A 57,671-nucleotide genomic window follows, 5' to 3' on the forward strand; every position below is an offset into this window, starting at 1 on the left:
TGCCGGAGAAGGTCGACGCGCACGGCAAGCCGGCCTCGGTGGCCCCGCTGGCGTGGACGTCGGCGACGGTGCTGCTGTCGCTGGTCGCGCTGGACCGGTCGCTGCCGATCCCCTGAGCGGGCGGGGCGTGGTCGGGACCCGAGCGGCTCGCATCGTGCCCGCCGAGCGGCTCGCTTGTGCCCGGCGAGCGGCTCGCTTGTGCCCGCCGAGCGGCTCGCCCCGCGCTCGATGAGGCATGACGCGCCTTGGGCGGGCGCGGTCTCGCGGCGGCCGACCCGCCCCACCCGTACCGAGCCCCAGCGGGCACGATCCCCCGGCGCGCCGCCGAAGCGTCCCGGCATCCCCGTACGGGACGATCCGGCGGCGCACGAGCCGGTCCGAGGGCCCGACGGGGTGTGCCGGGCCGCCGGACCGGATCGGCTCGTGGGGTCTAGGCGTCGGTGTCGGCGGTGACCTTCGCGGCGAGTTGCGGGGGCATCGGGTCGTGCCGGCAGTAGGCGCGGGCGAACTGGCCCGTGCCGTGGCTGATCGAGCGCAGGTCGATCGCGTAGCGGCTGATCTCGATCTCGGGGACCTCGGCCCGGATCAGGGTGCGGCCCGAGCCGGTCGGTTCGGTGCCCACCACCCGGCCGCGGCGCGAGCTCAGGTCGCTGAGCACGCCGCCGACGTACTCGTCGGAGACGGTGACCCGCACCTCGGACACCGGCTCCAGCAGGTGGATCCGGGTGCTCGCGGCGGCCTCGCGCAGCGCCAGCGCGCCCGCCATCTGGAAGGCCATGTCGGAGGAGTCGACGGAGTGCGCCTTGCCGTCGGTCAGCGTCACGCGCAGGTCCACCATCGGGTAGCCGGCGGCGACGCCCTTCTCCATCTGCGCCCGGACGCCCTTCTCCACCGACGGGATGAAGTTGCGCGGCACCGAGCCGCCGAACACCTTGTCCACGAACTCGAACCCGGAGCCCCCGGGCAGGGGCTCGACGTCGATCTCACAGATCGCGAACTGGCCGTGTCCGCCGGACTGTTTCACATGCCGACCGCGTCCGCTGGCCTTCTCCGCGAACGTCTCGCGCAGCGACACCTTGTGCGTGACCGCGTCCACCGCGACCCCGTAGCGGCTGCGCAGCCGGTCGAGCAGCACCTCGACGTGCGCCTCGCCCATGCACCACAGGACCAGTTGATGGGTGTCGGTGTTGTGTTCCAGGCGCAGCGTGGGGTCCTCGGCGACCAGGCGCGCGAGCGACTGGGAGAGCTTGTCCTCGTCGGCCTTGCTGTGCGCGCGGATGGCGACCGGCAGCAGCGGGTCGGGCATCATCCACGGCTCCATCAGCAGCGGATCGTCCTTGTCCGAGATGGTGTCGCCGGTCTCGGCCCGGGTCAGCTTGGCGATCGCGACGATGTCGCCGGCGATGCCCCGGTTGAGCGAGCGCTGCTGTTTGCCCAGCGGGATCGACATCGCGCCGATCCGCTCGTCCAGGTCGTGGTCCTCGTGGCCGCGGTCGGCCATGCCGTGTCCGGAGACGTGCACGGTCATGTCCGGGCGCAGCGTGCCGGAGAAGATCCGCACCAGCGAGATCCGCCCCACGTACGGGTCGGACGTCGTCTTGACCACCTCCGCCGCGAGCGCGCCCTCGGGGTCGCAGGTGAGCGGGTCGTGCGGTTTGCCGTCCGGGGTGGTCACCGGCAGCACCTCGTGCTCGGGCGGTGCCGGGCAGGCGCGGACGATGCCTTCCAGGAGTTCGATGGTGCCCAGCCCGTTCGGCGCGACCGCGAGCACCGGGTAGAACGAGCCGCGCGCGACCGCGGTCTCCAGGTCGGCGATCAGCGTGTCCACGTCGATCTGCTCGCCGGAGAGGTAACGGTCCATCAGGGACTCGTCCTCGCTCTCCGCGATGATGCCCTCGATCAGCCGGTTGCGGGCGTCCTCGATCAGCGGCAGGTGCTCGGGGTCCGGGTCGAGCGTCTCGCGGGTGCCGGAGGAGTAGTCGTACACCCGCTGGGTCAGCAGGCCCATCAGGCCCGCGACGCTCTCGTCCTCGCCGTGCAGCGGCAGGTAGAGCGGGAGCACGGTGTCCGCGTCGGGGTCGCCGAACACCCGTTGGCAGATCAGCACCATCTCGTCGAAGTCGGCGCGCGCCTGGTCGAGCTTGGTGATCACGATCGCGCGCGGCATGCCGACCGCGGCGCACTCGTCCCAGATCATCCGGGTCGAGCCGTCCACGCCGTCGGCGGCCGAGACCACGAACAGCGCGGCGTCCGCGGCGCGCAGGCCCGCGCGCAGGTCGCCGACGAAGTCCGCGTAGCCGGGGGTGTCGAGCAGGTTGATCTTGACGCCGTCGAATTCGACGGGGGACAGCGACAGCGCCACCGAGCGGTGTTGGCGGTGTTCGATGTCCTCGAAATCGGACACGGTCGTCCCGTCCTCGACGCGACCGGCCCGGGGAATCGTCCCGGTCGCCACGAGCAGGGACTCCACCAATGTCGTCTTGCCCGCCCCCGTGTGGCCCACCAGCACCACGTTGCGCACCGAGTCCGGGCTCGCCGGCGCGGTTACCCTGCCGACGGTTCCGGCGCTAGCTCCGGATTTGTCCGCCATGTGCCACCTCCTGGTTGTCCATGTCGTGCGGTCGTCGTCGACGTCTCCGGACGCACAGGTGCCAGGGCCTGTCCGGTCGATCCCGGCGGGTCCGCCGAGATCGGACGGACAGGCTCTTGTCGGTCGTCGGTACGCCAACGTCCGCAAATCGATTCCTGAACGGCAGCATTGCCCCGACGTCCGACCGAGTACAAGTGTCCTCGCCGTACGGGCTGTTCTCCAACGCGGCGCGCCCGGGTACGGCACGCCCGGACGACGGGGGGCTCGGGAGGCACGACCGCGTCAGTACGATGGGCGCACCAGGCGGGTCGAGTCCTTCGGATCCCCCGCCGCCCCGGCAATCCTTCGGGAAGGCGATGCTCAACAAATACGCTCGTGCCTTCTTCACGCGTGTGCTCACCCCGTTCGCGAGCTTCCTGCTGCGCCACAACGTGAGTCCGGACACGGTGACGCTGATCGGCACCCTCGGGGTGGTCGTCGCGGCGCTGGTGTTCTTCCCGATCGGCTGGTTCCTCACCGGCACGCTCGTGATCACCGCGTTCATCTTCTCCGACCTGGTCGACGGCAACATGGCGCGCCAGTTGGGCCGCTCGACCAAGTGGGGCGCCTTCCTGGACTCCACCCTGGACCGGGTCGCGGACGCCGCGATCTTCGGCGCGCTGGCGATCTGGTTCGCCGGCGACGGCGACAACCTGCGCATGTGCATTCTGGCGATCGTCTGCCTCGGGTCCGGCCAGGTCGTGTCGTACTGCAAGGCCAGGGCCGAGAGCCTGGGCCTGGCCTGCGATGTCTCGGGGCTGATCGAGCGCGCCGAGCGACTGGTCATCTCGCTGGTGGCGACCGGTCTCGACGGTTTGGGTGTGCCCTACATCCAGGAGGCCGCGCTGTGGTTCATCGCGGTGGGCAGCCTGATCACCGTCTTCCAGCGGATGATCGCGGTGCACCGCTCGGCGTCCGCGATCGACAACGCGCTGCCCGGAGGTGACAAGGGATGACCGAAGTCGGGCAGCGGCTGGCCGACACCGGGTACGCCCTGGGCTGGTCCGTGGTCAAGCGCCTGCCCGAACCGGTCGCCACGGCGATCTTCCGGCGGATCGCCGACGCCGTCTGGCGCAAGCGCGGCAAAGGCGTCCTGCAGTTGGAGGCCAACCTGCGCCGGGTGCTCGGCCCGGAGGCCACGCCCGAGCGCGTGCGCGCGCTCTCCCGGGTGAGCATGCGGTCCTATCTGCGCTACTACCAGGAGGCGTTTCGCCTGCCGGTCTGGGACCGCGAGACGGTGCTGGCCCGGATGGAGTGCGATCTGACCCTGCTCGACAAGTGCAGCGCGCGCGGCAAGGGCGTGATCTTCGCGCTGCCGCACATGGGCAACTGGGACCACGCAGGCGCGTGGATCACGCTCAAGGGCTATCCGTTCACCACCGTCGCCGAACGACTGAAGCCGGAGTCGCTGTACAAGCGCTTCCTGGACTATCGCGAGTCGCTGGGCATGGAGGTGCTGCCGCTCACCGGCGGCGACGGCAGCACCTTCGGCACGCTGGCCCGCCGGCTGCGCGAGGGCCGGCTGTTGTGCCTGCTGTCCGACCGCGACCTGACCGCCGGCGGGGTGCCGGTGAGTTTCTTCGGCGAGCCGACCCGGATGGCGGCGGGGCCCGCCGCGCTCGCCGTGCAGACCGGCGCGGCGCTGATTCCGGTCACTCTCGCGTGGAACGGCGCGGTCATGCGCGCCACGCTGCACCCGGAGATCGAGGTGCCCGCCGAGGGCACCCGCCGGGAGAAGATCGCGACCATGACCCAGCAGGTCGCGGACGCCTATGCCCGGGGGGTCGCCGGCGACCCGCAGGACTGGCACATGTTGCAGCCGCTGTGGCTCGCCGACCTGGACGCCGGCCGGCTCGCCCGGATCGGGGAGGCCAAGTGAGGATCGGCGTCGTATGTCCCTACTCGTGGGACGTGCCGGGCGGAGTCCAGTACCACGTACGTGACCTCGCGGCGAACCTGATCGCGCGCGGGCACGAGGTCTCGGTGCTGGCCCCCGCGGACGACGACACCCCGCTGCCGGACTACGTGGTGCCGGCCGGGCGGGCCGTACCGGTGCGTTACAACGGCTCGGTGGCCCGGCTCAACTTCGGCTTCCTGTCCGCCGCGCGGGTGCGCCGATGGATCCACGACGGCCACTTCGACGTGCTGCACATCCACGAACCGGCGACGCCCAGCCTGTCGCTGCTCGCGTGCTGGGCCGCGTCCGGACCGGTGGTGGCCACCTTCCACACCTCCAACACCCGCTCGCGCGCGATGATCGCGGCCTACCCGATCCTGCAGCCCGCGCTGGAGAAGATCAGCGCCCGGATCGCGGTCAGCGAGTACGCGCGGCGCACCCTGGTCGAGCATCTCGGCGGCGACGCGGTGGTCATCCCCAACGGCGTGGACGTCGGCTTCTTCGCCGACGCCCCGGTGGAGCCCGCGTGGCAGGGCACCCCGCAGGCGCCCACCATCGGCTTCATCGGCCGGATCGACGAGTCGCGCAAGGGACTGCCCACGCTGATCGAGGCGTTCCCGCGGATCGTCGAGGCGTTCCCGGGTGTGCGACTGCTCGTGGCCGGGCGCGGCGACGCCGAGGAGGCGGTGGAGGACCTGCCGGAGGCGTTGCGCGGCCAGGTCACCTTCCTGGGCATGGTCAGCGACCTGGACAAGGCGCGGTTGTTGCGCAGCGTGGACGTGTACGTGGCGCCCAACACCGGCGGCGAGAGCTTCGGGATCATCCTGGTCGAGGCGATGTCGGCGTCCGCGCCGGTGCTGGCGAGCGACCTGGACGCGTTCCGTCAGGTGCTCGACGGCGGGCGCGCGGGGGAGTTGTTCGCGGTGGAGGACGCCTCGGCGCTCGCCGCCGCGGCGGTTGCGCTGTTGCGCGATCCGGTGCGGAGGGGCGCGTTGCGCGAGGTCGGGCGCAAGCATGTGCAGCGGTACGACTGGGAGACCGTCGGCACGGACATCCTGGGCGTGTACGAGACGGTCACCGCGGGGGCGCCCGCCGCGTAGCGGGCCTTGGCCTCATGCGCCGGCCGGGCTGGGTTGGCCTCATGCGCCGGCCGGGCTGGAAGGTGGCCTCAAGCGCCGGCCGGGCTGTTGGGTTGCTTGGCCGGGGTGGAAGGTGGCGTTGTGCGTCGGTCGGGTTGACGGGTGGCCTCAAGCGCCGGCCGGGCTGTCGGGTTGCCTGGGCGGGTTGTTGGGTGGCTTCGAATGGTGAGCGGGCTGTCGGGTTGGTCGGGGCGGGCGGTATTAGGGTCGCCGGGTGATGACTGTCATCTGGATTCTGCTCGCGGTGCTCGCGGTCGGTGTCTATCTGAGCTGGACCGCCGGGCGGCTCGACCGGTTGCACGCGCGGGTGGACTCGAGTCGGGCCGCGCTGGACGCGCAGTTGTTGCGGCGCTCCGCGGTCGCGCAGGAGATCGCCACGTCCGGGCTGCTCGATCCGGCCTCCTCGCTCGTGCTGGCCGGCGCCGCGCACGAGGCGCGCAACGCCGCCGAGGAGGAGCGCGAGGTGGCGGAGAGCGACCTGACCCGCGCGCTGCGGATCCTGTTCGAGGACCCCGCCCAGGCGGACGACCTGCGGGCCCGGCCCGGCGGCGCGGAACTGGTCGCCGAGCTGCAGACCGCGGTGCGCCGGGTGCCGATGGCGCGGCGCTTCCACAACGACGCGGTCCGCGGTGCCCGGGCGGTGCGCCGACACCGGTTGGTGCGCTATCTGCGGCTGGCGGGCCACGCCCCGTACCCGGTCACCTTCGAGATGGACGACGAGGAGCCGCGTACATTGCAGCCCGGTGGGTCCTGACAGGAGCCACGCAAAGGCCACCCTGGACAGATTGGCCCGGGTAATTCGCCGGGGTGGCATGACATTAGGATCCACATCACCCGTACGATGGAGCCAACCGTCGTCGTTCGCATCTGTGTGAGGTCATCCGTGTCCACCACCCCCGCAAGCCCCCAGACCGGCACCGACCTGGTCAAGCGCGGCATGGCCGAGCAGCTCAAGGGCGGCGTGATCATGGACGTCGTCAACGCCGAGCAGGCCAAGATCGCCGAGGACGCGGGCGCGGTCGCCGTCATGGCGCTCGAGCGCGTGCCGGCCGACATCCGCAAGGACGGCGGCGTCGCGCGCATGTCCGACCCGGACATGATCGACGGCATCATCGGCGCCGTGTCCATCCCGGTGATGGCCAAGGCCCGGATCGGCCACTTCGCCGAAGCCCAGGTCCTGCAGTCGCTCGGTGTGGACTACATCGACGAGTCCGAGGTGCTGACCCCGGCCGACGAGTCGAACCACATCAACAAGTGGAAGTTCACCACCCCGTTCGTGTGTGGCGCGACCAACCTGGGCGAGGCGCTGCGCCGGATCACCGAGGGCGCGGCGATGATCCGCTCCAAGGGCGAGGCCGGCACCGGCAACGTGGTCGAGGCCACCCGGCACATGCGCACCATCCTCAAGGACATCAAGCAGCTCTCCGTGCTGGACGAGGACGAGCTGTTCGTCGCCGCCAAGAACCTCCAGGCGCCGTACGCGCTGGTCAAGGAGGTGGCCGAGGCGGGCAAGCTCCCGGTCGTGCTGTTCACCGCGGGCGGCATCGCCACCCCGGCCGACGCGTCGATGATGATGCAGCTCGGCGCCGAGGGTGTGTTCGTCGGCTCCGGCATCTTCAAGTCCGGCGACCCGGCCAAGCGGGCCAAGGCGATCGTGGACGCGACGCTGCACTTCGACGACCCGGACGTGATCGCCAAGGTCTCGCGCGGTCTGGGCGAGGCGATGGTCGGCATCAACATCGACACCCTCCCGGCGGAGCAGCGCTACGCCGGCCGCGGCTGGTAGTAGCTCCCGCCCCGCCGACGACTTCGAAGCACTCGAACACTCGGAAAAGCTGTGTGCCGGGCCCGAACGCGACCGCGTTCGGGCCCGGCTCGGTACCTACGACCGGACGAGGTTGACGTGTCCACCACTCCCATCATCGGTGTCCTGGCCCTCCAGGGCGACGTCCGCGAACACGCCATCGCGCTGGCCGAACTCGACGCGATCGCGCGCCCGGTGCGCAAGGTCGAGGAGTTCGCCGAGCTCGACGCGCTGGTCATACCCGGCGGCGAGTCGACCACGATGTCCAAGCTCGCGGTGTCCTTCGGCCTGTTCCCGGCGCTGCGCGAGCGGGTCGCGGGCGGCATGCCGGTCTACGGCTCGTGCGCGGGCATGATCATGCTCGCCGACAAGATCCTGGACGGCCGCGAGGACCAGGAGACGATCGGCGGGATCGACATGATCGTGCGGCGCAACGCGTTCGGCCGGCAGAACGACTCGTTCGAGGCGGACGTCCCGTTCGAGGGCCTGGCGGACGGCGACCCGATGCACGGCGTGTTCATCCGCGCCCCGTGGGTCGAGTCGGTCGGCGCCGAGGTCGAGGTGCTCGCCCGGCTGACCGCCGAGCCGTACGCGGACCGGATCGTCGCGGTGCGCCAGGGCAACCTGCTCGCCACGTCCTTCCACCCGGAGCTGACCCCCGACCGGCGGGTGCACGCGTACTTCGTGGACATGGTCCGTGCCACGCTCTGAGTGCTCGCGCCGGTAGGATCTTCCAGCCTGTACAGGCCCGTGCAGCGCACCCGCGACCCGAAGGAGTAGAGGCGGATGTCCGGCCACTCAAAGTGGGCGACCACCAAGCACAAAAAGGCCGTCATCGACGCCAGGCGCGGAAAGCTCTTCGCCAAGCTGATCAAGAACGTCGAGGTGGCGGCGCGTACCGGCGGCGGTGACATCGCCGGCAACCCGACGCTCTACGACGCCATTCAGAAGGCCAAGAAGTCCTCGGTCCCGAACGACAACATCGACCGTGCGGTCAAGCGCGGCTCCGGTGCGGAGGCCGGCGGCGCCGACTACCAGTCGATCACGTACGAGGGGTACGGACCGAACGGTGTCGCGGTGCTGATCGAGTGCCTCACCGACAACCGCAACCGCGCGGCATCGGACGTTCGGGTCGCGATGACGCGCAACGGCGGCTCGATGGCCGACCCCGGCTCGGTGTCGTACATGTTCACCCGCAAGGGTGTCGTGATCGTGCCGAAGAACGAGCTGAGCGAGGACGACGTGCTCGGCGCGGTGCTCGACGCCGGCGCCGAGGAGGTCAACGACCTCGGCGAGTCCTACGAGGTGGTCAGCGAGGCGACCGACATGGTCGCGGTGCGGACCGCGCTCGTGGACGCCGGGATCGACTACGACTCGGCCGACGCCAACTTCATCCCCAGCGTCTCGGTCGCGCTGGACGAAGAGGGCGCGCGCAAGATCTTCCGGCTGATCGAGGCGCTGGAGGACAGCGACGACGTTCAGGACGTCTGGGCGAATTTCGATGTCTCGGACGAGGTCATGGAGCGGGTCAACGCCGAATAGGGCGGCTCGGTCGATGTACCCGAACGCGCGTGGGGCCGGCGGCGACTGCCGCCGGCCCCACGCGCGTTCGGGCTCCGCCGCGAGCGCTACGGGTTGGTGTTTATCACGTACAGCAGGAAGCTCACGTACCACCCGGAGAACGCCGCCCCGGCGACCAGCACCGCGATCACCACGCCGCGCGGCCACTTGGCCATCAGTCGGGCCAGCGGCAGCGCGATGGTGAAGGCCGGCAGCATGAAGCGCGGCTTGGAGTGGAAGAACCAGCCGTTGCTCGTGGTCAGCGCCAGGAACATCACCACCGCGCCGTACACGTGTACCGGCAGGGGGATCCGCCGGTCGCGGAAGGACCAGATCATCAGCGCCACGGACAGAATGATCACGAACGTGCAGACCACGTAGATCGGTCGGCCCAGGTGGGTGAGGTATTTGCTCATCCACTGGACGGTGCTTATGCCCCAGTCCATCCGCAGGTTGAAGGCCTTGTCCTGGATCCAGATCCACCCGTCGGGGCGACCGGCCAGCCAGCCCACCCAGCCGATGAAACCCACGCACGCCAGCGGCGAGATCAGCGTGGCGATCACCGGGCGCCGGGTCTCCGGAGCCAACAGGCCCACCCGCGCGCCGTCCTCGCGGCGCCGCAACGCGATCGCCAGGGTGGCCACGCCCAGGGCCGCGACCAGGGCGAACGCGGTGTTGCGGGTCAGGCCGGCGAACAGGCACAGGACACAGGCCAGGGTCCACTGCCGGCGGACCACGGCCAGCAGGCCCCAGGACGCGAACGCCACGAACAGGGCCTCGGAGTAGACCATGGTGAGCACCATCGAGCCCGGTGCGACGCCCCACAACACCGCGAACAGGGTGGCCACCCGGTGGCTGCCGGTGAGTTCGCGCCCGAGCGCGTACAGCCCCCAGGCCGCGACCACGCCGGACAGCAGCGTGACGACCATGCCGGCGTTGAGCGCGGACAGGCCGGTGACGTCGCCGACCAGGCGGACCGCCCACGGATAGCCGGGGAAGAACTCGACGTTGCTCCAGTACGGCTTGCCCGCCGGGGACACCGGGATCTTGTCGACGTAGCCGAAGTCCGCGATGTCGCGGAACCAGACGCCGTCCCAGGAGCCGACCATGGACCAGAACGGTTTCCCGGCGGCCAGCGCCATCACGGCGAGCACCACGAGGTTGATCGCGCGCGCGATCAGGTACCCGATCACGGCGGTGCGGGCCGGTCGGAAGGAGGCGCGCGCGCGGTGCGCGAAGTCGACGACGCCCAGCCGCAGGCGCTCGGGGAGACCGTCGACGAAGGCGGTGTCGGAGACCGCCGGCATCCTGGGCGCACCCTTCTCGGCGGCCGGCGGGGTCTCGGCGACCGGCATGGACGGCGACGGCATGAAAACCTTCCGGGCGGCGAGCGGGGGCGGTCTCCAACCGACCCTAGCGTCGCCTGTGCGGGCTCCCGTGCGGCGACCGGGCCGCTTGGGGAACGATCGTCACAGGGCTGTCATCGGGGCGTTATCGACCGGGACAAGCGTACGTGTCGCTCGAACGAGTGATCACGGAGTGGCGGTACCGAGGGGATCGGCGCCGCTGCACTAGGGTTTGCCGGGGCGAACAGATGTTCGTATCGGGTGGTGTTCGACTCGAACGGCCCAACGCACGAAGGCGAAACGACGCGGGACGAGAGGGGCGCGGCATGCGGGTCTTGGGGGTCGACCCCGGTCTGACCCGATGCGGCGTCGGCGTCGTGGACGGCGCGGTCGGCAAGCCGCTGCGGATGGTCGAGGCGGGCGTGGTGCGCACCCCCGCCGACGCCGCGATCGACGCCCGGTTGTTGGGCATCGAGCAGGGCATCGAGGAGTGGCTGGACCGGCATCGCCCGGAATGTGTCGCGGTCGAGCGGGTGTTCAGCCAGCACAACGTGAGCACCGTGATGGGCACCGCGCAGGCGTCCGCCGTCGCGATCGTGTGCGCCGCGCGGCGCGGCCTGCCGGTGACGCTGCACACGCCCAGCGAGGTCAAGGCCGCGGTCACCGGCAGCGGGCGCGCCGACAAGGCCCAGATCGGCGCGATGGTGACCCGTATCCTGCGCCTGGACGGCCCGCCGAAACCGGCGGACGCCGCCGACGCGGTCGCGTTGGCGATCTGCCACATCTGGCGCGGCGGCGCCTCCGACCGGCTCGCGGCGGCCGTCGCCGCGGCCCGCACCCCGGCCGGCCGGTTGCCGCGCGGCACCCGCCGCTGACCGGCCGCCGCCCACCCCGGACGGCCGGGCCCGCGCCGGCCGGCCCTCGTACCCCTAGCCAAGCAGGAGCACTCAGGTGATCGCGTTCGTCTCCGGAACGGTGGCCGGCCTCGGCCCGGACACCGCCGTCGTCGAGGTCGGCGGGGTCGGCCTGGCCGTGCAGTGCACGCCCACCACGTTGGCCACGCTGCGCGTCGGCGCGGCGGCCCGGCTGGCCACCTCGCTGGTGGTGCGGGAGGACTCGCTCACCCTGTTCGGCTTCGCCGACGACGACGAGAAGCGCACGTTCGAGGTGTTGCAGACCGCCAACGGGGTGGGGCCCAAGCTGGCCCTGGCGATGCTCGCGGTGTACGGCCCGGACGCGCTGCGGGCCGCCGTCGCGGGCAAGGACGCCAAGGCGCTCACCGCCGTGCCCGGGATCGGACCCAAGGGCGCGCAGAAGCTGCTCCTGGACCTCAAGGACAAGCTCGGGGCGCCCACCGGCGCCGGTGCCGCGCTCGGCGTCGGTTCGCCCGTGAGCGCGGGGTGGCGGGATCAACTGCACGCCGCCCTGGTCGGCCTGGGCTACGCGACGCGCGAGGCGGACGACGCGGTCGCCGCGGTGACCGCGGAGGCCGAGGCCGCGGCCACGCCCGACATCGGCGCGCTGCTCAAGGCGGCCCTGCGCGGCCTGAACCGCCGGTGAACCGGCGGAGGCGACCGGTGGTCGGGTGTGCCACCGCGGTGTCGCCCGGGTCGGGCAGGATGAACGCAGGCCGCACGAACACGACCATGGGCGGAACACGATGACGCAGGACGGCGAACGCCTGGTGACCGCCGAGGCGGACGGTGAGGACCAGGCCGTCGAGGCCGCGCTGCGGCCGAAGAACCTCGACGAGTTCATCGGCCAGGAGCGGGTGCGCGAGCAGTTGTCCCTGGTGCTGACCGCGGCGCTGGGCCGCGGCGGCACCGCGGACCACGTGTTGTTGTCCGGTCCGCCCGGGCTGGGCAAGACCACGCTGTCGATGATCATCGCGGCCGAGATGGGCGTGCCGATCCGGATCACCTCCGGCCCGGCCATCCAGCACGCCGGGGACCTGGCCGCGATCCTTTCCTCGTTGTCCGAGGGCGAGGTGCTCTTCCTCGACGAGATCCACCGGATGTCGCGGCCCGCCGAGGAGATGTTGTACATGGCGATGGAGGACTTCCGGGTCGACATCATCGTCGGCAAGGGCCCCGGCGCCACCGCGATCCCGCTCGACCTGCCGCCGTTCACCCTGGTGGGCGCGACCACCCGGGCCGGGCTGCTGCCGCCGCCGCTGCGCGACCGGTTCGGCTTCACCGGCCACATGGACTTCTACGCGCCCGCCGAACTCGAACGGGTGCTGAACCGATCGGCAAGATTGCTCGACGTCGAGCTGTCCGCCGAGGGCGGGGCCGAGATCGCGGGCCGCTCGCGGGGCACGCCCCGGATCGCCAACCGACTGCTGCGCCGGGTGCGCGACTACGCGCAGGTGCGGGCGAACGGGAAGGTCGACCGGGACATCGCCGCACGCGCGCTGGAGGTGTACGAGGTGGACGCGCTGGGCCTGGACCGGCTGGACCGGGCCGTGCTGCAGGCGCTGACCACGCTGTTCGGCGGCGGTCCGGTGGGCCTGTCCACGCTGGCCGTGGCGGTGGGCGAGGAGACCGAGACGGTCGAGGAGGTCGCCGAACCGTTCCTGGTCCGCAGCGGCTTCCTGGCCCGTACACCGCGTGGTCGGGTGGCCACCGCCAAGGCCTGGACGCATCTGGGCCTGAACCCGCCGCGGGGCGCGCTGCCGGGGCAGCACGGCACACAACAGAGCGTGTTGTTCGACAACGGGGCCGTGACCGGTAAGGATGCAACCGAGTGAGGCCGGTGCGCGTCGGGAACGCACGCGGCCGGTAGTCGTTGTTCCTGTAGTAAGTACCCGTCTAGACTCCGCCGAGGCTGCCGCACCGTGGCCGGCCGAGTGTCACCGTCCGGGCCGCCGAGCGGCCTTGGGAAGGAATCGTTTCAAGCCGTGGACCCGCTTACCCTCCTCCTGCCAGTAATCATCGTCGTGGTGTTCTACTTCCTGATCATCAAGCCCGGGAAGGCACGCCAGCGACAGGCCATGGAAACGCAGAACTCGCTGGTCCCGGGCGCCGAGGTCCGCACGATCGCGGGACTGTACGCGACGGTGACCGAGGTCGAGGACGATTCCGTCATCCTTGAGGTCGCGCCCGACGTGCACTGCCGCTTCGTCAAGAGCGCCATCGCCGCCGTCCTGTCCTCCGGTGACGAGCCCGAGGACGACGAGGCCGACGACGAGCACGAAGACGGCGCCGAGGCCGGCGACGACGTCGTCAAGCTCGACAAGAAGCCCGACGCCGCCGAGGCCGAGGACGCCGAGAGCGTGGACGTCGGCAAGACCGAGGGCGCGAGCAAGGCGTCCGAGTCGGGCGACCGGCTGCGCAAGAACGACAAGCAGGACTAGTTCGGCTCGTGGTGGGTGCGGTGGTCCCAGGGCCACCGCAGAGCAATACAGTCATGTGACCGGGGGTGACACCCCGGATACGAGAGCACCCGGCGTTTTGCCGGGTGCCGTGCCGTGCCGGCGGACGTGGCGCAAGCCCGTCCGCGGCGGCATCGAGAGGGAGATTGGGCGAAGGTGGCAGCACCGAAATCGAGTTCCCGAGGGCACCCGGGACGGGTCCTTGCCTTCATCGGGGTCGTGATCGTGGCGTTGTACGCGATCATGTTCTCGACCGGGGACAAGACCCCACGTCTGGGCATCGACCTCGCGGGCGGCACCAGCGTCACGCTCACCGCCAAGGCCGACCAAGGCCGTAACGGCGCGGTCAACAAGTCGAACATGCAGACCGCGGTGGAGATCATCCGCCAGCGCGTCAACGCGTTCGGTGTGTCCGAGGCGGAGGTGCAGACCGAGGGCGATCGCAACATCGTCATCAGCATCCCCAAGGGCAAGAACGAGAAGGAGACCGCGGAGCAGGTCGGCCAGACCGCGAAGCTGTTCTTCCGCCCCGTTCTGGAGGCCACGCAGATCACCCCCCAGGGTGGTACCAAGCTGCCGCTGACGCCGCCGTCGACGCCGCCCGCGAGCGCCCCGCCGGCAAGCACGCCGCCTGCGGTCGAGTCGGGCAAGCCGCAGGGTCGGGTCATCCCGAACCTGAAGGACGCGTCCGGCGCCCCGACCCCGCCGCCTTCCACGCCGCCCGCGAGCACGCCGCCCGCGACGCCTCCGGCGAGCACCCCGCCGGCCGGAGCCGACGCGAACGGCATCACGCCCGAGCTGCGTGCGAAGTACGAGAACCTGGACTGCTCCCTCCCGGAGAACCGCGGCCTCGGCCCGGTTCCGGCCCCGGAGGACAAGCCGACCGTGGCGTGCAGCCGCGATCAGGGCGAGGGCGAGGAGAAGTACATCCTCGGCCCGGTCCTGATCCCCGGCACGGACGTGGACTCGTCCAAGGCGCAACTGCCGCAGAACGGCAGCGTCGGCGGCTGGGAAGTCGAGCTGAAGTTCACCGACGCGGGCACCGACAAGTTCACCAGGATCACCGGTGACCTGGCGGCGGGCAAGTACCCGACCAACCGCTTCGCCATCGACCTGGACGGTGTGGTCGTCTCCGCGCCTTCGGTGAAGTCGGAGATCCCCGGCGGCAGCGCCGTGATCTCGGGCAACTTCACCCGCAGCTCGGCCAAGGACCTGGAGAACGTACTCAAGTACGGCGCGCTCCCGCTGTCCTTCACCAAGAGCGACGTGACCACGGTGTCCGCGTCGCTGGGCGGTGACCAGCTCCGGGGCGGTCTGATCGCGGGTGCGATCGGCATCGTCCTGGTCATCCTGTACTCGCTGTTCTACTACCGAGGCCTCGGCCTGGTGAGCATCGCGAGTCTGGCGGTCTCGGCGGCCCTCACCTACGCCATCATGTGTCTGCTGGGCCGAAGTATCGGCTTCGCACTCAACCTGCCGGCGGTGTGTGGCGCGATCGCCGCGATCGGTATCACGGTGGACTCGTTCATCGTGTACTTCGAACGCATCCGGGACGAGATCCGCGAGGGTCGCACGTTGCGACCCGCGGTGGAGAAGGCGTGGCCGCGTGCCCGGCGCACCATCCTGGTGTCCGACGCGGTGTCGTTCCTGGCCGCCGCCGTGCTCTACGTCGTCTCGGTCGGCAAGGTCCAGGGCTTCGCGTTCACCCTCGGCCTGACCACGCTGCTCGACGTCGTGGTGGTGTTCCTGTTCACCAAGCCGCTCATGACGATCCTCGCCAAGCGCAAGTTCTTCGCGGACGGCCACAAGTGGTCCGGCCTCGATCCCGTCGCGCTCGGTGCCAATCAGCGCCAGTCGTACCGCAGCCGTCGCCCGCGCGGGCGCGCTGCCGGCGTCAAGGAGGCGTGATGAGTCGCTTCGGTGACCTCAAGAACATCGGCGTCCGGCTGCACCACGGCGATGTCTCGTTCGACTTCGTCGGTCGCAAGAAGTTGTGGTACTCGATCTCCGCGCTGATCCTGCTGCTCGCGGTCGGCGGCCTGCTCGGCCGCGGGCTGCACCAGGGCATCGAGTTCAAGGGCGGCTCGGTCTACACGATCGAGCACACCTCGGCCTCGCAGAACGACGCCCGCGAGGCGGTGGAGCCGTTCACCGACGGCGCCGACGCCATAGTGCAGAAGGTCGGCGGCGACGGCCTGCGGATCCAGATCGCGGAATCGGACGCGGAGAAGACCAAGCAGGTCGCGGCGGCCATCGCCAAGGACCTCGACGTCGCGCCGGACAAGGTCAACACGCAGGTGGTCGGTCCCAGCTGGGGCAAGGAGATCTCCAAGAAGGCCCTTCAGGGCCTGGTGATCTTCATGATCCTGGTGGTGATCTACCTCACCTTCGCCTTCGAGTGGCGGATGGCCGTGGCGGCGCTGGTCGCGCTGATCCACGACATCGTGATCACCATCGGCGTGTACGCGCTGGTGGGCTTCGAGGTGACGCCGGGCACGGTGATCGGTCTGTTGACCATCCTCGGTTACTCCTTGTACGACACCGTGGTGGTATTCGACACGGTCAAGGAGAACGCCAAGAACATCACCAAGCAGACCAAGCTCACCTACAGCGAAGCGGCCAACGCGGGTCTGAACCAGACCCTGGTGCGCTCGATCAACACCACGGTGGTCGCGCTGCTGCCGGTGGCGTCGCTGCTGTTCGTCGGTGGCGGTCTGCTCGGCGCGGGCATGCTCAAGGACATCGCGCTGTCGCTGTTCGTGGGTCTGGCCGCCGGTGCGTTCTCCTCGATCTTCATCGCCACGCCGATCCTGGCCGACCTCAAGGAGCGGTCGCCGGAGATGCGGCAACTCGCGAAGAAGGTGGCCCAGCGCCGCGCGGCCGAGGCGAAGGCGGCCAAGGCCGCCGAGGCCTCGGGCATTCCCGCGGACCAGGCCGAGGGTCACCCGAACGTGGACGAGGGCGCGGAGCCGGAATCGGAGTCGGACGACGACACCGTGCCGGCGCAGGGCGGGGCACCCCGTGCGGGCGCCTCGCGCGGCCGGGCGCGGACCCGTCCCGGCGGCAAGAGGAAGCGCTGATGGCCGACGACGACCTGCGCAGGCTGCTGGAGAGCCGGATCCGGGACGTGCCGGACTGGCCGCAGCCGGGCGTGGTGTTCAAGGACATCTCGCCGCTGCTGGCCGACCCGGTCGCGTTCGCGGCCCTGGTCGACGCGCTGGCCGAGCGTTGTCGGGGCCGGGTGGACAAGGTGGTCGGGATCGAGGCCCGAGGCTTCATCCTGGCCGGACCGGTGGCCTACCGCGCGCAGGCCGGGTTCGTCCCGGTCCGCAAGGCGGGCAAGCTGCCGTGCGCGACCCACGCGCAGTCCTACGAGCTGGAGTACGGCTCGGCCACCCTGGAGGTGCACCAGGACGCGTTCGAGCCCGGTGACCGGGTGCTCGTGATCGACGACGTGCTCGCCACCGGCGGGACCGTCGAGGCCACGATCGACCTGGTGAAGCGGGCCGGCGCGGAGGTGGTGGGGGTCGAGGTGCTGCTCGAGCTCGGCTTCCTGAACGGCCGGGCGCGGCTCGCGCCGGTGCTGCCGCAAGGCACGCTGGAGTCGTTCATCGTCGTGTGACACGCCGCCGAAGGCGTGTCGTCGGAGGCCGGAGGCGCCCCAGGTGGGGAGCCTTCGGCCTTCGCCGTCGCGGCGGCCGGCATTCCGGATGGCCGAGTCGTGAGGGCGTGGGTCAGTACGATGGAATTTCCGTCATCTGTGGGAGGAGTTCCCTTGCCGGACGAGGTCGCGCCCGTCGCGTCGTCCTCGGGGGATGCCGTCGAACACGCGGCTCCCTCGGACGACGCCACACGTGCCACACCGGGCCCCTCGGGCCATCCGCCGGTGAGCGGCGGGGGGCCCGAGGAGGCTCCGGCCCGGGCCCGCCCCGACGAGGCGCCCGATTCGCCGGACCGCGCGCCGGCCGAGGCGCCCGCCGAGCAGCCCGCCGCCGCCTCCGGCGAGAGCCGCGAGGCGGCCGAGACCCGCGCCGACGCGCCGGGCGAGGCCCAGGCCATCGCGTCGGAGGAGAGCGCCGACGGTCCCCGGGGCAGCGACGGCCACAGCGGTCCGGCCGCCGGCGCCGCCGGGCCCGAGGCCAGGGGGCCGCGGCCGGTCGCGAAGGCTGCGCCGACCCCCGCGGGCGCCTCGCGGGGCAGCGGCACCGAGCGCTCGCGCTCGTTGCGGGTGGACGGCCCCAGCCGGGTCCGCGCCCGCCTGGCCAGGCTGGGCGTACAGCGCAGCAGCGTGTACAACCCGGTTCTGGAGCCGCTGCTGCGAGTGGTGCGGGTCAACGACCCCAAGGCCGACCTGCGCCAGATCGAGCGGGCGTACACCACCGCCGAGCGCTGGCACCGCGGCCAGCGGCGCAAGAGCGGCGACCCGTACATCACCCACCCGCTCGCGGTCGCCACCATCCTGGCCGAGCTCGGGATGGACCCGCCGACGCTGATGGCCGGGCTGCTGCACGACACCGTCGAGGACACCGACTACGGGCTCGACGCGCTGCGCCGCGACTTCGGCGACACCGTGGCGATGCTCGTGGACGGCGTGACCAAGCTGGACAAGGTCAAGTTCGGCGAGGCGGCGCAGGCCGAGACCGTGCGCAAGATGGTCATCGCGATGGCGAAGGACCCGCGCGTGCTGGTGATCAAGCTCGCCGACCGGCTGCACAACATGCGCACGATGCGCTACCTCAAGCGGGAGAAGCAGGAGCGCAAGGCCCGCGAGACGCTGGAGATCTACGCCCCGCTGGCGCACCGGCTGGGGATGAACACGATCAAGTGGGAGCTGGAGGACCTGGCGTTCGCCATCCTCTACCCCAAGATGTACGACGAGATCGTGCGGCTGGTCGCCGAGCGCGCGCCCAAGCGGGACGAATACCTGGCCCTGGTCACCGATCAGGTGCAGGGCGACCTGCGCTCGGCGCGGATCAAGGCCACGGTGACCGGGCGGCCGAAGCACTACTACTCGGTCTACCAGAAGATGATCGTGCGCGGCCGCGAGTTCACCGAGATCTACGACCTGGTGGGCATTCGGGTCCTGGTCGACTCGGTGCGGGACTGCTATGCGGCGCTGGGCACCATCCACGCGCGCTGGAACCCGGTCCCGGGGCGGTTCAAGGACTACATCGCGATGCCCAAGTTCAACATGTACCAGTCGCTGCACACCACGGTGATCGGTCCCGAGGGCAAGCCGGTCGAGCTGCAGATCCGCACCTTCGACATGCACCGCAGGGCCGAGTACGGCATCGCCGCGCACTGGAAGTACAAGGCCGAGGCGGTCGGGGCCAAGGGCGCCGCGAAGACCGACACCAAGCCCGCGCGCAAGGGCGAGAACCCGGCCAACGACATGGCCTGGCTGCGGCAACTGCTGGACTGGCAGCGCGAGACCGAGGACCCGGGGGAGTTCCTGGAGTCGCTGCGCTTCGACCTCTCCAGCCAGGAGGTCTTCGTCTTCACGCCCAAGGGCGACGTGATAGCGCTGCCGGCCGGCTCGACCCCGGTCGACTTCGCCTACGCGGTGCACACCGAGGTCGGGCACCGCACCATCGGGGCCCGGGTCAACGGGCGGCTGGTCCCGCTGGAGAGCCGGCTGGACAACGGCGACCTGGTCGAGGTGTTCACCTCCAAGAGCGAGACCGCGGCGCCCAGCCACGACTGGCTCGGCTTCGTCAAGTCGCCCCGGGCGCGCAACAAGATCCGCCAGTGGTTCTCCAAGGAGCGCCGCGAGGAGGCGATCGAGCAGGGCAAGGAGGGCCTGACCCGGGCCATGCGCAAGCAGGGCCTGCCGTTGCAGCGGCTGATGTCCGGCGGCGGCGACACCCTGGTCACCCTCGCGCACGAGCTGCGCTACCCCGACATCTCGTCGTTGTACGCGGCGATCGGCGAGGGTCACGTCTCGGCGCAGACCATCGTGCAGCGCCTGGTCGAGTCGCTCGGCGGCGAGGAGGGCGCGTCGGAGGACCTCGCCGAGGCCACCCGGCCGACCACCACCCGGCGCCGGCCGCGCTCGACCGGCAATCCCGGCGTCGTGGTCAAGGGCGTCGACGACATCTGGGTCAAGCTGTCCCGCTGCTGCACGCCGGTGCCGGGCGATCCGATCATCGGATTCGTCACCCGGGGCAACGGCGTCTCGGTGCACCGGCAGGACTGCGGCAACGTCGAGTCGTTGTCCCAGCAGTCCGAGCGGATCGTCGACGTCGAGTGGGCGCCGACCGCGTCCTCCGTGTTCCTGGTGGCCATAGAGGTCCAGGCGCTGGATCGTTCGCGGCTGTTGTCGGACATCACCCGGGTCCTGTCCGACCAGCACGTGAACATCCTGTCCGCGTCGGTGGCCACGACCCGGGACCGGGTCGCGGTGAGCCGGTTCACCTTCGAGATGGGCGACCCCAAGCACCTGGGCCATGTGCTCAAGGCGGTGCGCGGGGTCGAGGGCGTGTTCGACGCGTACCGGGTGACCAGCGGGCGCCAGCAGTAGTCGGCCGGGCCCCGCAGGTCCGCGGACGGGCTTCGCGTACACGAGGCGGCGTCGGGAGTGATCCCGGCGCCGCCTCGTGCGGTGTGGGCCCGGTTCGGCCGCTGCCCCGGGGCGTTCGGTTCGGCGGCGTGCGGCGGCTGCCGGGTTCGGCGGTGTGGTCGGTGTCCGGGTCAGCGGCGCGGGCCGCGCCAGACGGTCATCGAGATCTTCCAGTACTGGCTGGGGCCGGAGTTGGACGGGATCTCGTTGACGCGGATCGTGCCGACCAGGCCGTTCGCGAAGTCCTTGGTGCAGATCACCGAGCCCACCTTGAGGTAAGTGAACGGGAGCTGGTTGTTGTTCGCGTACCGGGTCTCGCCCAGGCAGGTCCGGAAGTCGCTGGGCTGGCCGGGGTCGAGCAGGACCATCTCCTGGCCCTGGATGTAGTTGCCGTCGCCGTAGAAGTACATGATGCCCGCGCTCGGACTGCAACTGCCGCGCCACGTGCTGCTGTAGCCCAGGCCGACGCAGTAGCCGTTGGGTACGTCCAGTTGCCGTTCGAACAGCACGCCGCCCTCGGCCACCCCGCCCGCGGTGGCGACCGCGGTCGCGCTCTCGCCGGGGCGGGGCGCGATCGAGGGCGGGCCGGAGGCGGTGGAGGCCGCGGAGCCGGTGGGGGTGCCGGTGCGTTCGGCGCTCGGGGTGCGGGTCGGGGTGGCCTGGCCGGGGGCCGCGGGGGTGCCGGCGGTGCTCGGATTCGGGGACTGGGTGTGCGATTTCGCGGCGGGGGAGCTGTCGTCGTCGTTGCTGCGCAGCCCGATCGCCAGACCCGTGCCGGCCGCGGCCACGACGAGCACCGTGACCGCCGCGATCAGCGCGCGGCGGTTGCGTCGGCGGCGCACCGTGGGGTCCTCGGGTGCCCTGGGCGGCTGCTCGTTGACCCGACGGGTGACCTCCGCGACCAGGGTCTGCGGCAGCCAGCCCTCGCCGACCTGCAACCGGGTGCCCTCGGAGGCGGCCCGACACAGGTCGATCACCTCGCGCGGGGTCGGTCGCCGGTCCGGGTCCTTGTCCAGGCAGCGGTGCAGTACCGGCAGCAACCGCGCGGGAACCGCGGCGAGTTCCGGCTCCTGGTGGACGACCCGGTAGAGCACCGAACTGTCCGTGCCCTCGCCGAACGCGGACATCCCGGTCGCCGCGTAGGTGGCCAGCGAACCGAGCGCGAACACGTCGGTCGCGGGCTTGGAGGGCAGGCCGCGAGCCTGTTCGGGGGCCATGAACGCGGGGGTGCCGATGCTCGTCCCGGTCCGGGTCAGCGGCGTGGCGTCGGCAGCGCGGGCGATCCCGAAGTCGATCACGCGCGGGCCGTCGGCGGCCAGGATCACGTTGGACGGCTTGAGGTCGCGGTGGACCACCCCGGCCCGGTGCACCGACTGGAGCGCCTCGGCGACGCCGGCCATCAGCACCAGGACGGTCTCGGCGGGCAGTGGGCCGTGCCGGTGGACGGCGTCGTGGAGCGAGGGGCCCGGGACGTAGGCGGTGGCCAGCCAGGGCTGCGCGGCGTCCGCGTCGGTGTCGATCACGGGCGCGGTGTACAGGCCCTGGACACGCTGGGCGGCGGCCACCTCCTGGCGGAAGCGGCGGCGGAACTCGGGGTCGTCGGCGAACTCGGCGCGGATCACCTTGACCGCGATCGGCCGCCCGCCGGGTGTGTAGGAGAGGTACACCCGACCCATGCCGCCGGAGCCGAGCCGGGCGCGGAGCAGGTAGCCGCCGACGGTGCGCGGGTCGTCGCCCTCCAGCGGCGCGAGCACGGCGCGATCGGGGCCTTCCCAGGAGGGGACGGGCGGGGCGGCGGCGGGTGTGGGTGCGGCGGAGGTGGAGGCGGAGGCGGCGGGTGTGGGTGCCGGTTGGCGTTGGGCGAGGGGACGTTCGACGACGGGGGGTTGCACGGTAAGGGCGGGGTCCGGGGCGGCCCGGGGGTGGACGGCCGGGTTCGGGTTGGGCTGGGTGGGCTCGGGCCGCGGGAGCCGCGGGGGTGGTGCGTCGGTGGTCTCGGGGGGTGCGGACGCGGGTGCGGCCGGCTGCGCCTGGGTCCGGGCGGCGGCCCGGTCGGCGGCGGGTGGGGTGGGCTCGGGTGTGCCGGCCGGTGTTGTGGCGGGCTCGGGCTCGGGCTCGGGCCGTTCCGGCTGGTGGAGTGGGGAGATGGTGGCTTGTTCGGACGAGGCGGTGGAGGTGGGCTGGGCCTCGGGTTCCGGTTCGGGTCTGAGTGGGGGCGCGGGTGTCGGGTCGGTGGGCTCGGTGGGGGTGGACCGGGCGGGCGCGGGTGCGTCGGCTCGGGGCGTGGCGGGTTCGCGCTGCTGGGGCCGGTGGAGTGGGGCGATGGTGGTTTCGGCCGAGGGGGATGTGACCGGGGGTGTTTCGGTCGCGGGTCGGGCGGGGGCGGGTGGTTCGGTCGACGCGGTGGGGGTGACGGGTGGCGCGGATGGTGGGGAGGGGGGTGTGGTCGGCGGGGCCGGCGGGGGTGTGGGTGGGGAGGGTCGTACCGCGTCCGGGGGCGCCGACGGCTGCGTCGGCGGCGTCCGGGGTGGTGCGGGCGGTGTCGGTGGGCCGGCCGGGTAGGCCGGAGTCGGCGGGGCGTTCGGGGCGGGCGGGCGGCCGATCGACGGGGCCGCGCTGGGCCTGGGCGGCGGGGCGGGAGCGGCCGGGGCGGGCGGTGCGATGGGGGCGGGTTCGGGTGTCGGGCCGTTCAGGTGTGCCGTGGCCACCTCGCGCCACTTGGCCTCCCAGCCGGCGGGCGTCGCGCCGCACGCCGCGACGATGGCCATGGTGACGCCGAGCGAGGGCAACATCGCGCCGGAGAGGGCCGCCGCCAGCACCGTCTCGTCGATTCCCGCGCGCCGGGCGAGTTCGGCGGCCGGTACTTCGCCCGCCGCGTCCCGGACCGCTCTCAACGCGGCGGCGAATTCGATCAGCGGATCCGACTGAACCATGGGCGTTCCCCCGTACCTGTTTCCGAACCCATCGTGATTGCGGGTCACATGATGATGGATCCGATGGCCGGAAGGCACCTCGGCTCGGAAACCGCAAGCAACCCGTAGTCTTCGCCGAGGAGTTCGGCAACCACCGTTACTCGGGCGCTTGTTCGGGATCCGAACACGTCTGCGAAGACGGGTGCGGCAACGCTCACCGCCCGCCTCCGGTGCACGCGCGCCGGGAGTCGCGCGCCCCACCGGTGCCGCCTCGTCGCCGACGAACCCGATGCCGACGGCCGCGCCGGTGCGTCGGTGGACCGTGCCCCCGGTGCTCCGGTTCGGTGGGGCGAGGTTGGTTGACCGAAGTTTCCTTACGTCATATAGTTACTGCATGTTGAGCGTCTTGGGACTGCGGAAGCGGTATGGCGAGGTCATCGCGCTGAACGGGTTCGAACTCGACGTGGGGGCCGGGGAGATCGTCGGTCTGGTGGGTCACAACGGGGCCGGGAAGACGACGTTCGCGCGGGCGGTGGCCGCGTTGATTCGGGTGGACGCGGGGGAGGTGCGGGTCGATGGGCGGCCGGTCACCCCACGACGCCGGCGCCCTCATGAACTGGGGCTCGCCCCGCAGGAGTTGGCGCTGTTTCCGACCACAGCGCTGGAGAACCTGCGGTACGCGGGCCGGTTGTACGGCCTGGGGCGGCGGTTGTTGGCCGAGCGGATCGAGGAGATCGCCGAGGCGCTCGGGCTGACCGAGATCCTGCCCCGCCCGGTGGAGGACCTCTCCGGCGGCCAACAGCGCAGGCTGCACGCCGCCGCGGCGATGTTGCATCGACCGCGCGTCCTGTTGCTGGACGAGCCGACGGTCGGCGCCGACCCGGTGACCCGCGAACTGCTCCTGCGCGCCGTGCGGAGCATGGCCGACCAGGGTGCCGCGGTCGTGTACACCACCCACTACCTCCCCGAACTCGAGGTGCTCGACGCGACGTTGGCGGTCGCCGACCACGGCCGGGTGATCGCCCGGGGCGCCCGCGCCGACCTGCTCGCCGCGTTGCCGGGCCGAGTCACCCTGTCCTTCGCCGACGGCGCCGGGCTGTGCTTCCCGCACGGCCTGCGCGACGACGGCACCAGGGCCGAAGGCGACGACGTGGTGATCACCGCGATCGACCCGGCCGTCGCCGCCGCGCGGTTGCTCGCGGCCAACCCGAAGCACGCGGCACGGCTGCGCTCGATCGCCCTGGACACGCCGACCCTCGACGACCTGTATCGGGAGTTGTTGACCCGCAATGGCGCTTGAACTCGCCGGTGTTCGCCGGTTCTCCGCGGTTGCCCGGCACCAGTTGGTCCTGATGGCCGGCGACCCCGGCCCGCTGATCGCCTTCACCGTCATCCCGATGGTGCTGGTCAGCGTGATCCGCCCGATGATGGTGCTGCTGTCGGACGCGATGCCCGGCGACATGGCCGACGGCACCGCCCAGGCCACCGCCGGGATGGCGGTGATGTTCTCGCTGTTCGTGCTGAAACTGGTGGGCGCCGGCCTGCTCGACGAGCGCACCACGTGGCACACCTGGGACCGCGTCCGGGCCAGCCCGGCCCGGCTGGGCGAGATCCTGGTCGGCAAGGCCGCGCCCATGTTCGCCTTCCTGCTCGTCCAGCAGTTGTTGCTGTTCGGCTTCTCCGCCGCCGCGTTCGGGCTGCGGCCGGCCCGGGGGTGGTGGCTGGTCCTGGTGGTGAGCGCGGCGTGGCCGTTGTGCGTGCTGGCGCTGGGGACCGGCGCGTCCACCCTGGTGCGCACCTCCGCCCAACTGAGCGCCGTCGGGGACATCTCCGCGGTGGTCACCACGATCATGGCCGGCGCCCTGGTGCCGTCCGCGATGTTGCCCGGTTGGATGCGGCACCTGGGCCCGCTCACCCCCGGCTACTGGGCGATGAGCGCCTATCGATCGGCCCTCAACGGCTCGGCGCCACACGGCCTTTCGCTCTCGCTCGCGGTGCTGGCCGGGTTCGCGCTCGCCGGGCTCGCGGCCGGCGCGTGGGCCGGCCGACGCGCGTCGCGCTGATCCCGCGCCGGGGTCACGGCCGGGCGATCCCACACCACCAGGGCCGCGGCGGCCGTGGTCTCGTGCGTGATGGTGACCGCGATCCGCGCGCCGCCAGCCCCGCCCGCCGCCGTCCGGGCCGCACCGCGGAGAACCACGCTCGGCCGGTGCCGCGCCCGGCACGGCCCGCCCGGCGCCCGGCAGTCGGCCCGATCCGGCAGGATCTCGACCTCCGACCACACCGGTTCGGTCAGCCCCAGCAACTCGATCACCGCGAGCTTCGCGGCGTACTTGCCCGCCCAGGACAGACTCGCCGGCCCGCACGCCAGATCCAGACTCTCGCGCGCGGAGAACACCGTCCGCGGGTCGGCCGGAAGCACCTCCTCGGGACACCGGCTCGTCAACGGCAGCAGCACCAGCACGCCGGAGCCGCGCCGGTCGCGAAAACGCGAGACGGCGAGCCCGGGGGGATACCCCGGACCCGCCGTCCGTGCGGGCGGGCGGTCCGCGTCGACCGCCCGCTCATCGGCACCCCTCATCGCGACCCGTCCGCCGCACCGCCGTCCGCCGCACCGAGCACCGTCGCGATCACCCCACCGCAGCCGACCGTGTCGATCAACACCCGACGCACCGGCGCCGACCCGGCCGCCGACGAGGCGCGCGCGTCGTCCACGGGCAGTCGCAGCCCGCCGCGGATCGCCGCCATCGCCGCGACCGCGTCCACCAAGCCGCCCGCGGCCATCGTCTCGCCGAGCCGCGGCCGGGTCCGTCCCACCGGTGTCGACTCCGGGAACATCCTTGCCAGAGCCCGCAGTTCCGACCGCGCCTCGACCCGATCGGGTCGTGCGCCGGCGGCCAGCACCCAGTCGATCTCGCGCGGCCCGCGCCCGGCCGCGGCCAGCGCCCGGGTCGCCGCCGCGACGAACGCCGCCGGATCGGCGGCCTGCCCGGCCCGGAAGTCCGCGCCCCCCGCCTGCCCGGTGCCCTCGACCACGGCCAGTGCCCGCCGCCCGCGCGCCCGCGCCCGCGCGGCGGACTCCACCACCACCGCGACCGCGCCGTCCGCCCACCGGCCCGGCCCCCACCACCTGGTCTGCGCGTCCAGGACCGCGTCGGTGATCTCGTCGCAGCCCACCACCACGGCGTACGGCACCTCCCCGCGCGCCACCACCCCGCACGCGTGGTCGAGCGCCTGGAGACCGGCCGTGCCGCCGGAGAGGAACGTGATGGTCGGTCCGCGCAGACCCAGGCAGATGCCCAACGTCCCGGGCGCGGAGGTCATCGTGGTCCGCGCGAACGAGGATCGCCGCTCCGGCACCAGCAGTTCGGACAACGACCGGCCGAACTCCTCGACGCTGCGCATCGGACCGCCGGCCGTGGCGAACATCAGCGCGGCCTCCTCGGCCGCCCCCTCGTCGGCCCGCGGATCGATGCCCGCCTCGCGCAACGCCTCCGAGGCGGCGAGCACCGCCCGCCGGGTGAAGTCGTCCATCCGCCGCCACAGTGCGGTCAACACCGCGTCCGGCCGAGCCGGTTCCGCGCTCACGACCTGGACGGGATCTCCGGCCAGCGCGGCCAGCAGCGCGGCGTGGCCCACCCCGTTCGGACCGACCGCCCCCACGCCGGTGATCACCGCTCGATCCCGGGCCGGTCGCGGCCGGGGCCGGGAGCGTACCGCGCCGGGGGAGGCGAGCAGGATCGAGGCGTTGTTGCCGCCGAACGCGTAGCTGTTGGACAGCACCACCTCCACCCGGGCCGGCCGGCCCACGTCCGGCACGATGTCGATCCGGTCGTCGAGCACCCCGCCCGCGCCGGCCGTCGGCGGCAACACGCCCTCGTGCAGCGCGAGTACCGACGCGACCGCCTCGATCGCCCCGGCGGCGCCGAGCGTGTGTCCCACCGCGGACTTGACGCTGCTGATCGGGACCGAGCCCACCCGGTCGCCGAACAACAGGATCATCGCCTCCTTCTCCATCGCGTCGTTCCCGGCCGTGCCGGTGCCGTGCCCGCTGACGTAGTCGACCCGCTCCGGGCCCACCCCGCCCGCAGCCAACGCGCGCCGCGCGGCGGCCAACGCGCCTCGGGCGGTGGGGTCCGGCGCCACGGGATGGTAGGCGTCCGCGGACATCCCGCTGCCCAGGAACTCGACCAGCACGGTGGCGCCGCGCCGCACCGCGTGCTCCCACTCCTCCAGGATCAGCACCGCGGCTCCCTCGCCGATGCTCATCCCGTCCGAAACCGTGTACGGGGCACAGCGGTTGGGACTGGTGGCGCGCAGTCCGTGGAAGCCGGCCAGGGCGAACAGGCACAACGATTCGGCGCCGCCGGCGACCATCACCTCGGCCCGGCCGTCCCGGATCTGCGCGGCCGACCAGGCCAGCGCGGTGGTGCTCGACGCGCACGCGGTGGAGATCACCGCCTGCGGCCCGCGCAGCCCGAAACGGCGGGCGACGTGGTCGGCGGGCCGGGTGTACATGTCCGCCACGTGCCGGTCCGCGCGCAGCGGCAACTCGGCGCCCTCGGCGTGGAACATGCCCTGGCAGGTGCCGATCCCCAGCCCGTGCCGGGCGCCGTCCTCGACCGGCGCGGCGAGTCCGCTGTCGGCGAGCGCCTCGGCGACCGCCGCGCCGAGCATCGCCGAGGTGCGCTCGACCGCCTCGCCGCCGGTCGCGGCGGCGAGCGCGCGGTCGTCCACGCGCGTGACGTACAACTCGCCGACCGAGCCGGGCACCGAGGCCAGCGGCTTCAGCGCGGTCCGACCGGCCAGCAGTGATTCCCAGAACGGCTTGACGCCGACGCCGAATCCGGACACCAGGCCCAGTCCGGTGACGGCCACTCGCCGATCGCCGCCGACCCCGCGAGGGCGGGCGTCGGCGGATTCCGCGTCCTTGTCCGTGAGGGCCGTAGGGGCCGTGGGCGCCGTGGGCGCCGTGGGGGCCGTGAGGTCCGTGGGGTCCATGGGGCCGCCTTTCACGCGATCGATGTGGACCAGCTCAGCGGGACCAGGTACGGCGAGGACACCGAGCGGGCCGGGATCGGGCCGTGCGTCCCGGCGACTTCCCAGTCGAAGCCGGACGCCGCCCACTGCGCGCTCACCCGGGCCAGCGCGAGGGTTCGCCCCAGGCCCGGGCTGTCGGTGTGGTGCACGAGACGGCCGATGGTCAGTCCCGCGACCGACACCTCGGCGTGCTCGGGCGGTTCGACCCCGCGCGGCATGGTCAGCCCGACCGTGCGTACGGCCGGCCCGGTCTTGAACTCGGCCAACACCGCGTCGCGGCCGACGAAGTCGGGCTGGTCCAGGTCGGCCAGCCAGTTGTAGCCGCAGCCCGACACGGTGTCCCCGGGCCCGACCTCGCGATGCGGGAGCGGTTGGCGCACCTCGATCATGGCCGCCTCCAGCGTGCGGTACCCCGCCGGCACCGCGGACCGCTCGACCGCGGCGTCGAACAACTCCGCGCCCAGCGACGGAGGCACGAACAGCTTGTAGCCGTACTCCCCGGTGTAGCCGCTGCGCGCGATCGACACCGGCGCGTCCCGCCAGGTGCGGTGCACGATGCCGCCCAGCGGGACCGAGGTCACCCCGTCGCCGAACAGCTCGCGCAACACCCGCCACGCGTACGGGCCCTCCAGCCCGAATGTGGTGAACTCCGAGCGCACGTCCACCGGTTCGATGCCGTCGGCGTCCTTCAGGGCGGCGGCCGCGGTGCTCAGATGGGCGAGCGTGTCCGGACCCCGGCCGAACGCGGTCTCGACCAGCCAGCGTTCGCGTAACCGGTACACCGTGATCGTGTCCAGCGGGTGCCCCTCGGGGTCCAGCAGCAACGAGGTTGCCGACTGGCCCGGAAACACCGACTTGAGGTCGCCGGGCACGAGGGTGCGCAGCAACGACTGGGTGCCCCTCGAGGCCGGCAGCGCGATCAGGCCGGTGGAGTTCAGCTCGAAGATGGCGGCCTCGTGCCGGAGCGCGTGGTACTCGCGCTCGTCGTCGGCGTACGTCCAGGGCACTACCGCGTGCCCGATCGTGACGGTCCGCATCGGTGTAGCCGGCACAGTGATGTCCCTTCGTCTCATGGGGGGTTCGGCAAAGGCCCGCTGGAGGTACGGCGCGTGGACGGCGGCTCACCCGGCCTTGGCGGCGGCGGCCCGGACCGCCTCGGCGATCCGGGCGAGCACGCCGGCGGGCACGGGGCGCGGCGCGTCCAGGACCGCGAGACACGTCGCGGTCACCGCGTCGCCCGCCGCCGGCGATCCGGCCCGGACCAGCGCGCGCACCGACCAGTCGTCCCCGTCCCGGAAGCCGAGCACCTCGGCGCCCGGCGGGGCGGCCAGGAGCAGGCCGGGCCCGGTCGGGTCGGCGTCCGCCGCCGGGACCAGGGCGCCGATGCCGGGGGAGCCGGCGATCGGCCGGTTCGAGCCGTGCGGAGCGGGGTGGTATTCGAACTCGGCTCCCTCGCGCAGGCCCCGGAAGAACCACGCCGGGTCCTGCGCCGCGTGCACCGCGACGCAGACGTCCGGCAGTGGGCCGAACACGCCCGCGTCGTCGCGCAGATGGGTGAGCACCATCAGCAGCGGAGCGCCCGCCGGCATCAGGTAGTCGAGGTCCAGGCCCACGGTCGAGCCGGCCAGGTCCAGATCGCCGGTGAGTCGGATGCCGGACCAGTCCAGGCCGGCGGCGGTCAGACCCGTGGTCGCGACGTGCACCGGTGTCCAGGCGAACTCCTCGCGCGCGACGCTGGTGTTGGGGTCGGCGCGGTGTGCGACCGTGGACACGTTGACGCCGCCGCGCGCCCTGGGCACGATGCCCATCGGGCGGGTGCGCGGATAGGTCGAGCGCAACAGCTCGCCACCGCCGTCCCGGCGCAGAGCGACCACGGCACCGCCGAAGTCGGGCGCGATCCGGGCGGTCAACTCGCCGTTGCCCAGGACCCATACGTCGCCGGTCTCCACCGCCGACACCGGATCGGCCGCGCGCACCACGGGCAGCACATCGCAGGTGGCCCGCTGCCGGGCGAGTTCCTCGACCCAGGCGAGCCGTACCCGCAGCGGGCCCCCGCCGCCCGGCGGCAGCTCGATCCGTCCGGCGAACGACCGCTCGGCGGCGCCGTCGGCTTCGCCCTCGAACAGTGTGCGCACCGGTCCGTCGCCGACCGCCGCGGTCAGTCGGCCGCGTCGGGCGCGCGCGGACGACACGGTGAGCCGACCGCGCACCCGCACGGCGCCCGGCCCGTCCGCGGCGCCCGCGCCCGGTTCCACCTCGGCGGTCGGATCCAGCGCGATGTGTACCGGGACCGGGGCGGAGAGCGGCGGCCGGGCGGTCACCGGTATGCGCTCGGCGGGGTCGGTCACCGCCCACCACGCCTCGCGTACCGCACGTTCGTCACCGGGACCGCAGAAGAAGGCGTAGCGGGGGAAGCACGCCACTCCCTCGCCCGGGTCCCCCGGGTCGGCGGCCAGCAGCAGCGAGGGCATCCACTGCAACCCGAACCGCAGTTGCGCGGCCCGCTCCCACACCAGACCCACGCTGCGCCCGTCGTCGTCGGTGAACGCGGTCCACCGCTCCGGGTAGCGAGCGGGATCGCGGGGCAGGTCGGCCGAGCCCGCCATCTCCAACGAGTGCATCCCGAACGGGAAGCGCTCGTACACCACCGGTGCGCGCAACACCCCCTCGGTCAGCGGCACGCTCATCGTCAACGACCGCCCGCGAGCCCACGGATGAACGCGCAACAGACAGTCGCCGGCCCTTACCGCGTGCAACAACTCGGGCCCTGCGCCGCGGAGTTCGGTGCGAATCTCGACGACCTGGTCGCCGCCGAGGACCAGGGTGCGGCGCAGCCGGGCCCGGGCCAGTCCCAGGTCCGGCCGGACCGCCGCGTACGCCGTCCCGTGCCGCTGCCACCAGACGTTCGCCGGTGCCTCCAAGGCGAGTTCCGCCCTGCCGTCGACCACGCCGGCCCGGACGCGGCGCACGTCGCGGCGCGGCGGGGTCTTGAGCGCGGCCGGGAAGGGCGGGCCCAGATCCGGCCACAACTCCCGGACGGCGGGTCCCCGCTCGCGCGTCGGCTCGATCTCGCAGGTCCCGGTGGCCCGGTCCACGGCCACTCGCAACCAGCGATTGCCCAGCACCCACCGGTCGTCCCGCTCGTCCAGGTGCGGCAGATCGCGGCGGGGCGGGCGCGGGTTCGTGGCCACCGTCGGGGCGACCGCGCGCACCCAACCGTGCAGGGTCAGCCGGGCCGGATGCGCCCGACCGGCGTGCGATACGTCGGTGCGCACGGTCAGTTCGGCCTCGTGCTCGCCGGCCCGTTCGAGGGCGAACGCGGTCTCGCCCTCGACCACCTCGCCCGGTTCCAGGGTGAGTTCGCGCACCGTCGCCGGGACGGTGTCGCCGGGTCGGCGCACCTCCAGGGCGAGGGTGAGCGCTCGGGGGCCCCGGTTGGCGATCCGGTGGATGAACGCGGCCGAGCCGCCGACCGGGACCCGGCGGGCGGGGGCCGCCGGGTGGAAGTCGAGCTCCAGGCCGTCCCAGTTCAGCGCGCAGACCCGGTCGTGGGCCAGGTCGACGACGAAGACGCTCTCCGCGCCCGAGCCGACCATCGAGTACCGGAAGGTCGGCGCACCGTGGTAGTCGCCCACATCCTCGGCGGCGTTGCGCGGGGCGCGTCCCGGCACCCACGGGCTGGAGCCGAAATCGGTCCAGGCGCGGGCCAGTTCCGCCACCTCGGCGCCCAGGCCCAGGGCCTCGATGACGAAGCGGTAGACGTATGGCAGGTGGGAGCGGAATTCGAGCCGGTCGTCGCCGCACGGGTCGGTCGAGGCCTGTCGGAAGCCGCCGGGTCGCACGATCGCGACCATCGAGGGATTCGCGGGCGAGGCGTTGCAGTCGACCCGGTCGTAGCCGTGCGCCACGCAGTACGCGAACGCCTCGACGAACAGCCGGATGGGCACCGCGCCGAGCCGGAACCCCGGGTCGATGGCGAAGGTGTCCATCCACACCACCGAGCCCTGTCCGGCCTTGAGCGCGGAGACCGGGTAGAGCGCGAGCGAGCCGACCACGCGGCCCTCGGCCAGCGCCACGAACGTCTCCACCGCGCCGCGTTCGGTGACGAAGGCGGTGTAGTCGGCGGCCGAGAGCGGTGCGCCGCCCAGTGGTCCGGGGTTCCAGTGGAAGGCGTTGATCCACGCGGCCATGGCGCCGGCGTCCACCGAGGAGACCGGCGCGACCACGACCTCGGCGACGTGCTCGCCGGGGCCGGGCATCAGGCGTCCTCGCGCCGGGACTCGATGAAGTCTGCCAGCATGTTGACCGAGCCGAACCGGTCGAGTTCGTCGTCGGTGATGTTCACCTTGAACTGCCACTCGATGCCGACCACGACCTCGATCACGTGGATGCTGTCGAGTTCCAGGCCGCGTCCCAAAATCGCCTGGTCGTCGGTGAGCCACTCCGGATCCAGGTCGAGGTCCAGCCGCTCGACGATCACCTCCTTGATCTCGCGGCACAGGGTCTGCCGCTCCCGTACCCGCTCCAGGACCTGTGCCTGCGCCGCTGTCAGCACGCCGCGCTCCCTTTCGTGTCGATGTCCTCGCTCGGTGCCGGGTCGCGGGTGAGCACCACCGCGACCACGAGTCCTTGGGCGCAGCCCCACGCCGCGCTCGCGCCGCGCCCGGTCGGGCAACACGCGGGTACGCCGGGCGCGCGCACCGTGGCCGGTGTCGGCCGGCCGGCGAACAGGCCGCGGATGAGCGTCTCGGCGCGATCCCCGCAGTCGCAGCGGCCCAACCGGACCGGATCGATCCGGATCTCGTGCCACGCGAAGCCGGGGCTGCGCCCGCCCGCGCACTTGATCGCCGCCTCCTTGAGCGCGATGCCCGCCGCGAGCCGTATCGGCGACGCGGGCCGGGCCAGCGCCCAGCGCAACTCCCGGGGACCGAGCACGGCGCGCGCCACGAGCTCGTCCGCGCGGCCGTCGCGGGCCAGGCGGGCCACCCGGACCGCGTCCACGCCGATCCGGTCGGCCGTGCCGACGCCGGGCATCACCGGGCCCCGGCGAACACGCGCGAGCCGAACCGGGCCAACCGGCGCGGAGCGAGGGTGGACAGCGCGGCGAGCAGCCGATACGGAGCGCCGGGGACGCAGACCGGCCGGCCGCGCTCGACCGCGCGCAGTCCGGCCAGGGCCACCCGCTCGGCGGGCAGCCACGCCCGCGCGGGCACCCGGCTGACGTCGATGCCGGCGCGCCGGTGGAACTCGGTCGCGGTGAAGCTGGGGCACAGCGCGCTCACCCGCACACCGGAGCCGCGCACCTCGTCGTACAGCGCCTCGCTCAGACTCAGGCTGAAGGCCTTGGCGGCGCCGTAGGTCGCGGTGAGCGGGTCGGGCTGGAACCCGGCCAGCGAGGAGACGTTGACGATCCAGCCCGAGCCGCGCTCGACCATCGGGGCCAGTGCCGCGCGGCACAACCGGACCACCGCGACCGCGCTCAGCGCGACCACGTCCAACTCGGCCTGCACCGGCAGCGTGTGGAACGCGCCGCGGGTGCCCGTCCCGGCGTTGTTCACCAACAGGTCGATCGGTGCCTCGCCGTCGCGCAGCCGGTCCTCGACCCGGGCCAGGCCCGCGTCGGTGCGCAGGTCCGCCGCGATCGTGGTGACCGCGACCGGGTGCCGCGCGCGCAGCCGGTCGGCGACCTCGGCCAACCGGTCGCCGTCGCGCGCGACGAGCACGAGGTGTGCGCCGTCCCGGGCGAGGAGGTCCGCGAAGGCCAGACCGATGCCCGCCGTGGCGCCGGTGACCAGCGCGGTGCGCCATGGCGCGTGACGCGGGCGGGCGGTGCCGGCCGCGGGTACCGGGGCGCTCACCGGCGTGGCCCGTCGGCGGGCGTGAACTCCTCGGCGACGCGCAGGAGTTCGTTGAACTTGGCGACCCGGTCCATGCGCGAGAGCCCACCCGCCTTGAGCCAGGCCGCGCCGCCGGCGACCGCGAGGTGGGTGATGAAGGCACTCGCGTTCTCGCCGCTGCGCTGGGAGACCACGGTGGTGATCTCGTGCCGGGCTCCGCAGGCCAGCGCGTCCAGGGCCTGGGTGACCGTGCCGACCTGGTTGGGCTTGATCAGCGCGCCGTCGGCCAGCCCGGCCGCGACGCCGCGGTCGATGCGCTCGGCGGCGGAGGCGAACAGGTCGTCGCCGACCACCGCGGCCCGGCCCGCCAGCCGCTCGCGCAGCCCGCGCCAGGCCCCCTCGTCGGCGGGCTCGAACGGGTCCTCCAGGAAGGTCAGCGGATACCGGTCCACCCAGTCGAGATATCGCCGGGCCAACTCCTCGGCGGACAGCGGGTGTTCCAGCCACGGGAAGGCGTAGCCGCTCGGCCGGGCGAACTCCGCGCCGGACAGGTCCAGACCCAGGTGGAAGTCGTACCCGCCGGTCAGCCCGCAGTCCTCGGCGGCAGCGACGATCATCTCCATGGTCGCCTCGCAGCCGCCCAGGTCCACCGACCAGCCGCCCTGGGTGCTGTCCGAGCATCGGTGCCCCTTGCCCGCGAGCCGGGCGGCCAGCGCCGCGCGCACCCGGGCGCCCTGCTCCAGCGCCACGGCCGGCTCCGCGGTGGTGGGCAGCAGCAGGAACTCGGTGTAGACCGTGTTCGAACCCACCGCGCCGTCCGCGATGTTGAACATCGGCACCGGCAGCCGGGTCGGCGCGCGTTCGGCGAGATGCCGGTACAGCGGGCGCCCGGCGGCCACCGCGCCCGCCTGCGCGACGGCCATCGATGCGGCCACCGCGACGTTGCCGCCGATCCGGCGGAAGTACGCGCCGCCGTCCGCCGCGCGCAGGGCCGCGTCCACGGCCCGCTGGTCGCACACGTCCAGGCCGATCAGCGCGGGCCGCACCAGGTCGGCGACCGAGGCCAGCGCCGGGGCCACCGCGGCGAGCGCGGGCAGCGCCGCCGCGTCCTCCAGGACGTACGCCTCGAACTCGCCGGTGGTCGAGCCCCGGGGCGCGAGTTCCGCCGCCCGGACACCGCCGTCGGCGCGGATCTCCACCTCGATCGCGGGAATGCCGTTGGAGTCGAACACCGCTCGGGCCCCGACCTCGCGTATCGCGCGCACAGTCTGCTCCTTCACCACGTGTTGGTCGACATCGACAGTTCGGCGCGCGCCCCGGCTCCGGGCCGGGCTCCGGCCGCGTCCGGGTCGGCGCGCCGGGCGGCGTGCGTGGCGGCGGCGATCGCCGCGGCCTCGATCCCGTACTTGTCCAGGAGTTGCCGATAGGGCCCGGTCTCGGTGAACGTGTCCGCGATGCCCAGGCGCAGCACCCGGGGGCCGCCGCGCGCCGCGATCGACTCGGCGACCGCGCCGCCCAGACCGCCGACCGTGGTGTGCTCCTCGACCGTCACCACGAGCGCGCAGTCGCGCACCAGGTCGTAGACCTCGGCGTCGGGGAAGGGCTTGATCCGCAGCGCGCCGAGCACCCGCGCCGAGACCCCGCGCTCGGCCAGCAGCCCGGCGGCGGCGACACACTCCGGCACGGCCACCCCGCAGGCCACGAACACCACTTGTGGGTCCGGGTGATCCCACACCCGCAGGTCGCCCGGCCCGCGCGGGCCGCCGGCCACCGGCGGAACCGGGTTGCGGCACAGCCGGATGTAGTTCGGACCCGGGAGCGGCGGAGCGCCGGCCGGCCCGATCCCCGCCAACACCTCGCCGCCCAGCACCCGCGCGTCCGCGTCGTCGGCGGGCACCCATACGTTCATCCCGGGCACCGAGCGCATGAAACCCAGGTCGGTGATCGCGTGGTGCGGGGCGCCCTCCAGTGAGCCGGACATGCCCGCGTAGTGGCCCGCGATGGTCACCGGCAGTCCCGGCCAGCCGATGGAGAGCAGGATCTGCTCCGCCGCGCGCCCGACCAGGATCGAGGCGAACCCGGAGACGACCGGGCGAAAGCCGGCCAGCGCGAGGCCGGCCGCCATGCCCATCATGTTCTGCTCCGCGATGCCGGTGTTCAGGAACGAGCCGGGCAGCCGGTCGGCGACCAGGCCGCTGCGGGTGGAGTGCGAGCAGTCCCCGTCCAGGACGAACAGCCGCTCGTCCGCCTCGCAGGCACGCAGCAACGCCTCGCCGAACGCGTCACGCATGGCTCAACTCCTCGACTGCCTCGGCCAATCGGCCCGGATCCGCGACCGAGTGCCAGTTCGGGTCGTCCTCCATGAACGAGACGCCGCGTCCCTTGACGGTGCGCGCGATCACCGCGCGCGGGCGGGGCCCCGGTGCCAGCGCCGTGATCAGCGCGGCGCAGTCGTGGCCGTCGACCTCCTCGACCTCCCAGCCGAAGGCGCGCCACTTGGCGGCCAGCGGAGCGGCGCCCATGATGTCCAGCGTGCGGCCGTCGTGCTGGATGCCGTTGGCGTCCACGACCACGGTCAGGCCCACCAGCCCCAGCTGCGCCGCGCACATCGCCGCCTCCCACACCTGGCCCTCCTGGCACTCGCCGTCGCCCAGCAGGGCGAACACCCGGGCGCCGAGCCCGCGTTTGGCCAGGCCCAGGGCCATTCCCACGGCGACCGAGAAGGCCTGGCCCAGCGATCCGGAGCCGACCTCGATGCCGCGCGTGCGCGGATCGGGGTGGCCCTGGAGCGGTGAGCCGAGCGCGCGCAGCGAGCCGGCCGACTCGCGCGGGAGTACGCCCAGGTCGATCAGCACCGCGTACAGCGCGGGTGCCGCGTGCCCCTTGGAGAGCACGAACCGGTCCCGCTCGGCCCAGGTGGGATCGGCTGGTCGGTGGCGCATGGTGTGGTAGTGGAGCACGGTCAGGATCTCGATCGCGGACAGCGAGCTGCCGGGGTGGCCGGCGCCCGCCGCCGCGATCATCCGCATCGTCTCCAGACGCAACCGGGCCGCGGTCGCGTCGAGTTCGCGGTGCCCGCTCATCGACTTCCCGCGTTCGTGAGCCGCACCGAGGTGACCACGTCGTCCAGGTGCGCACTCCCTCCCCGGGCGGCCCGGTCGAAGGCCGCGACCAGGGCGCCGGCGGCGCCGTGCGGCAGGGGGTGCTCGTCGATCGCGCCGACGACGGCGGCGCCCAGCGAGGAACTGCACAACACCACGCCGTCGGCGCCGATCACCTCGGCGGGCTCCAGCGCGCGGTGTTCGGGGGTCAGGCCCAGCGCGCCCTTGGCCACGACGCCCAGCAACTCCCGGGTGATGCCCGGGAGTACGCCCTCCTCGACCGGCGGCGAGATCAACCGGTCGCCGGCCAGGACGAGCAGGCTGGCCCGCGAGGTCTCGGTGATCCGGCCCGCCTCGTTGCGAAAGAGCACGTCGTCGTGGCCGGCCCGGCGGGCCCGCAGCACCGCGCGCCGGGCCCCGGCGTAGTGCGCCGTCGCCTTGACCCAGCGCGGCAGGTCGGTGCGCGCGGGCCGGGGTTCGCCGGTGGTGGCCAGGGTCAGCGGTCGGTTCGGCGCGTAGCCGTCCAGGGGGCGCAGGAAGACGCAGACCCCCGGTGGGTCGTCGTCCAGGAAGCCCTCGCCCTCCGCGTAGGCGAACAGCCGGATGCCCACCGCGCCGCGCCCGTCGTGCCGCCGGGTCACCTCGACGACCGCGTCGGTCAACTCGCGCGCCGACCAGGACAGCGCGAAGCCCAGGCCCTCGCAGGAACGGCGAAAACGCGAGAGGTGCGCGCCCAGGTCGAGAATGCGCAGTTCGGTCCCGGTGGAATCGGCCACCGCGGCACACCCGTCGAATACCACCTGCGCATAGCGCAGCGCGGCCGAGTCGATCGACAAACGCACCTCGTCGAGTTCGGTCATACGGCCGTCGCGCCAACATTCCTGGTGCACGATCCAGCACCCCCATATCCTTACGCGAAGGATAACTATATGACGTATAGAATAATGGTGCGCACAATGATGTCAACGCCGTTTCGGCGATATCCGGCCGATATTCGAGGCGGGATTTCCGCGGCCTGCGGGCAGGGGGAATCGACCCACGAAAAGAGAAGGTAAACGATTCGACCCGTTCGGTCCCCGGCCGGGATCAGCCGGTGGTGTCGCCGACCTCCGGCACCACGCCCGGCGCGGTGGTGGAGGTGATCAGCTTGCGGAGGGTCTCCTCCAGATAGGCGTAGTCCGCCTCGATGTCCGCCGCCGACTGCCCGAACCGACCGCTGACCTCACTCGTGGCGAACCCGACCACCATGGTGCTCAACAGCCGCTCGGCCCGATTGACCTCGGTGATCGACAGGCCCGCGTCCAACAGCGCGGCGAACACCGCCTGCCGCACCCGATGCGCGCCCGGAGTGGCCGCCGAGCGGGTCAGCAGCAGCGGGAACACGTCGGGATGGCGCCGGGCGGAATCCCGGGCCGCCCTCCCGATCCGGGCCAGTCGTTCGTCCCACGGCAGTTCGGCGTCCGGCAACGGGAACTCGGAGAGCAACTCCTCGACGATGCCGTCGAGCAGGGCCGCCTTGTTCGCGATGTGCCCGTAGAGCGACATCGCCGTCACGCCGAGCCGGCGGGCCACCGCCTGAAGGGTCACGGCCTGCAGCCCCTGCTCGTCGGCCAGTTCGAGACTCACCCGAAGAATGGCGGAGCGGTCGATAGTGCGCGGGCGACCCATGGGCCTCAAGGTATCACCGCCGATCGGCGTGATCCGCCCACGGCGGCCCGGCGCCCAACGCGGCGGTGAGCCGGTGGTGGATGTCCCGCGCGCCGATCGAGGAGGTCGCCCGGCGCGGTGCCGGACCCACCGTCCGCCCGATCGGCACGACCAGCAGATGCGGTCCCGGAGCCGCCCGTGCGGCGGCCATCGCGGCGTCGATCCGCGCGGCGTCGGCGCACACCACCGCCGACGCGTACCCCGTCGCCCGTGCGATCGCCGCGAAGTCGGTGCCGGCGGACGTGGTGGCCTGCGCGCCCGTCGACTCGTACACGCCGTTGTCCAACACCACGTGGATCAGCCCCGGTGGAGCCGCCGCGCCGATCGTGGACATCGTGCCCAGGTGCATCAGCGCCGCGCCGTCGCCGTCGAGCAGCACCACCTCGGTACCGGGCGGACGCAGCGCCAGACCCAGCGCGAAGGCCGACGCGTGCCCCATCGAGCCCTGCATGTAGAAATGCGTCGGCGCGTCGCCCACCGCGAACAGCTCGCGCGAGGTGTACCCGGTGGTGGCGACCACCGCGATTCCCCGCGTGTGGGCGGTGATCGCGCGCAGCGCCTCGGCCCGGGTGAGCGTGGGCCCGTGGGCGGACCCGTCCGCCGCCGCGCCCTCGGGCACCTCCACCGCGCCCTTCTCCACCAGCACGAACACGCAGTTCCCGGCCTCCAGTTCCTTGCCGGCCCCGGCCAACAGGGCGCGCAGCCCGGCCGCGTCGGTGCCGCGCCGCAAGGTGCGGTGGGCGACCCCGATCGCGTCCAACACCTCGTGAGTGGCACCGCCCATCACCGCGTGCTGGGGTTCGTCGCCCGCCGGATCCGGCCACCCGCGCAGGCTGGTGAACACCAACGCCGGGATGTCGTAGGTCATCAGCAGCGACGTCAACGGGTTGACCAGATTGCCCAGCCCCGAGTTCTGCGCCACCACCGCCACCCGGGTGCCGGCGACCGCGGCCCCGGCCGCGATGGCCAGCGCCGCACCCTCGTTGGCGGCCGGCACGTACCGGCCCTCGCGGGTGAACCGCGCGATGGGCGCGGAGAAGTACGAACACGGCACGCCCGTCACCAACTCCACGCCGAAGTCGGCCAGCGCGGCGCAGAAGTCGTCCGACCCGATCACCAGTCCAACGCCTTCCACGCCTCCAGCCGTTGCAGCCGGAACACCTCCTGCACGCTCGCGATCCGGTCCTCCACCTCGACCGAGCTGCCCTCGCGGAAGATCGCACCGTAGGTCTCGCGCAGCGAACTGACCGTGGCCCGCAGGCCGTGGTTGGCGTAGATGACCACCGAGACGCCGGCCGCGGCGGCCGCCTTCGCGTCCCAGTCGGGGTAGGTGGTGGGCACCACCACGACCGGCACCGCGCCGCTCCAGCCGTCCAGGAACCGGGTGATCTGTTCGCTGGTGCGGATCTTGGAGTGCACGAGCACCGCGTCCGCGCCCGCGTCGGCGTAGGCCGAGCAGCGCTTGAGCGCCTCGTCCACGTCGAGTCCGCTGATCAACGCCTCGGTCCGGGCGATCAGGAAGAAGTCCGGGGTCTGCTGGGCGTTCTTGGCCACCTCGATCTTGCGCGCGAAGGTGTTGATGTCGAGCAGCGTGTGGTCGACGGCGGCGAAGCTGTTGATCTTCGGGAACAGCTTGTCCTCGACGCACACCGCCGTGATGCCGCCGGCCTCGTACTCGTGCACCATGTGCGCGATGTTGAGATTGTTGCCGTACCCGGTGTCGCAATCGGCGACCACCGGGATGGACAGCGCCTTTTGCATGTTGACGGCGGCTTCGAGGTACTCGGTCATCCCGAGCAGACTCGCGTCCGGCAGACACCGGGCCGCGGACACCTCCAGGCTGGAGGACCACACGGCCTGGAAGCCGGCCTCCTGGGCCAACACCGCGCCCAGCGCGTCGTGCGCGCCGGCGACGCGCACCAGGTCGTGTTGATCGAGAACCGCCCGGAACGGCGCTGCGAGAGCAGTCCTGAGCACTGACGATCTCCTATCCGGTTCGAGGGGTCGGGCAGGGGTCGGGGGAGGAGCCGGGCGGCTCGGGCCGGTGGGCGCTTCGGGCGCGCACCGGCCTCATCGCATGACGAGCTTGTAGAAGTCGGTGGGATGCGCCTCGTCGCCGAGTTCGCCGAACATCAGCCGCTGACGTTCGGTCATCGAGGCCACCACTTCGGCGGGCATGCGGTGGAAGTCGAGCGGCCGGCACCACAGGTGCCCGTACCGGATGATCACCGAACGACGCGTCATACCCACCGAGTTCGGCGCCACCGCGTGCCACAGGTTGTACGGGAAGACCACCGCGTCCCCGGGCTCGGCCAGGATCTGCACCGCGTTCGGCGGCATCTCGCCGCGCCGCCAGTAGTCGTTGGGCTCGGGCAGGTAGCAGTCGTCGTCGAGCCGCTCCGGACGGATGCGGTGACTGCCGGGAATGACGGTGAAGTTCCCCGAATCGGGCCGGCTGACGTCGGTGAGGAAGTACTGCACCTTCAGTTGCAGCGCCCGGCTCGCCGGATCCAGCACGATCCCCATCAGCGATGCGCCGCCGTCGGTGTGCCAGCCCTCCAACGGCGCGTCGCCGCCCTCGCGGACGAACGCCTCGCTGCCCAGCACGTGCAGATCCGGCCCGAGCAGTTCGACCAGGGTCGGCAACACGGCGGGATGGTCGACCAGTTCCAGCAGCGCGGGGCTCGCCGCGGCGGCGTTGCGCACCCGTACCGAATGCTCCTGGTCGTTGCGATAGCTGATGTGCGCGGTCCGCACCAGATCCTGTTGTCGGACCGCGAAGTCGACGCCCGCCAGGGCGCGTTCCACGTCGGCGGCGGAAAGCGCCTTTCTGATGTGAATATAGCCGTTTTGATTCCACTGCTCGCGCAGGCTCCCGAGTATTCTCTCGGGTGATTCCCCCACCGGTGGACCTCCGTTCGGTCGTGTTCGCGCATTGGCCTCAGCTTCACAGCCGTTTAGGACGGCGGCCAGTGTCGGTCCACCACGCCGGCCGTGTGTTCCGGCCGGGGCACCCATGCGAAACACATGATCCGCATCCGCATTCCGCATCTTTCCCCGTCTGTGCGCGCGGGGACATCCGCGGATTCCCGCGTTGTAGCATCGGCGGATGGGCCCGGAATCGGGTCCCGGAACTTCTTCCAGCAGTCGCCATCACCATGCAGCAGTCGCGATCGAAGAGGGCCGTCTCTTGCCTCACGCCGCTCAGGTTCCGGTGAACTCCGTGGACTCCCGCGCTCTTCGCATTCCCACCGTGATCACGGTGGTGGTTCTCCTGAGTTGTCACGCGGCTTCGGTGCTGTCGTTGATCACATTCCCGGTCGCGGCCTGGCGAATGGCCGCCGCACTGGTCGCGGTCACCGCGGTCGCGGTGATCCAATGCGCGCATTCCCTGCCCGGCCGGGTGCGTTGGTTACCCCGCCCCGGCCACCGACTGCTGCTCTGCCAGGCGGTATTGGCGCTGATCCCCTCGTTCGCCTGCCCGGGGACCTGGACCGCCGCGCCCGGATTCCTGGCGGGCTCGTTGCTGCTGTTCCTGCCGCAAAAGCGCGCCTGGTGGGCGTTCGGCACGCTGATGATCGCCACCGGCGTGGTGACGTTCCACCTGGCCGACGACTACGACGACGTGCCCTACGCGGTGGTGGCGAGCACCTCGACCGGACTGGTGCTGTACGCGCTGATGCGGATCACCGAACTGCTCGCGGAGATGCACCGGTCCCGACTGGAGTTGGCCCGGCAGGCGATCGTGCGCGAGCAACACCGGTTCGCCCGCGACCTGCACGACCTGCTCGGCTACAGCCTCGCCACCATCGGGGTCAAGACCTCGCTGGCCGCACGCCTGCTCACCCACGACCTCGAGCAGGCGCGCACCGAACTCGCGGAGATCGTGACCATCACCCAGCAGGCCGCCACCGACATGCGCGAAGTGGTGCACCGCTACCGGGGGATGTCGCTGGTCGCCGAGGTGGCCGCGGCCGAGTCGCTGCTCGCCTCGATCGGGGTGCGGGCCACCACCCGGATCGGCGTCGAGGCACTGAACGGGGCCACCGAGACGGTGCTGGCCACCGTGCTGCGCGAGGGGCTCGCCAACATGATGCGCCACAGCTCGGCCACCCAGTGCGTGATCAGCGCCGAACGCGACGGGGAGTTCGTCCGGTTCGGGGTCGGCAACGACGGGGCCTGCGTCCCTCGCCCCCGGGGCGCCGGCGCGGATCGCCAGGGCGGTACCGGACTGGCCAGCCTGGCCGCGCGGGTGGAGGGCATCGGCGGGCGGTTGGACGTCGGTACCGACGGCGGCGGCTGGTTCCGTCTGTACGCGTTGGTTCCCCTGGTTCCGGACACCGCGGCGGCCGCCGGGCCTGCGGTGCTCTCCGACCCCGAGTCGTTTCCCGACCCCGCCGCGCTCGCCGACGTCGCCGGAGTCGTCGCCCTCACCGCGGTCCCCGGTGCAACCGCGGTCGCCGCCCCCACCACTGTCCCCGACGCCACCACGGTCCCCGACCCCACCGGGGAACCGTGCGAGCCGGCCCGCACTCCCGTCGCCGGCTGAGGCGCGAACCCGCTACCCGAGTCGACGGATCACAACCAGCCCTCGTCCCGGGCGATCCGAATCGCGTCCACCCGGTTACGCGCGTTGAGCTTGGCCACCACCGAGTTCAGGTGGTTGCGCACGGTGCCCGCGCACACCCACATCTGGTCGGCGATGTCCGCGACCCGATTGCCGTCGGCCGCCGCGCGCAGCACCTGGAGTTCGCGGGTGGTCAACCGCGAGGGTCCACCGTCGATCGCGGCCAGCGCGACCGAGGCGTCGATCACCCGGCCACCCGCGGCGATCTCGCGAATCGCGCCGCTGAAGCGATCCGGGTCCGAGTTCTTCAGCAGGAACCCGGACACCTTCGCCGCCGCGGCGCGGCGCAGATGGCCCGGCGCGTTCATGCCGGTGAGGATCAGCGTGCGACATTCCGGCAGCGCCACGCGCAGCGCCGAGGCGGCCTCGATCCCGTCGATACCCGGCAGGCCGATGTCCAGCACCGCGACGTCCGGACGCACCGCGCGAGCGCGCGGCACCACGTCGGTACCGGATTCGACTTCGGCGACCACGTCGATGTCCGGCTCCAGACTCAACAATGACACCAGCGCCCTGCGCAGTAATTTCATGTCCTCGGCAATCAGGACCTTGATCAAGGACTCCCCCTCATCCCGAATCCCGACGCCGATCTCCCCGGCGCCGAAGTTCGTCGGTGATCCCCCGTATCAAGATGCCGATTATGCAGGAGGAGTTCGGCGGCCCCATAGAGCAAATTGCACACGGATCGAACGCCGGCGAACGAACCCGATCGCCGACCGCGTCCGAACACCAGCACGGGGCCGCTCCGAGCACGCCGCGGGCGGGCGTCCGACGCCCGCGCACGCGAAAACGGGCGGACCCGGGTCGGCAACTCGCCGACACCCGGATCCGCCCGTTCCTGCTCGCGCCGCCGCGCGGACGCGGCGGCTCCCACGTCACATCGTCCGGCTCGCGGCCGCGCGCACGGGAGCGTGTGCGCGCGTCACGCGCGCGGCTCCCGACTCGGCCGGAGTACTCCTCCGGCTCAGCCGGAGAACTCCTCCAGCGCCTTGTTCGCCTCGGCCAGCCACTCCGCGCGCGCCGCGATCGACTCCTCGGCCTCGCGCAGCTTGCGCTCGTTCCCGGCCGCCCGAGCCTTCTCCGCCTGCTGGGTGAGCTTGTCGATGGACGCCTGGATCTGGTCCACCGCCGCCTGCGCCCGCGCCCGAGCCTCCGGGTTGGTGCGCTTCCACAGCTCTTCCTCGGCCTCGCGGATCGCCCGCTCGACGCTCTGCAGCCGCGCCTCCATCTTCGGCCGGGCATCGCGCGGGACGTGGCCGATGGCCTCCCAGCGATCGTTGATCGAGCGCAGCGCCGCCCGCGCCGCCTTGACGTCGGTCACCGGCACGATCGTCTCGGCCTCCACGAGCAGCACCTCCTTCGCGGCCTGGTTCTCCCGCTGCTCGGAGTCGCGCTCGGCGAACACCTCGCTGCGGGCCGCGAAGAACACGTCCTGCGCGGCCCGGAAGCGCTGCCACAGCTCTTCCTCGACATCGCGTTGGGCCCGGCCCGCGGCCTTCCAGTCGTTCATCAGATCGCGGTAGCGCGCCGCGGTGTCGGTCCAGTCGGTCGACGCGGACAGCGCCTCGGCCGCCTCCACCAGCTTCTCCTTGACCCGCTTGGCGCTGTCGCGCTGACCGTCCAGCTCCGCGAAGTGCGCCTTGCGGCGCTTGGCGAAGTTGGACCGGGCCTGCGAGAACCGGTGCCACAGCTCGTCGTCCGCCTTGCGGTCCAGCCGCGGCACGGCCTTCCAGGCGTCCACCAGCGCGCGCAGCCGCTCGCCGGCCGGCCGCCAATCGGTGCTCTGGCCGAGCTGCTCGGCCTCCGCGACGATCCGCTCCTTGGCGCCCTGCGCCTCCTCCTGCGCCTTGGCGCGGGTGGCCTTGCGCTCCTCGCGCTTGGAGTCCACCACGGTCACCAACGCGTCCAGGCGCTTGACGAGCGACTCGAGATCGCCGACCGCGTTCGCGTCGACGATGCTCGCGCGCAGGCGCTCGATCGCGTGGTGGGCGTCCTTGGGAGCGAGGTCGGTGGTCCGTACCCGCCGCGCGAGCAACTCCACCTCGACGGCGAGCCCCTCGTACTTGCGCCGGAAGTAGGCCAGGGCCTCGTCCGGGGAACCCGCCTGCCACGAACCGACGGAGCGCTCACCGTCCGCCGTCTTGACAAAGACGTTTCCCTGCTCGTCCACGCGGCCCCACGGGTCGCTGCTCACAGCGGCCTCCTTCGATGCTGAATGCGGCGCACTTTACACAGGACCCCGGGGCACGGGCCGGGCCGTGCCCCGGGAGTCGCCGTGGAACATGCGTCCGGTCGGTTGCTACTTGGCCACGGTCACGCTGTCGAGGACGACGTTCTCGCGCGGCGCGCCGTCCGAGCCCCCGTCCTCGGTGCCCGCGGCGGCGATCTTCGCCAGGACGTCCATCCCGGCCGTGACCTTGCCGAACGGGGTGTAGTTCGGCGGAAGCTTGCTGTCCGCGGTGACCAGGAAGAACTGGCTCCCGTTGGTGCCCGGACCCGAGTTCGCCATCGCCACGGTGCCCGCCGGGTAGGCGGCCGAGCCGTCCGGGCCCGCCGTACCCAGATTCTCGTCCACGAACTTGTAGCCGGGCCCACCGGTGCCGGTGCCCGTCGGGTCGCCGCACTGGAGCACGGCCAGACCACCCGTGGTCAACCGGTGGCACTTGGTGTGGTCGAAGAACTTCTTGCCCGCCAGGAACGCGAACGAGTTCACCGTGTGCGGCGCCTTCTTCGCCTCCAGCGCGACCTTCACCTCGCCACACGTGGTCTTGAGGGTCATCGTGTACGCCGCGTTCGTGTCGATCGACATCGCCGGCTCGGTGGGGAACTGCTCCTTGGTCGGCTCGCCCGGAGCCGGCGCCGCGCACGTCTTCGGCTTGGGCTCGGGAGCCGGCGACTGCGGGGCCGAGGGCTGCGTGGACGGCGTGTTCGACGCGTTCGTCGTCTTCTTGTCGTCGTCACCCGCCGCCACCGCGAGCCAGGCGCCGCCACCGGCCACGACGACCACCGCGGCGACCGCGGCGATGACCTGGTTGCGCCTGCGCCGACGTGCCTGCGCGGTCCCGCGTCGCTCCTGCTGGCGCTCGAACTTCTCGCGCGCGAGCTGCCGCTGGCGCTGCTGTTTGGTGACCACCGCGTGCTCTCCTGGATTCGAACGGACTCGATGTGGATGGACTCGACCCGGGACACCCGACCAGCGGGCGAGGGCTCCCGGCGCCGGAACCGGAAACCGGCGGCCGTGACGGGATCCGTGCACCGGCCCCGACCTGCGGTGATCCCACAGGCCCGGAACCGACCGCAGCTCGCGCACAGTCTAGGCACGCACCCCCTGAACCGGTTCGCGATCCGCCCCCGCGCGCCGGTAGTCTCGTACCTGATTCCCACGTCCGCCGCATACTTCCGTGCTTGCCCCGCCGCCGGAAGACCCCGAGACCGAGAGGACGAACGTGATCGTCGCCGGGTTCCCCGCAGGGTCCTTCCAGACCAACTGTTACGTGGTCGCCCCTGCCGCCGGCGAGGAATGCGTCATCGTCGACCCCGGGCAGGACGCCTTCGACGGCGTACAGGACATCATCCGCGAGCACCGGCTGCGCCCGGTGGCCGTCGTACTGACCCACGGGCACATCGATCACATGTTCTCGGTGGTGCCGGTCTGCGCCGAGCACAAGGTGCCCGCGTGGATCCACCCCGACGACCGCGACCTGCTCTCCGACCCGGCCAAGGGCCTGTCGCTGGGCGTGGGGCAACAACTGTTCGGCGGGATGACCTTCACCGAACCCGAGGACGTGCGCCTGCTCACCGACGGCGCCGTGCTCGACCTCGCCGGCCTCGAACTGACGGTCCATCATGCGCCCGGCCATACACAGGGGTCGGTGGCGTTCGGCACCCAGGGAAGCGCGGACATCCCGCCCATCCTGTACTCGGGTGACCTGCTCTTCGCCGGCTCCATCGGACGCACCGACCTGCCCGGCGGCGACCACGCGCAGATGTTGCGCTCGCTGTCCCGGGTGTGTCTGCCCCTGCCGGACGAGACCGTCGTCCTGTCCGGCCACGGCCCCCAGACGACGATCGGCCGCGAGCGCGCGAGCAACCCTTATCTGCAAGAGCTGACGCCGCCCGCGGGACCGCACCGAGGAATGTGACGGATTTTCATACCGTGAGTACCTTCAACGCCCCCAAGGGCACCTTCGACATGCTTCCGCCGTACTCGGAGACGTTCAACCGGATCCGGATCCAGTTCGGCCTGGAGCTGCGCGACGCGGGTTTCCAGTACATCGAGACCCCCACCTTCGAGGAGACCGGCCTCTTCCTGCGCGGCGTCGGCGAGTCCACCGACATCGTCACCAAGGAGATGTACACCTTCGAGGACCGCGGCGGCCGCTCGCTGACGCTGCGCCCCGAGGGCACCGCGGCCGTGATGCGCTCGGTACTCCAGCACAACCTGTACGCCGGCCGGCTGCCGGTCAAGCTGTGGTACTTCGGCTCGTACTACCGCTACGAGCGCCCCCAGGCGGGCCGCACCCGCCAGTTCACCCAGGTCGGCGCCGAGGCGATCGGCAGTGACGACCCGCTGGTCGACGTCGAGATGATCGCGCTCGCCGCCGAGGGCTTCATGAAGCTGGGCCTGCGCGACTTCCGGCTGCTGCTCAACTCGCTCGGCTGCCGCGAGTGCCGCCCGGTCTACCGGGCCAAGCTCCAGGAGTTCCTGCGCGCGCTCGACCTGGACGCGGACACGCACGCGCGGATCGAGATCAACCCGCTGCGCGTGCTCGACGACAAGCGCCCCGAGGTGCAGGCGCTGATCGCGGACGCCCCGCTGATCACCGACCACCTGTGCCAGGCGTGCGCCGAACACCACAGCTTCGTCCGCGGCATGCTCGACGAGCTGGAGATCTCCTACGAGGACACGCCCCGGCTGGTCCGCGGGCTGGACTACTACAACCGGACCACGTTCGAGTTCGTGCACGACGGCCTCGGCGCGCAGTCGGCGATCGGTGGCGGCGGGCGCTACGACGGCCTCTCCGAGGACCTCGGCGGCCCCGACCTGCCCTCGGTGGGCTGGGCGCTGGGCATCGGCCGCACGATGCTCGCGATGGAGGCCGAGGGCCAGGCCGTGGAGACCCCGGCCGACTGCGACGTCTACGGCGTCGCGATCGGCGACGCGGCCCGCCGCGCGGTGTTCGGCATGATCACCCAGTTGCGGATCGAGGACATCCCCGCCGATATGGCCTTCGGCGGGAAGAAGCTCAAGGGCGCCATGAAGGCCGCGTCGCAATCCGGCGCCCGCTACGCCATCGTCGTCGGCGACCGCGACCTCACCGAGGGCGTCGCCCAGATCAAGGACCTGTCGAACGGGGACCAGACCCCGGTCCCGCTCGATGAGGTCGTCACCGTCTTGAAGGAGAAGCTTCAGTGATCCGCACCCATGACGCCGGGACGCTCCGCGCCGAGCACGCCGGCCACACCGTGACGCTCGCCGGGTGGGTCGCCCGGCGGCGCGACCACGGCGGCGTGGCGTTCGTGGACCTGCGGGACGCGTCGGGCACCGTACAGGTGGTCTTCCGCGACCTGGAGACCGTGCACAACCTCCGCTCCGAGTTCTGCGTGCGGATCACCGGCGACGTGCGGGTGCGTCCCGACGGCAACGAGAACACCGAGATCCCCACCGGTGCGATCGAGGTCGTCGTGGACGACTTCGAGATCCTCTCGGAGGCGGCCCCGCTGCCGTTCCCGATCGAGGAGTACACCCCGGGCACGGTCAACGAGGAGGTGCGGCTCAAGCACCGCTACCTCGACCTGCGGCGCGCGCCGATGGCCCGCAACCTGCGGCTGCGCTCCAAGGTCACCCGGGTGATCCGCGAGGTGATGGAGGACCACGACTTCCTCGACATCGAGACGCCGTACCTGACCCGGTCCACGCCCGAGGGCGCCCGCGACTTCCTGGTGCCGGTGCGGCTCCAGCCGGGTTCGTGGTACGCGCTGCCGCAGTCGCCGCAGTTGTTCAAGCAGCTGCTCATGGTGGCCGGCATGGAGCGCTACTACCAGATCGCGCGCTGTTTCCGGGACGAGGACTTCCGGGCCGACCGGCAGCCCGAGTTCACCCAGTTGGACGTCGAGATGTCCTTCTGCGACGCCGAGGACGTCCTGGCGCTGACCGAGAAGCTGATCGCGCGCGTGTGGCGCGAGGTGCACGGCGTGGAGATCCCGCTGCCGCTGCCCCGACTGGCCTACGCCGAGGCGATGGCGCGCTACGGCTCGGACAAGCCGGACACTCGCTTCGGCTGTGAACTGGTCGACCTGACCGCCTACTTCGAGGGCACCTCGTTCCGGGTGTTCCAGGCCGAGTTCACCGGCGCGGTGGTGATGCCCGGCGGCGCCGCGCAGACCCGCAAGGAACTCGACGGCTGGCAGGACTGGGCCAAGGCGCGCGGCGCGCGCGGGCTCGCGTACGTGCTGGTCGACGCGGAGACCGGCGAACTGCGCGGCCCGGTGGCCAAGAACCTGTCCGAGGAGCACCTGGCCGGCCTGGTCGAGGCGACCGGCGCGGCCAAGGGCGACTGCATCTTCTTCGCGGCGGGTCGGCGTACGGCCTCGCTGGAACTGCTGGGCGCGGCCCGGCTGGAGATCGCGCGCCGGGGTTCGCTGATCGACGAGTCGCAGTGGAACTTCCTCTGGGTCGTCGACTTCCCGATGTTCGAGCCGATCGAGGACGCGGCCGGCAACCACCAGGGCTGGCACGCGATCCACCACCCCTTCACCGCGCCGACCGCGGAGTGGCTCGACGGGTTCGACAAGAACCCGGGCGAGGCGCTGTCGAACGCGTACGACATCGTGCTGAACGGGACCGAGATCGGTGGCGGTTCGATCCGTATCCACCGTCGGGACGTGCAGGAGCGGGCGTTCGCGGCGATCGGGATGTCGGAGGAGGAGGCGCAGTCGCAGTTCGGGTTCCTGCTGGACGCGTTCGCGTACGGGCCGCCGCCGCACGGCGGGATCGCGCTCGGGCTCGACCGGTTGGTGGCGCTTTTGGGCGGAGCGGACAGCATCAGGGATGTGATCGCTTTCCCGAAGACCGCTTCCGGTGGCGACCCGTTGACCGGGGCTCCGTCGCCGATCACGGTGCAGCAGCGGCGTGAGGCGGGGATCGACGCGAAGCCGAAGGCCAAGTCGGACGCGGGTGACGGTGTCACGGGTGAGGGTGCGGAGAAGGCGTAACCGCTCGCGGGTGGAGGTCGTGGGGACGGTCGGCGTAGGAGTGGCCCCGCCCGCCGGCATGGTCGGTGCGGGGATGGTCCGGCCGTGACTCTCGAGTGGACGCCGTGCCCCCGTCGGCCCCGTACGTGCGGGGATCAGGGCGGCCGAGCCAAGGGCTCGGCCGCCCTTCGGCGTTGCCGGATCCTGTCGACTCGCGGGGGTAGGCGAAACGCTTCTGCACAGGGTCGGAGCGCACGGATCCGGGTCTGCCTACCTTGGAAGTCGAGCCGGTGCCGCACCGGTTCGGATGACCTCGGGGAGGCCGACATGGCGGTGGAGTTGACGAAGCGGCGGGTGCCGGCGGAGTACGTGACGCGGTCCGTCGTGCAGGGGCGCGGCTGGACGCAGGGCGCCATCGCACGATTTCTGGCCGAGCCGGACGGGACGGTGGCGAACATGCGATATCGCGGGTCGCCGCCGACCCGGTTGTACGCGATGGCGCGGGTGCGGGCGATCGAGGGCACGCGCGAGTGGCAGGAGTGGTACTTCGCGTCGCGCCGACGGCGGGCGGCGACGGCGGAGCGGGGGAGCGCGGCCGGGGGCGTCGTACGGCCCGGCCCGTCGGCGCGGACGGCCGGCGCGGGAGGCGGAACACGCGGAGGTGGTGGGCCCGTTGCGCCCGTCGGTGGTGGCGTCGGTGGCGGCGCGGATGTCGGAGCCGAGCGGGATGCTGGGGTGGGCCGGGTTTCGGGCTCGAAAGGGGAGGTCGCATGAGCCACACCGTGCACATCAATCCGCTGCGCTGGTTCACCGATGGCGAGGGTGGCCTGGAGTTCGTCGAGTCGTTCGGCACGCCGGTGCCGGCCGACCTCCTGGAGGAGGCGCGCGCCGTGTCCTACCCGGGAGTCGGCGAGGTGCTGGCCGTGTTGCGGGGCGAAGGGCTGTCCGCGCGCTGTTGGTTCACCCTGTGGGTGGACGGCGCGGAAGTGCCGGACCCCTTGCCGGAGCGACCCGGAGCGGGTGACGGCGACCACCTGGGCGGGTTCGCGGTCGCGGTCGCGGGCGAGCGGAAACGCATCGGGGCCGACGAGCCGGTGTCCGGATTGACCTTCCGGGCCCCGGGGCCGGGCGCGGCGGAACGGGCGGTGGTGGCGCTGGCCGAGGCGTTCGGGCCGCAGGTGATGTGGGCCGGCGACATCGGCGATGTCGTGGTGGTGCCGCCCGGGCTGACGCCGGACCGGTTGCGGGCGCGACGCATGGGGTGCGACATGGCCGATTCCTGAGGGATCTGCCCCTGTTCGTGAGGGCGCGCGATCTGGGAGCGTAGGCCGGTGAAGCCCCCGGGAGGGGGCGGCCACCCGACTCGCTCGACTGCTGGGAGCCCTCGCCATGCCCTTCTCGCTGTTCGGTCGCAAGAAGTCGAACCCGGCCTCGTCGACGGCCGCCGCACCGCCCGCCGCCGCGCCCCCGGCCACCGTGCGCAGCGGGAGCGGCTCGGCGGTCTCGCTGGCCAAGATCGAGCGCTCCGCACCCGGGTTGGTCAGCCTGTACAAGGCGGCCGGGGTGAGCCTGGAGAAGAACCGGCTCGCGGGTGTGCGCGCCGCCGTCTATCTCGTGCTCGACCGCTCCGGCAGCATGGCGCCGTTCTACAAGAACGGGAGCGTACAGGCGCTCGCCGACCGGGTGTTGGCCGCTGCCGCGCACTTCGACGACGACGGCTCGGTGCCGGTGATCTTCTTCGACACGAAGGCGCACGAGGCCGAGGAGATCTCGCTGGACAACTACGGCGGCCGGATCGCCGCGCTGCACAAGAAGCTGGGCCACATGGGCACCACGGACTACGTGTCCGCGATGGAAGCGGTGATCGCGCACTACCGGTCGTGCGGGGCGACCGATCCGGCCTTCGTGATCTTCCAGACGGACGGCGCGCCGAACAACGCCAAGGCCGCCGAGAAGGCGATCTGCCAGGCGGCCGGGTTGCCGATCTTCTGGCAGTTCATCGGCTTCGGCCGGGACGAGTTCCGCTTCCTGCACCGCCTGGACGACCTGCCCGCGCCCAAGTACCGCGTGGTCGACAACGCGGGCTTCTTCGAGGCGGGCGCGGACCCGAGGCGCATGCCCGACGCCGAACTCTTCGACAACCTGATGAACGAATTCCCCGAATGGCTCCAGACGGCCAAGGCAGCCGGGGTGCTGCGCTGACCCGAGGCCTGCGCGGGAGGTTTGCCCGAGCCGCGCGGGCGACGGGCTGGGGTCGCGCGGTTCGGCCGGGCCGGGCCGGGCGGGTCGGCGACGTTGCCGTTGCACGGGTTGTCCGGCAGCGGGGGCGGGTGGGGGCGGGGCGGGGCGAAGCATCGGAGATCTTGGCGCGGTGGCGCGGTGGCGCGGTGCGGGTGTCGCGTTGTGGGGCCATGGTGTCGGGCGGTGGGGCGCGGTGCTGCCCGGTAGGTGCGGCGGCCGTCTCGTGGTGCGCCGGTTTCCGTTCGGCGGCGGTGTGTCGTGGCGAGTGCGGTGGGTCGGTCGGTGGGGGCTCCGGGCCGTGCGCCGGGCGCGTCCCGGGACGGTCGGGAGTCGGGGGTGGGAGTTAGGGTCGGGGAGTGGATTCCGATCTCTTTACCGCTGCCGCCGAGGCCCGGCAGGCCAAGGACCCCTCGCTCGCGCCGCTTGCCGTGCGGATGCGACCGCGCGATCTGGACGAGGTGGTCGGTCAGCGGCATCTGTTGGGTGAGGGATCGCCGCTGCGCCGGTTGGTGTCGTCGGAGAGCCGGGTCACCGCGCCGTCCTCGGTGATCCTGTGGGGGCCGCCCGGCACCGGCAAGACCACGCTCGCCTACGTGGTCAGCCACGTCACCAAGCAGCGTTTCGTGGAGTTGTCCGCGATTACGGCGGGCGTCAAGGAAGTACGCGCGGTGATCGAGGACGCGCGGCGGCAGGCCGGTGCGCAGGGGCGCGACACGGTGCTGTTCCTGGACGAGATCCACCGCTTCTCCAAGGCCCAGCAGGACTCGCTGCTGCCCGCCGTGGAGAACCGCTGGGTGACCCTGATCGCGGCGACCACGGAGAACCCGTACTTCTCGATCATCAGCCCGCTGCTCTCCCGCTCGTTGCTGCTGACCCTGGAGTCGCTGACCGACGACGACCTGCGCGAGGTGGCGCACCGCGCACTCACCGACGAGCGCGGGCTCAAGGGCACGCTCAGCCTCGACCCGGACGCCGAGGAGCACCTGCTGCGCATCGCCGGCGGTGACGCGCGACGGATCCTGACCGCGTTGGAGGCGGGCGCGGGCTCGGCGGCGGACAAGGGCGAGGACACGATCACGCTGGCCACGCTGGAAAGCGCGGTGGATCGCGCGGCGGTGCGGTACGACCGGGACGGGGACCAGCACTACGACGTGGCGAGCGCGTTGATCAAGTCGATCCGGGGCTCCGACGTGGACGCGGCGCTGCACTACCTCGCGCGGATGATCGACGCGGGGGAGGACCCGCGCTTCATCGCCCGGCGGTTGATGATCTCGGCGAGCGAGGACATCGGGATGGCCGACCCCACCGCCCTCCAGGTCGCGGTGGCCGCCGCGCAGGCGGTCGCGCTGATCGGCTTCCCCGAGGCGCGGATCACGCTGTCCCAGGCGGCGATCCACCTGGCCCTGGCACCGAAGTCGAACGCGGCGTATCTCGCGATCGACGCCGCGCTCGCCGACGTCCGAAAGGGCCTGGCCGGTCCGGTACCGCCGCATCTTCGCGACGGCCACTACAAGGGCGCCGCCAAACTCGGCCACGCCCAGGGCTATGTGTATCCGCACGACGTCCCCGGCGGCGTGGCCGCGCAGCAGTACGCCCCCGACGCCATCCACGGCCGCACCTACTACGAGCCCACCCGCCACGGCGCCGAAGCCCGCTACGCCGACATCGCCACGTGGACCAGATCCCGCCTCTCCGGCACCACCCCCACCACGGAATAGCGCCCCCGCCGATTCCGCCACCCTCATCCGCTTTCGGCCGCGCCCCGCCGCGCCCCCGCCTCGCCCCGCCGCGCCCGTCCTCGGTCGCCGGCGAGTGAGCGTGTGCGTCCGCCGCGCCGTGCCGCCCTCCCCCGCCGCGCCCAGCCCTGCCGTGCCGCGCCCCGCCGTACCGCGCCTCGGCCCGCTCGTCCTGGCGGCCCGCGAGTGAGCGTGTGCGTCGGCCCCGCCGCGCCGCCGCGCCCTGCCGTGCCGCGCCTCGGCTCGCCCGTCCTCGGTCGCCGGCGAGTGAGCGTGTGCGTACGTCCCGCCGCGCTTAGTCCTGCCGTGCTGTGCCTCGGTTCGCTCGTCCTGGCCGCCCGTGAGTGAGCGTGTGCGTCCGCCTCGCCGCGCCCGTGCCGCCCTGCCCCGCCGTGCCGCGCTGTGCCGTGCCTCGGTTCGCTCGTCCTGGCCGCCCGCGAGTGAGCGTGTGCGTCCGCCGCGCAGGGCGCCGCGCCCCCGCCGCCACGCCCCGCCCCCGCCGCGCCCTGTCCCTCCCCGCCATGGGCTCGACCCGCTGCCGTAACGCCCATCCGCCGTCCGGCCGTCGCCATGTCCCGGCCCGTCCCGCTTCCTTCGGCCGCTGCCGGGGAAGGGGTGGTGGGGCTCGGGGGGTCGGTCGTGTGGGGGAGTCGGGGGTCGTGTGGGTGATGGGGGCTGGGGTGGTGGGGGCCGTGGGATGTAGGTGAGGGCGGTACCGGTGGGGGACGTCGGCGGGGCTCGGGGCCGGCGAGGATGGGTGGCATCCCAGATGTTTGGTTTCGGTCTCTCGGGGGCTGCCCATGTTTCGTTTCGCTCTGCGCAACGTCGTCGCGCACAAGGCGAGATTGGCGATGACGGCTGTCGCGGTCCTGCTCGGGGTCGCGTTCGTCGCCGGCACCCTGGTCTTGTCGGACACGTTGGGCCGGGCCTTCAAGAACACCGCCGCCAAGAGCTTCGCCGACGTGTCCGTCGCGGTGATCGACGACAACGTGGACCGCACCGGGGCCCGTGAGCACGGCCGCCCCGATCCCACGCTCGGCGAGGACACCCTGAGCCGATTGCGCGCGTTGCCGGGAGTCGCCCGGGCACGCGGTGTGTTGGAGGGGTTCACCGGCGTGGTCGACCGCGACGGCGACCTGCTCGGATCCGGGTGGACCACGATCGGGACCAACTTCGTGCCGAGCCGCGACGGTGTCGACCCGCGCTTCCCGATGCGGGCCGGGCGCGGGCCGGCGGGCGGTGGCGAGATCGCGTTGGACGCCGGGACCGCCGACAAGGGTGGCTTCCGGGTCGGTGACACCGTGCGCGTCGCGCTGAGCGGCCCGATGGTCGAGGTCCGGCTGACCGGGGTGTTCGGGACCGACGATCCGAGGGTGTCGTCGGGCGGTTCGCTGGTCCTGTTCGACACCGCGACCGCGCAGCGCCTGTTGCTCGAGCCCGGCCGCTACGGCGAGATCGACCTGACCGCGGCCCCCGGTACGAGTGAGGCGACGTTGCGGGACGCGGCCGAGCGGCTGGTGCCCCGGTCGGACAACCTGCGGGTCGACTCCGGGCGGGCACTGGCCCGGGCCCAGGTGGACATGATCGAGGCCGGTACCCGGCAGATGACCATCGCGCTGCTCGCGTTCGCCGGCATCGCGCTGTTCGTCGCCACGTTCATCATCGCCAACACGTTCACCATGCTGGTTGCCCAACGCACCCGCGAACTCGCGCTGTTGCGTGCGGTCGGTGCCCGGCGTGGGCAGGTCACCCGGATCGTGCTCGCCGAGGCCGCGGCGGTCGCCGTGGTCGCGTCGTCGCTCGGCCTCGGGGTCGGGATCGCGCTCGCGGGCGCGCTGCGCTCGGCGCTGGAGCGGTTCGGCGCGCACCTGCCCGCCGGGCCGCTGATCGTCGGCGGTCGCACCATCGCGGTCGCACTGCTCGTGGGCGGCGCGGTCACCCTGCTCGCCTCGTGGCTGCCGGCCCGGCGCGCGTCCCGGATCCCGCCGGTCGCCGCGCTGAACACGGTGGAGCAGCCCGCCGGCCACGCCGGCCCGCGCGGTCGCGGCGTGCTCGGCGTACCGGTGACGACCGTCGGCGTGGCACTGACCGCGTACGGCCGTTCGATCGCCGGCGACAGCGGCCGAGTGCCGGTGGCCGTCGGGGTGTTCCTGGTCCTGGTCGGCATCCTCCTGCTCACCCCGCCGCTGTCCCGACCGGTGATCGGGATGAGCGCGCCGCTCCTGGACCGACCGTTCGGCGTGGCCGGTCGGCTGGCCCGGCGCAACGCCGTGCGCAACCCGCGACGCACCGCCGCCACCGCGTCCGCGCTGACCATCGGCCTGTCCCTGATCGCGGGCCTGAGCATGCTCGGCGCGTCGATCCGGCAGGCCGTCGAGGACCGGGCGATCGCCGAGGTCGCCGCGGACTACCGGATCCGGACGGTCAACGGCGCCTCCGTCGACCCGAGCGTGCTCGACGCCGTCGCCCGGGTGCCGGGGGTCACCGCGATGTCCCCGCTGATCCGGGACACCGTGACCCTGGACGGCCACGACGACGCGGTGATCGGGGTGGATCCGAAAGGAATCGAACGCCTGCTCAACCTCGGCGGCACGGCGGACGCCGCGGCGGCGCTGCGCCGAGGCGAGATCCTGGTCGCGCCGGACATCGCCAAGCGGCGCGGGTGGCGGATCGGCTCGGTCGTCGCGATCGGTTATCCCGACGGCTCACGCGGCCGCGTCACCGTCGGCGGCTTCCAGGGCGACCTGGAACAGTTGACCCGGATCACCGTGCCGGCCGCGCTCGTACAGGCGCGTTCCGCCCACCGCGACCTCCGGTCGATCATGGTGCGGACCGCCGACGGCGACAACCCGCGGACCACCCGCGCGATCGAGCGCGCGATCGGCGACAACCCGTTGATCACGGTGGAGGACCGCACCGACGTCCGGCGGTCCATCAGCCGCTCGGTCGACCTGCTGCTCGACATCATG

The 57,671-nt window shown here is 72.3% G+C and carries 46 protein-coding genes (2 of these 46 running past the window's edge); 26 read left to right on the forward strand and 20 right to left on the reverse strand.

Annotated features, from left to right (window positions below; genetic code table 11):
• On the forward strand, positions 1-116 hold the 3' end of the coding sequence (locus ACWCPW_RS24320) for a hypothetical protein (RefSeq protein WP_449763714.1). It extends 1,225 nt beyond the left edge of the window; only the last 116 of its 1,341 coding nucleotides appear in the window; its start codon lies beyond the left edge, outside the window; its stop codon occupies positions 114-116.
• 314 nt (positions 117-430) lie between these two features.
• On the opposite strand, the gene ACWCPW_RS24325 is transcribed toward ACWCPW_RS24320, so the two are convergent.
• Positions 431-2,590, reverse strand: a complete 2,160-nt coding sequence (locus tag ACWCPW_RS24325; protein WP_449763715.1) for an elongation factor G-like protein EF-G2 — start codon at positions 2,588-2,590, stop codon at positions 431-433.
• Between the two features lie 290 nt (positions 2,591-2,880).
• On the opposite strand from ACWCPW_RS24325, the gene pgsA reads away from it, so the two are divergent.
• The 7 genes from pgsA (at position 2,881) to ACWCPW_RS24360 (ending at position 9,011) form a co-directional block, all read left to right on the forward strand.
• Positions 2,881-3,585, forward strand: coding sequence for a phosphatidylinositol phosphate synthase (gene pgsA, locus ACWCPW_RS24330; protein ID WP_449763716.1), 705 nt, complete (start codon positions 2,881-2,883; stop codon positions 3,583-3,585).
• A complete protein-coding gene (locus tag ACWCPW_RS24335) occupies positions 3,582-4,508 on the forward strand; it encodes a phosphatidylinositol mannoside acyltransferase (protein ID WP_449763717.1) in 927 nt (308 codons plus the stop codon). The genes pgsA and ACWCPW_RS24335 overlap by 4 nt, the downstream gene beginning before the upstream one ends.
• Positions 4,505-5,626 carry a glycosyltransferase family 4 protein gene (locus ACWCPW_RS24340; RefSeq protein ID WP_449763718.1) on the forward strand — a complete coding sequence of 374 codons (1,122 nt, stop codon included), beginning with the start codon at positions 4,505-4,507 and terminating at the stop codon, positions 5,624-5,626. Before ACWCPW_RS24335 ends, ACWCPW_RS24340 begins: the two co-directional genes overlap by 4 nt.
• 256 nt (positions 5,627-5,882) lie before the next feature.
• Positions 5,883-6,419 carry a LemA family protein gene (locus tag ACWCPW_RS24345; protein ID WP_406300365.1) on the forward strand — a complete coding sequence of 179 codons (537 nt, stop codon included), beginning with the start codon at positions 5,883-5,885 and terminating at the stop codon, positions 6,417-6,419.
• An 87-nt stretch (positions 6,420-6,506) separates the two neighbouring features.
• A complete protein-coding gene (pdxS, locus tag ACWCPW_RS24350; protein ID WP_395872003.1) occupies positions 6,507-7,451 on the forward strand; it encodes a pyridoxal 5'-phosphate synthase lyase subunit PdxS in 945 nt (314 codons plus the stop codon).
• A 117-nt stretch (positions 7,452-7,568) separates the two neighbouring features.
• Complete coding sequence (gene pdxT, locus ACWCPW_RS24355) at positions 7,569-8,180, forward strand: pyridoxal 5'-phosphate synthase glutaminase subunit PdxT (protein ID WP_449763719.1); 612 nt, start codon at positions 7,569-7,571, stop codon at positions 8,178-8,180.
• Between the two features lie 75 nt (positions 8,181-8,255).
• On the forward strand, positions 8,256-9,011 hold the full coding sequence (locus ACWCPW_RS24360) for a YebC/PmpR family DNA-binding transcriptional regulator (RefSeq protein ID WP_449763720.1): 756 nt from the start codon (positions 8,256-8,258) through the stop codon (positions 9,009-9,011).
• An 86-nt stretch (positions 9,012-9,097) separates the two neighbouring features.
• Here ACWCPW_RS24360 and ACWCPW_RS24365 read toward each other — a convergent pair whose 3' ends face one another.
• The gene (locus tag ACWCPW_RS24365) at positions 9,098-10,399 is read right to left on the reverse strand and encodes a mannosyltransferase family protein (RefSeq protein ID WP_449763721.1); all 1,302 of its coding nucleotides are present in this window, start codon (positions 10,397-10,399) and stop codon (positions 9,098-9,100) included.
• Positions 10,400-10,701: 302 nt separating this feature from the next.
• Here ACWCPW_RS24365 and ruvC point away from each other — a divergent pair, with 302 nt between their 5' ends.
• The 8 genes from ruvC (at position 10,702) to ACWCPW_RS24405 (ending at position 20,268) form a co-directional block, all read left to right on the forward strand.
• Positions 10,702-11,250, forward strand: coding sequence for a crossover junction endodeoxyribonuclease RuvC (gene ruvC, locus ACWCPW_RS24370; RefSeq protein WP_449763722.1), 549 nt, complete (start codon positions 10,702-10,704; stop codon positions 11,248-11,250).
• A 76-nt stretch (positions 11,251-11,326) separates the two neighbouring features.
• Positions 11,327-11,935, forward strand: coding sequence for a Holliday junction branch migration protein RuvA (gene ruvA / locus ACWCPW_RS24375; protein ID WP_449763723.1), 609 nt, complete (start codon positions 11,327-11,329; stop codon positions 11,933-11,935).
• 100 nt (positions 11,936-12,035) lie between these two features.
• Entirely contained in the window at positions 12,036-13,124 is a 1,089-nt protein-coding gene (gene ruvB, locus ACWCPW_RS24380; RefSeq protein ID WP_449763724.1) for a Holliday junction branch migration DNA helicase RuvB, read from the forward strand.
• Between the two features lie 150 nt (positions 13,125-13,274).
• Positions 13,275-13,730, forward strand: coding sequence for a preprotein translocase subunit YajC (yajC, locus tag ACWCPW_RS24385; protein ID WP_449763725.1), 456 nt, complete (start codon positions 13,275-13,277; stop codon positions 13,728-13,730).
• 174 nt (positions 13,731-13,904) lie between these two features.
• Positions 13,905-15,656, forward strand: a complete 1,752-nt coding sequence (gene secD, locus ACWCPW_RS24390) for a protein translocase subunit SecD (protein WP_449763726.1) — start codon at positions 13,905-13,907, stop codon at positions 15,654-15,656.
• Positions 15,656-16,828 (forward strand): protein translocase subunit SecF, encoded by a 1,173-nt coding sequence (secF, locus tag ACWCPW_RS24395; protein WP_449763727.1) that lies wholly within the window; start codon positions 15,656-15,658, stop codon positions 16,826-16,828. Before secD ends, secF begins: the two co-directional genes overlap by 1 nt.
• A complete protein-coding gene (locus ACWCPW_RS24400) occupies positions 16,828-17,370 on the forward strand; it encodes an adenine phosphoribosyltransferase (protein WP_449763728.1) in 543 nt (180 codons plus the stop codon). Before secF ends, ACWCPW_RS24400 begins: the two co-directional genes overlap by 1 nt.
• A 153-nt stretch (positions 17,371-17,523) precedes the next feature.
• Positions 17,524-20,268 (forward strand): RelA/SpoT family protein, encoded by a 2,745-nt coding sequence (locus ACWCPW_RS24405; protein WP_449763729.1) that lies wholly within the window; start codon positions 17,524-17,526, stop codon positions 20,266-20,268.
• A 170-nt stretch (positions 20,269-20,438) separates the two neighbouring features.
• Here ACWCPW_RS24405 and ACWCPW_RS24410 read toward each other — a convergent pair whose 3' ends face one another.
• Entirely contained in the window at positions 20,439-23,240 is a 2,802-nt protein-coding gene (locus ACWCPW_RS24410) for a protein kinase domain-containing protein (RefSeq protein ID WP_449763730.1), read from the reverse strand.
• 373 nt (positions 23,241-23,613) lie between these two features.
• Between ACWCPW_RS24410 and ACWCPW_RS24415 the strand changes: the two genes are divergently transcribed.
• On the forward strand, positions 23,614-24,519 hold the full coding sequence (locus ACWCPW_RS24415) for an ABC transporter ATP-binding protein (protein ID WP_449763731.1): 906 nt from the start codon (positions 23,614-23,616) through the stop codon (positions 24,517-24,519).
• Positions 24,509-25,282 carry an ABC transporter permease gene (locus ACWCPW_RS24420; protein WP_449763732.1) on the forward strand — a complete coding sequence of 258 codons (774 nt, stop codon included), beginning with the start codon at positions 24,509-24,511 and terminating at the stop codon, positions 25,280-25,282. Before ACWCPW_RS24415 ends, ACWCPW_RS24420 begins: the two co-directional genes overlap by 11 nt.
• A 514-nt stretch (positions 25,283-25,796) precedes the next feature.
• Here ACWCPW_RS24420 and ACWCPW_RS24425 read toward each other — a convergent pair.
• The 14 genes from ACWCPW_RS24425 to ACWCPW_RS24490 all read right to left on the reverse strand — a co-directional run bounded on the left by ACWCPW_RS24425 (position 25,797) and on the right by ACWCPW_RS24490 (position 41,808).
• Complete coding sequence (locus ACWCPW_RS24425; RefSeq protein WP_449763733.1) at positions 25,797-28,220, reverse strand: beta-ketoacyl synthase N-terminal-like domain-containing protein; 2,424 nt, start codon at positions 28,218-28,220, stop codon at positions 25,797-25,799.
• Positions 28,221-28,231: 11 nt separating this feature from the next.
• The gene (locus ACWCPW_RS24430; RefSeq protein WP_449763734.1) at positions 28,232-29,296 is read right to left on the reverse strand and encodes a glycine cleavage T C-terminal barrel domain-containing protein; all 1,065 of its coding nucleotides are present in this window, start codon (positions 29,294-29,296) and stop codon (positions 28,232-28,234) included.
• Positions 29,297-29,380: 84 nt separating this feature from the next.
• Complete coding sequence (locus ACWCPW_RS24435; protein WP_449763735.1) at positions 29,381-32,518, reverse strand: hypothetical protein; 3,138 nt, start codon at positions 32,516-32,518, stop codon at positions 29,381-29,383.
• Positions 32,518-32,814 carry an acyl carrier protein gene (locus tag ACWCPW_RS24440; protein ID WP_395871970.1) on the reverse strand — a complete coding sequence of 99 codons (297 nt, stop codon included), beginning with the start codon at positions 32,812-32,814 and terminating at the stop codon, positions 32,518-32,520. Before ACWCPW_RS24440 ends, ACWCPW_RS24435 begins: the two co-directional genes overlap by 1 nt.
• Positions 32,808-33,293: a 4'-phosphopantetheinyl transferase superfamily protein gene (locus tag ACWCPW_RS24445; protein WP_449763736.1), complete on the reverse strand. Its 486-nt coding sequence runs from the start codon at positions 33,291-33,293 to the stop codon at positions 32,808-32,810. Before ACWCPW_RS24445 ends, ACWCPW_RS24440 begins: the two co-directional genes overlap by 7 nt.
• Positions 33,293-34,117 (reverse strand): SDR family NAD(P)-dependent oxidoreductase, encoded by an 825-nt coding sequence (locus ACWCPW_RS24450; RefSeq protein ID WP_449763737.1) that lies wholly within the window; start codon positions 34,115-34,117, stop codon positions 33,293-33,295. The genes ACWCPW_RS24445 and ACWCPW_RS24450 overlap by 1 nt, the downstream gene beginning before the upstream one ends.
• Entirely contained in the window at positions 34,114-35,376 is a 1,263-nt protein-coding gene (locus tag ACWCPW_RS24455; RefSeq protein WP_449763738.1) for a hypothetical protein, read from the reverse strand. The genes ACWCPW_RS24450 and ACWCPW_RS24455 overlap by 4 nt, the downstream gene beginning before the upstream one ends.
• Positions 35,373-36,386, reverse strand: coding sequence for a transketolase family protein (locus tag ACWCPW_RS24460; protein WP_449763739.1), 1,014 nt, complete (start codon positions 36,384-36,386; stop codon positions 35,373-35,375). Before ACWCPW_RS24460 ends, ACWCPW_RS24455 begins: the two co-directional genes overlap by 4 nt.
• Complete coding sequence (locus ACWCPW_RS24465; RefSeq protein WP_449763740.1) at positions 36,379-37,179, reverse strand: transketolase; 801 nt, start codon at positions 37,177-37,179, stop codon at positions 36,379-36,381. The genes ACWCPW_RS24460 and ACWCPW_RS24465 overlap by 8 nt, the downstream gene beginning before the upstream one ends.
• On the reverse strand, positions 37,176-38,057 hold the full coding sequence (locus ACWCPW_RS24470; RefSeq protein ID WP_449763741.1) for an aminotransferase class IV: 882 nt from the start codon (positions 38,055-38,057) through the stop codon (positions 37,176-37,178). Before ACWCPW_RS24470 ends, ACWCPW_RS24465 begins: the two co-directional genes overlap by 4 nt.
• A gap of 226 nt (positions 38,058-38,283) precedes the next feature.
• Positions 38,284-38,865, reverse strand: a complete 582-nt coding sequence (locus ACWCPW_RS24475; RefSeq protein ID WP_449763742.1) for a TetR/AcrR family transcriptional regulator — start codon at positions 38,863-38,865, stop codon at positions 38,284-38,286.
• Between the two features lie 13 nt (positions 38,866-38,878).
• Positions 38,879-40,039: a phosphonopyruvate decarboxylase gene (aepY, locus tag ACWCPW_RS24480; protein WP_449763743.1), complete on the reverse strand. Its 1,161-nt coding sequence runs from the start codon at positions 40,037-40,039 to the stop codon at positions 38,879-38,881.
• Positions 40,018-40,881, reverse strand: a complete 864-nt coding sequence (locus ACWCPW_RS24485; protein ID WP_449763744.1) for an isocitrate lyase/phosphoenolpyruvate mutase family protein — start codon at positions 40,879-40,881, stop codon at positions 40,018-40,020. The genes aepY and ACWCPW_RS24485 overlap by 22 nt, the downstream gene beginning before the upstream one ends.
• 93 nt (positions 40,882-40,974) lie before the next feature.
• A complete protein-coding gene (locus tag ACWCPW_RS24490) occupies positions 40,975-41,808 on the reverse strand; it encodes a phytanoyl-CoA dioxygenase family protein (RefSeq protein ID WP_449763745.1) in 834 nt (277 codons plus the stop codon).
• Positions 41,809-42,166: 358 nt separating this feature from the next.
• On the opposite strand from ACWCPW_RS24490, the gene ACWCPW_RS24495 reads away from it, so the two are divergent.
• The gene (locus tag ACWCPW_RS24495; protein WP_449763746.1) at positions 42,167-43,453 is read left to right on the forward strand and encodes a histidine kinase; all 1,287 of its coding nucleotides are present in this window, start codon (positions 42,167-42,169) and stop codon (positions 43,451-43,453) included.
• Positions 43,454-43,482: 29 nt separating this feature from the next.
• Here the strand turns inward: ACWCPW_RS24495 and ACWCPW_RS24500 are convergent, their stop codons facing one another.
• The 3 genes from ACWCPW_RS24500 to ACWCPW_RS24510 form a co-directional block, all read right to left on the reverse strand.
• Positions 43,483-44,088: a response regulator transcription factor gene (locus tag ACWCPW_RS24500; protein WP_449763747.1), complete on the reverse strand. Its 606-nt coding sequence runs from the start codon at positions 44,086-44,088 to the stop codon at positions 43,483-43,485.
• 407 nt (positions 44,089-44,495) lie between these two features.
• Entirely contained in the window at positions 44,496-45,725 is a 1,230-nt protein-coding gene (locus ACWCPW_RS24505) for a DUF349 domain-containing protein (protein ID WP_449763748.1), read from the reverse strand.
• 105 nt (positions 45,726-45,830) lie between these two features.
• Positions 45,831-46,664 (reverse strand): peptidylprolyl isomerase, encoded by an 834-nt coding sequence (locus ACWCPW_RS24510; protein ID WP_449763749.1) that lies wholly within the window; start codon positions 46,662-46,664, stop codon positions 45,831-45,833.
• Positions 46,665-46,977: 313 nt separating this feature from the next.
• On the opposite strand from ACWCPW_RS24510, the gene ACWCPW_RS24515 reads away from it, so the two are divergent.
• The 7 genes from ACWCPW_RS24515 to ACWCPW_RS24545 all read left to right on the forward strand — a co-directional run.
• The gene (locus tag ACWCPW_RS24515; protein ID WP_395871940.1) at positions 46,978-47,673 is read left to right on the forward strand and encodes an MBL fold metallo-hydrolase; all 696 of its coding nucleotides are present in this window, start codon (positions 46,978-46,980) and stop codon (positions 47,671-47,673) included.
• A gap of 14 nt (positions 47,674-47,687) precedes the next feature.
• Positions 47,688-48,947, forward strand: a complete 1,260-nt coding sequence (hisS, locus tag ACWCPW_RS24520; protein ID WP_449763750.1) for a histidine--tRNA ligase — start codon at positions 47,688-47,690, stop codon at positions 48,945-48,947.
• On the forward strand, positions 48,944-50,746 hold the full coding sequence (gene aspS / locus ACWCPW_RS24525) for an aspartate--tRNA ligase (protein ID WP_449763751.1): 1,803 nt from the start codon (positions 48,944-48,946) through the stop codon (positions 50,744-50,746). The genes hisS and aspS overlap by 4 nt, the downstream gene beginning before the upstream one ends.
• 749 nt (positions 50,747-51,495) lie before the next feature.
• Complete coding sequence (locus tag ACWCPW_RS24530) at positions 51,496-52,008, forward strand: hypothetical protein (RefSeq protein WP_449763752.1); 513 nt, start codon at positions 51,496-51,498, stop codon at positions 52,006-52,008.
• Positions 52,009-52,114: 106 nt separating this feature from the next.
• Positions 52,115-52,927, forward strand: coding sequence for a vWA domain-containing protein (locus ACWCPW_RS24535; RefSeq protein ID WP_449763753.1), 813 nt, complete (start codon positions 52,115-52,117; stop codon positions 52,925-52,927).
• A 395-nt stretch (positions 52,928-53,322) separates the two neighbouring features.
• Positions 53,323-54,684, forward strand: a complete 1,362-nt coding sequence (locus tag ACWCPW_RS24540; RefSeq protein WP_449763754.1) for a replication-associated recombination protein A — start codon at positions 53,323-53,325, stop codon at positions 54,682-54,684.
• 818 nt (positions 54,685-55,502) lie between these two features.
• On the forward strand, positions 55,503-57,671 hold the 5' portion of the coding sequence (locus ACWCPW_RS24545) for an ABC transporter permease (protein ID WP_449763755.1). 384 nt of this gene lie beyond the right edge of the window; only the first 2,169 of its 2,553 coding nucleotides appear in the window; the start codon lies at positions 55,503-55,505; the stop codon falls past the right edge of the window.

The sequence above is a fragment of the Embleya sp. NPDC001921 genome (assembly GCF_053594475.1).

Excerpts from the sequence above, each read along its gene's own strand:
- ACWCPW_RS24400 (WP_449763728.1), top strand. The coding sequence starts at position 16,828 with ATGGCCGACGACGACCTGCGCAGGCTGCTGGAGAGCCGGATCCGGGAC.
- pgsA (WP_449763716.1), top strand. The coding sequence starts at position 2,881 with ATGGGCGCACCAGGCGGGTCGAGTCCTTCGGATCCCCCGCCGCCCCGG.
- ACWCPW_RS24535 (WP_449763753.1), top strand. The coding sequence starts at position 52,115 with ATGCCCTTCTCGCTGTTCGGTCGCAAGAAGTCGAACCCGGCCTCGTCG.
- ACWCPW_RS24345 (WP_406300365.1), top strand. The coding sequence starts at position 5,883 with ATGACTGTCATCTGGATTCTGCTCGCGGTGCTCGCGGTCGGTGTCTAT.
- ACWCPW_RS24410 (WP_449763730.1), bottom strand. The coding sequence starts at position 23,240 with ATGGTTCAGTCGGATCCGCTGATCGAATTCGCCGCCGCGTTGAGAGCG.
- secF (WP_449763727.1), top strand. The coding sequence starts at position 15,656 with ATGAGTCGCTTCGGTGACCTCAAGAACATCGGCGTCCGGCTGCACCAC.
- ACWCPW_RS24325 (WP_449763715.1), bottom strand. The coding sequence starts at position 2,590 with ATGGCGGACAAATCCGGAGCTAGCGCCGGAACCGTCGGCAGGGTAACC.
- ACWCPW_RS24420 (WP_449763732.1), top strand. The coding sequence starts at position 24,509 with ATGGCGCTTGAACTCGCCGGTGTTCGCCGGTTCTCCGCGGTTGCCCGG.
- ACWCPW_RS24415 (WP_449763731.1), top strand. The coding sequence starts at position 23,614 with ATGTTGAGCGTCTTGGGACTGCGGAAGCGGTATGGCGAGGTCATCGCG.
- ACWCPW_RS24425 (WP_449763733.1), bottom strand. The coding sequence starts at position 28,220 with ATGGACCCCACGGACCTCACGGCCCCCACGGCGCCCACGGCGCCCACG.
- ACWCPW_RS24360 (WP_449763720.1), top strand. The coding sequence starts at position 8,256 with ATGTCCGGCCACTCAAAGTGGGCGACCACCAAGCACAAAAAGGCCGTC.
- ruvC (WP_449763722.1), top strand. The coding sequence starts at position 10,702 with ATGCGGGTCTTGGGGGTCGACCCCGGTCTGACCCGATGCGGCGTCGGC.
- ACWCPW_RS24435 (WP_449763735.1), bottom strand. The coding sequence starts at position 32,518 with ATGCCCGGCCCCGGCGAGCACGTCGCCGAGGTCGTGGTCGCGCCGGTC.
- ACWCPW_RS24530 (WP_449763752.1), top strand. The coding sequence starts at position 51,496 with ATGAGCCACACCGTGCACATCAATCCGCTGCGCTGGTTCACCGATGGC.
- ACWCPW_RS24465 (WP_449763740.1), bottom strand. The coding sequence starts at position 37,179 with ATGAGCGGGCACCGCGAACTCGACGCGACCGCGGCCCGGTTGCGTCTG.
- ACWCPW_RS24460 (WP_449763739.1), bottom strand. The coding sequence starts at position 36,386 with ATGCGTGACGCGTTCGGCGAGGCGTTGCTGCGTGCCTGCGAGGCGGAC.
- ACWCPW_RS24475 (WP_449763742.1), bottom strand. The coding sequence starts at position 38,865 with ATGGGTCGCCCGCGCACTATCGACCGCTCCGCCATTCTTCGGGTGAGT.
- ACWCPW_RS24365 (WP_449763721.1), bottom strand. The coding sequence starts at position 10,399 with ATGCCGTCGCCGTCCATGCCGGTCGCCGAGACCCCGCCGGCCGCCGAG.
- ACWCPW_RS24430 (WP_449763734.1), bottom strand. The coding sequence starts at position 29,296 with ATGCGGACCGTCACGATCGGGCACGCGGTAGTGCCCTGGACGTACGCC.
- ACWCPW_RS24335 (WP_449763717.1), top strand. The coding sequence starts at position 3,582 with ATGACCGAAGTCGGGCAGCGGCTGGCCGACACCGGGTACGCCCTGGGC.
- ACWCPW_RS24470 (WP_449763741.1), bottom strand. The coding sequence starts at position 38,057 with ATGACCGAACTCGACGAGGTGCGTTTGTCGATCGACTCGGCCGCGCTG.
- ruvB (WP_449763724.1), top strand. The coding sequence starts at position 12,036 with ATGACGCAGGACGGCGAACGCCTGGTGACCGCCGAGGCGGACGGTGAG.
- pdxS (WP_395872003.1), top strand. The coding sequence starts at position 6,507 with ATGGAGCCAACCGTCGTCGTTCGCATCTGTGTGAGGTCATCCGTGTCC.
- ACWCPW_RS24445 (WP_449763736.1), bottom strand. The coding sequence starts at position 33,293 with ATGCCCGGCGTCGGCACGGCCGACCGGATCGGCGTGGACGCGGTCCGG.